This is a genomic window from Streptomyces sp. bgisy159 (genome assembly GCF_965341775.1).
Lineage (GTDB): Bacteria > Actinomycetota > Actinomycetes > Streptomycetales > Streptomycetaceae > Streptomyces.
In genome coordinates, this window is sequence record NZ_CBDQZH010000011.1 from 54,800 (window position 1) to 111,715 (window position 56,916).

General features: G+C 73.6%; 51 protein-coding genes and 1 pseudogene (2 of these 52 only partly in view). 30 read left to right on the forward strand and 22 right to left on the reverse strand.

Annotated features, from left to right (window positions below):
• A protein-coding gene (locus tag ACSLTV_RS13565) for a hypothetical protein (RefSeq protein ID WP_432138819.1) crosses the window boundary here: on the forward strand, window positions 1-160 show its final stretch. 239 nt of this gene lie to the left of the window's left edge; only the last 160 of its 399 coding nucleotides appear in the window; the start codon falls outside the window, past its left edge; it ends in the stop codon at window positions 158-160.
• A 7-nt stretch (window positions 161-167) separates the two neighbouring features.
• Window positions 168-440 carry a DUF4031 domain-containing protein gene (locus ACSLTV_RS13570; RefSeq protein ID WP_432138818.1) on the forward strand — a complete coding sequence of 91 codons (273 nt, stop codon included), beginning with the start codon at window positions 168-170 and terminating at the stop codon, window positions 438-440.
• A gap of 58 nt (window positions 441-498) precedes the next feature.
• Here the strand turns inward: ACSLTV_RS13570 and ACSLTV_RS13575 are convergent, their stop codons facing one another.
• The gene (locus ACSLTV_RS13575) at window positions 499-1,602 is read right to left on the reverse strand and encodes a GNAT family N-acetyltransferase (protein WP_432138817.1); all 1,104 of its coding nucleotides are present in this window, start codon (window positions 1,600-1,602) and stop codon (window positions 499-501) included.
• Window positions 1,603-1,629: 27 nt separating this feature from the next.
• Window positions 1,630-2,301, reverse strand: coding sequence for an HD domain-containing protein (locus ACSLTV_RS13580; protein ID WP_435612198.1), 672 nt, complete (start codon window positions 2,299-2,301; stop codon window positions 1,630-1,632).
• 137 nt (window positions 2,302-2,438) lie between these two features.
• Between ACSLTV_RS13580 and ACSLTV_RS13585 the strand changes: the two genes are divergently transcribed.
• Window positions 2,439-3,134, forward strand: coding sequence for a copper homeostasis protein CutC (locus tag ACSLTV_RS13585; protein ID WP_432138815.1), 696 nt, complete (start codon window positions 2,439-2,441; stop codon window positions 3,132-3,134).
• A 7-nt stretch (window positions 3,135-3,141) separates the two neighbouring features.
• Here the strand turns inward: ACSLTV_RS13585 and cutA are convergent, their stop codons facing one another.
• Window positions 3,142-3,465, reverse strand: coding sequence for a divalent-cation tolerance protein CutA (gene cutA, locus ACSLTV_RS13590; protein ID WP_432138814.1), 324 nt, complete (start codon window positions 3,463-3,465; stop codon window positions 3,142-3,144).
• Between the two features lie 59 nt (window positions 3,466-3,524).
• Entirely contained in the window at window positions 3,525-5,489 is a 1,965-nt protein-coding gene (locus tag ACSLTV_RS13595; protein WP_435612242.1) for a HelD family protein, read from the reverse strand.
• Window positions 5,490-5,922: 433 nt separating this feature from the next.
• Here ACSLTV_RS13595 and ACSLTV_RS13600 point away from each other — a divergent pair, with 433 nt between their 5' ends.
• Window positions 5,923-6,108, forward strand: coding sequence for a hypothetical protein (locus tag ACSLTV_RS13600; protein ID WP_432137308.1), 186 nt, complete (start codon window positions 5,923-5,925; stop codon window positions 6,106-6,108).
• Between the two features lie 12 nt (window positions 6,109-6,120).
• Here ACSLTV_RS13600 and ACSLTV_RS13605 read toward each other — a convergent pair whose 3' ends face one another.
• Together ACSLTV_RS13605 and ACSLTV_RS13610 are read right to left on the reverse strand one after the other, a co-directional pair.
• Complete coding sequence (locus tag ACSLTV_RS13605) at window positions 6,121-7,764, reverse strand: DNA repair helicase XPB (RefSeq protein ID WP_432137309.1); 1,644 nt, start codon at window positions 7,762-7,764, stop codon at window positions 6,121-6,123.
• A gap of 72 nt (window positions 7,765-7,836) precedes the next feature.
• Window positions 7,837-10,386, reverse strand: coding sequence for a helicase-associated domain-containing protein (locus ACSLTV_RS13610; protein ID WP_435612199.1), 2,550 nt, complete (start codon window positions 10,384-10,386; stop codon window positions 7,837-7,839).
• 461 nt (window positions 10,387-10,847) lie between these two features.
• Here ACSLTV_RS13610 and ACSLTV_RS13615 point away from each other — a divergent pair, with 461 nt between their 5' ends.
• On the forward strand, window positions 10,848-11,855 hold the full coding sequence (locus tag ACSLTV_RS13615) for a hypothetical protein (protein WP_435612200.1): 1,008 nt from the start codon (window positions 10,848-10,850) through the stop codon (window positions 11,853-11,855).
• Between the two features lie 188 nt (window positions 11,856-12,043).
• Window positions 12,044-12,685 (forward strand): HAD family hydrolase, encoded by a 642-nt coding sequence (locus ACSLTV_RS13620; protein WP_432137312.1) that lies wholly within the window; start codon window positions 12,044-12,046, stop codon window positions 12,683-12,685.
• On the opposite strand, the gene ACSLTV_RS13625 is transcribed toward ACSLTV_RS13620, so the two are convergent.
• Entirely contained in the window at window positions 12,658-12,912 is a 255-nt protein-coding gene (locus ACSLTV_RS13625) for a hypothetical protein (RefSeq protein WP_432137313.1), read from the reverse strand. The two genes, ACSLTV_RS13620 and ACSLTV_RS13625, sit on opposite strands and share 28 nt — an antisense overlap.
• A gap of 164 nt (window positions 12,913-13,076) precedes the next feature.
• Between ACSLTV_RS13625 and ACSLTV_RS13630 the strand changes: the two genes are divergently transcribed.
• The gene (locus ACSLTV_RS13630) at window positions 13,077-13,460 is read left to right on the forward strand and encodes a cold-shock protein (protein WP_432137314.1); all 384 of its coding nucleotides are present in this window, start codon (window positions 13,077-13,079) and stop codon (window positions 13,458-13,460) included.
• 97 nt (window positions 13,461-13,557) lie between these two features.
• On the opposite strand, the gene ACSLTV_RS13635 is transcribed toward ACSLTV_RS13630, so the two are convergent.
• The 4 genes from ACSLTV_RS13635 to ACSLTV_RS13650 form a co-directional block, all read right to left on the reverse strand.
• On the reverse strand, window positions 13,558-14,397 hold the full coding sequence (locus tag ACSLTV_RS13635; RefSeq protein WP_432137315.1) for a 1,4-dihydroxy-6-naphthoate synthase: 840 nt from the start codon (window positions 14,395-14,397) through the stop codon (window positions 13,558-13,560).
• Entirely contained in the window at window positions 14,394-15,083 is a 690-nt protein-coding gene (locus ACSLTV_RS13640; protein WP_435612201.1) for a futalosine hydrolase, read from the reverse strand. Before ACSLTV_RS13640 ends, ACSLTV_RS13635 begins: the two co-directional genes overlap by 4 nt.
• A 14-nt stretch (window positions 15,084-15,097) precedes the next feature.
• Complete coding sequence (locus ACSLTV_RS13645; protein ID WP_432137412.1) at window positions 15,098-15,565, reverse strand: DUF2771 domain-containing protein; 468 nt, start codon at window positions 15,563-15,565, stop codon at window positions 15,098-15,100.
• Between the two features lie 250 nt (window positions 15,566-15,815).
• A complete protein-coding gene (locus tag ACSLTV_RS13650; RefSeq protein ID WP_432157545.1) occupies window positions 15,816-17,249 on the reverse strand; it encodes an MFS transporter in 1,434 nt (477 codons plus the stop codon).
• Window positions 17,250-17,555: 306 nt separating this feature from the next.
• On the opposite strand from ACSLTV_RS13650, the gene ACSLTV_RS13655 reads away from it, so the two are divergent.
• Window positions 17,556-18,482 (forward strand): DUF3027 domain-containing protein, encoded by a 927-nt coding sequence (locus ACSLTV_RS13655; RefSeq protein ID WP_432137318.1) that lies wholly within the window; start codon window positions 17,556-17,558, stop codon window positions 18,480-18,482.
• A 16-nt stretch (window positions 18,483-18,498) separates the two neighbouring features.
• On the opposite strand, the gene ACSLTV_RS13660 is transcribed toward ACSLTV_RS13655, so the two are convergent.
• A complete protein-coding gene (locus ACSLTV_RS13660) occupies window positions 18,499-19,371 on the reverse strand; it encodes a hypothetical protein (RefSeq protein WP_432137413.1) in 873 nt (290 codons plus the stop codon).
• Between ACSLTV_RS13660 and ACSLTV_RS13665 the strand changes: the two are divergent.
• Window positions 19,327-19,488, forward strand: a pseudogene (locus tag ACSLTV_RS13665) (helix-turn-helix domain-containing protein); the annotation flags it as partial. The gene ACSLTV_RS13660 and the pseudogene ACSLTV_RS13665 overlap by 45 nt on opposite strands.
• Window positions 19,489-19,634: 146 nt before the next feature.
• Here the strand turns inward: ACSLTV_RS13665 and ACSLTV_RS13670 are convergent.
• Window positions 19,635-20,513: an alpha/beta fold hydrolase gene (locus ACSLTV_RS13670; RefSeq protein ID WP_432137319.1), complete on the reverse strand. Its 879-nt coding sequence runs from the start codon at window positions 20,511-20,513 to the stop codon at window positions 19,635-19,637.
• Window positions 20,514-20,706: 193 nt separating this feature from the next.
• Between ACSLTV_RS13670 and ACSLTV_RS13675 the strand changes: the two genes are divergently transcribed.
• Entirely contained in the window at window positions 20,707-23,931 is a 3,225-nt protein-coding gene (locus ACSLTV_RS13675) for a sacsin N-terminal ATP-binding-like domain-containing protein (RefSeq protein WP_435612202.1), read from the forward strand.
• Between the two features lie 16 nt (window positions 23,932-23,947).
• Here the strand turns inward: ACSLTV_RS13675 and ACSLTV_RS13680 are convergent, their stop codons facing one another.
• The 3 genes from ACSLTV_RS13680 to ACSLTV_RS13690 form a co-directional block, all read right to left on the reverse strand.
• Window positions 23,948-24,178: a DUF7683 domain-containing protein gene (locus ACSLTV_RS13680; protein WP_432137321.1), complete on the reverse strand. Its 231-nt coding sequence runs from the start codon at window positions 24,176-24,178 to the stop codon at window positions 23,948-23,950.
• 70 nt (window positions 24,179-24,248) lie between these two features.
• The gene (locus ACSLTV_RS13685; RefSeq protein ID WP_432137322.1) at window positions 24,249-26,624 is read right to left on the reverse strand and encodes an HAD-IC family P-type ATPase; all 2,376 of its coding nucleotides are present in this window, start codon (window positions 26,622-26,624) and stop codon (window positions 24,249-24,251) included.
• Window positions 26,625-26,735: 111 nt separating this feature from the next.
• Complete coding sequence (locus tag ACSLTV_RS13690) at window positions 26,736-27,023, reverse strand: DUF2530 domain-containing protein (RefSeq protein ID WP_432137323.1); 288 nt, start codon at window positions 27,021-27,023, stop codon at window positions 26,736-26,738.
• Window positions 27,024-27,139: 116 nt separating this feature from the next.
• Here ACSLTV_RS13690 and ACSLTV_RS13695 point away from each other — a divergent pair, with 116 nt between their 5' ends.
• Entirely contained in the window at window positions 27,140-28,591 is a 1,452-nt protein-coding gene (locus tag ACSLTV_RS13695; protein ID WP_435612203.1) for an NCS2 family permease, read from the forward strand.
• A gap of 48 nt (window positions 28,592-28,639) precedes the next feature.
• On the opposite strand, the gene ACSLTV_RS13700 is transcribed toward ACSLTV_RS13695, so the two are convergent.
• The gene (locus tag ACSLTV_RS13700) at window positions 28,640-28,822 is read right to left on the reverse strand and encodes a ribbon-helix-helix protein, CopG family (RefSeq protein ID WP_432137325.1); all 183 of its coding nucleotides are present in this window, start codon (window positions 28,820-28,822) and stop codon (window positions 28,640-28,642) included.
• Between the two features lie 176 nt (window positions 28,823-28,998).
• On the opposite strand from ACSLTV_RS13700, the gene ACSLTV_RS13705 reads away from it, so the two are divergent.
• The 4 genes from ACSLTV_RS13705 to ACSLTV_RS13720 all read left to right on the forward strand — a co-directional run bounded on the left by ACSLTV_RS13705 (window position 28,999) and on the right by ACSLTV_RS13720 (window position 32,794).
• Window positions 28,999-29,436: a MarR family winged helix-turn-helix transcriptional regulator gene (locus ACSLTV_RS13705; RefSeq protein ID WP_432137326.1), complete on the forward strand. Its 438-nt coding sequence runs from the start codon at window positions 28,999-29,001 to the stop codon at window positions 29,434-29,436.
• A gap of 28 nt (window positions 29,437-29,464) precedes the next feature.
• The gene (locus ACSLTV_RS13710) at window positions 29,465-30,811 is read left to right on the forward strand and encodes an MFS transporter (RefSeq protein WP_435612204.1); all 1,347 of its coding nucleotides are present in this window, start codon (window positions 29,465-29,467) and stop codon (window positions 30,809-30,811) included.
• A 216-nt stretch (window positions 30,812-31,027) separates the two neighbouring features.
• Window positions 31,028-31,600, forward strand: coding sequence for an RNA 2',3'-cyclic phosphodiesterase (gene thpR, locus ACSLTV_RS13715; RefSeq protein ID WP_435612205.1), 573 nt, complete (start codon window positions 31,028-31,030; stop codon window positions 31,598-31,600).
• A gap of 204 nt (window positions 31,601-31,804) precedes the next feature.
• Window positions 31,805-32,794: an aldo/keto reductase gene (locus ACSLTV_RS13720; protein ID WP_432137329.1), complete on the forward strand. Its 990-nt coding sequence runs from the start codon at window positions 31,805-31,807 to the stop codon at window positions 32,792-32,794.
• 199 nt (window positions 32,795-32,993) lie between these two features.
• Here the strand turns inward: ACSLTV_RS13720 and ACSLTV_RS13725 are convergent, their stop codons facing one another.
• Window positions 32,994-33,581 carry a Uma2 family endonuclease gene (locus tag ACSLTV_RS13725; RefSeq protein ID WP_432137330.1) on the reverse strand — a complete coding sequence of 196 codons (588 nt, stop codon included), beginning with the start codon at window positions 33,579-33,581 and terminating at the stop codon, window positions 32,994-32,996.
• 101 nt (window positions 33,582-33,682) lie between these two features.
• On the reverse strand, window positions 33,683-34,369 hold the full coding sequence (locus ACSLTV_RS13730) for a GDSL-type esterase/lipase family protein (RefSeq protein WP_432137331.1): 687 nt from the start codon (window positions 34,367-34,369) through the stop codon (window positions 33,683-33,685).
• Between the two features lie 99 nt (window positions 34,370-34,468).
• On the opposite strand from ACSLTV_RS13730, the gene ACSLTV_RS13735 reads away from it, so the two are divergent.
• Window positions 34,469-35,587: a WD40 repeat domain-containing protein gene (locus ACSLTV_RS13735; protein WP_432137332.1), complete on the forward strand. Its 1,119-nt coding sequence runs from the start codon at window positions 34,469-34,471 to the stop codon at window positions 35,585-35,587.
• 121 nt (window positions 35,588-35,708) lie between these two features.
• The gene (locus tag ACSLTV_RS13740; protein WP_435612206.1) at window positions 35,709-37,307 is read left to right on the forward strand and encodes a cellulase family glycosylhydrolase; all 1,599 of its coding nucleotides are present in this window, start codon (window positions 35,709-35,711) and stop codon (window positions 37,305-37,307) included.
• A gap of 612 nt (window positions 37,308-37,919) precedes the next feature.
• Here ACSLTV_RS13740 and ACSLTV_RS13745 read toward each other — a convergent pair.
• The gene (locus ACSLTV_RS13745; RefSeq protein ID WP_435612207.1) at window positions 37,920-38,345 is read right to left on the reverse strand and encodes an ATP-binding protein; all 426 of its coding nucleotides are present in this window, start codon (window positions 38,343-38,345) and stop codon (window positions 37,920-37,922) included.
• A gap of 140 nt (window positions 38,346-38,485) precedes the next feature.
• Between ACSLTV_RS13745 and ACSLTV_RS13750 the strand changes: the two genes are divergently transcribed.
• Both ACSLTV_RS13750 and ACSLTV_RS13755 read left to right on the forward strand, forming a co-directional pair.
• On the forward strand, window positions 38,486-39,355 hold the full coding sequence (locus ACSLTV_RS13750; protein ID WP_435612208.1) for a helix-turn-helix domain-containing protein: 870 nt from the start codon (window positions 38,486-38,488) through the stop codon (window positions 39,353-39,355).
• The gene (locus ACSLTV_RS13755) at window positions 39,352-39,531 is read left to right on the forward strand and encodes a DUF397 domain-containing protein (RefSeq protein ID WP_432137336.1); all 180 of its coding nucleotides are present in this window, start codon (window positions 39,352-39,354) and stop codon (window positions 39,529-39,531) included. The genes ACSLTV_RS13750 and ACSLTV_RS13755 overlap by 4 nt, the downstream gene beginning before the upstream one ends.
• A gap of 71 nt (window positions 39,532-39,602) precedes the next feature.
• On the opposite strand, the gene serC is transcribed toward ACSLTV_RS13755, so the two are convergent.
• A complete protein-coding gene (gene serC / locus ACSLTV_RS13760; RefSeq protein WP_432157527.1) occupies window positions 39,603-40,721 on the reverse strand; it encodes a phosphoserine transaminase in 1,119 nt (372 codons plus the stop codon).
• Window positions 40,722-40,822: 101 nt separating this feature from the next.
• Between serC and ACSLTV_RS13765 the strand changes: the two genes are divergently transcribed.
• The 10 genes from ACSLTV_RS13765 (at window position 40,823) to ACSLTV_RS13810 (ending at window position 55,002) form a co-directional block, all read left to right on the forward strand.
• Window positions 40,823-43,753, forward strand: a complete 2,931-nt coding sequence (locus tag ACSLTV_RS13765) for an FAD-binding and (Fe-S)-binding domain-containing protein (RefSeq protein ID WP_435612209.1) — start codon at window positions 40,823-40,825, stop codon at window positions 43,751-43,753.
• Window positions 43,754-43,909: 156 nt separating this feature from the next.
• A complete protein-coding gene (locus ACSLTV_RS13770) occupies window positions 43,910-44,863 on the forward strand; it encodes an EamA family transporter (RefSeq protein ID WP_432137339.1) in 954 nt (317 codons plus the stop codon).
• A gap of 51 nt (window positions 44,864-44,914) precedes the next feature.
• Entirely contained in the window at window positions 44,915-45,709 is a 795-nt protein-coding gene (locus ACSLTV_RS13775) for a TIGR03084 family metal-binding protein (RefSeq protein WP_432137340.1), read from the forward strand.
• Window positions 45,706-47,382, forward strand: coding sequence for an acyclic terpene utilization AtuA family protein (locus ACSLTV_RS13780; RefSeq protein ID WP_435612210.1), 1,677 nt, complete (start codon window positions 45,706-45,708; stop codon window positions 47,380-47,382). Before ACSLTV_RS13775 ends, ACSLTV_RS13780 begins: the two co-directional genes overlap by 4 nt.
• Window positions 47,379-48,977 (forward strand): acyl-CoA carboxylase subunit beta, encoded by a 1,599-nt coding sequence (locus ACSLTV_RS13785; RefSeq protein WP_432137342.1) that lies wholly within the window; start codon window positions 47,379-47,381, stop codon window positions 48,975-48,977. Before ACSLTV_RS13780 ends, ACSLTV_RS13785 begins: the two co-directional genes overlap by 4 nt.
• An 8-nt stretch (window positions 48,978-48,985) precedes the next feature.
• Window positions 48,986-50,893 (forward strand): biotin carboxylase N-terminal domain-containing protein, encoded by a 1,908-nt coding sequence (locus tag ACSLTV_RS13790; RefSeq protein ID WP_435612211.1) that lies wholly within the window; start codon window positions 48,986-48,988, stop codon window positions 50,891-50,893.
• A complete protein-coding gene (locus ACSLTV_RS13795; RefSeq protein ID WP_432137344.1) occupies window positions 50,890-52,026 on the forward strand; it encodes an acyl-CoA dehydrogenase family protein in 1,137 nt (378 codons plus the stop codon). Before ACSLTV_RS13790 ends, ACSLTV_RS13795 begins: the two co-directional genes overlap by 4 nt.
• 86 nt (window positions 52,027-52,112) lie before the next feature.
• Window positions 52,113-53,681: a 4-coumarate--CoA ligase family protein gene (locus ACSLTV_RS13800; protein ID WP_435612212.1), complete on the forward strand. Its 1,569-nt coding sequence runs from the start codon at window positions 52,113-52,115 to the stop codon at window positions 53,679-53,681.
• Window positions 53,678-54,412: an enoyl-CoA hydratase family protein gene (locus ACSLTV_RS13805; RefSeq protein ID WP_432137346.1), complete on the forward strand. Its 735-nt coding sequence runs from the start codon at window positions 53,678-53,680 to the stop codon at window positions 54,410-54,412. Before ACSLTV_RS13800 ends, ACSLTV_RS13805 begins: the two co-directional genes overlap by 4 nt.
• Window positions 54,400-55,002: a TetR/AcrR family transcriptional regulator gene (locus ACSLTV_RS13810; protein ID WP_435612213.1), complete on the forward strand. Its 603-nt coding sequence runs from the start codon at window positions 54,400-54,402 to the stop codon at window positions 55,000-55,002. The genes ACSLTV_RS13805 and ACSLTV_RS13810 overlap by 13 nt, the downstream gene beginning before the upstream one ends.
• Window positions 55,003-55,016: 14 nt before the next feature.
• Here ACSLTV_RS13810 and pdxH read toward each other — a convergent pair whose 3' ends face one another.
• On the reverse strand, window positions 55,017-55,727 hold the full coding sequence (gene pdxH, locus ACSLTV_RS13815) for a pyridoxamine 5'-phosphate oxidase (protein ID WP_432137348.1): 711 nt from the start codon (window positions 55,725-55,727) through the stop codon (window positions 55,017-55,019).
• A gap of 274 nt (window positions 55,728-56,001) precedes the next feature.
• Here pdxH and ACSLTV_RS13820 point away from each other — a divergent pair, with 274 nt between their 5' ends.
• Window positions 56,002-56,916, forward strand: partial view of a citrate synthase 2 gene (locus ACSLTV_RS13820; RefSeq protein ID WP_432137349.1) — the 5' portion only. Its footprint extends 186 nt past the window's final position; the window shows 915 of its 1,101 coding nt (coding positions 1-915); it begins with the start codon at window positions 56,002-56,004; the stop codon falls past the right edge of the window.

The following is a 56,916-nucleotide window of genomic DNA, read 5'->3' on the forward strand; positions in this document are numbered from 1 at the left end:
GCCGCTGTGCCCGGTGTGCGGCTCGGGCGACCCGCACGCGCTCGACGTCGAGCCGGAACTGGGCACCGACCCGCACTGGGTGTGTTCCGAGGCGGGCGTGAAGGTGGCGCCGGTGGGCTCGCTCGCCCTGGCGACGGGCGACGGGGCGGCGTCCTCGTGAGGCGCCGGTGACCCTCTACATCGATCCCCCGACCTGGCCGGGCCACGGCCGGCTCTGGTCCCACCTCGTCAGCGACGCGTCGTACGAGGAACTGCACGCCTTCGCCGAACGGCTGGGCGTGCCGCGCCGGGCGTTCGAGCGGGACCACTACGACCTGCCCGCGCACCGCTACGCCGACGCGGTGGCGGCCGGCGCGGTCGAGATCGGTTCGAAGGAACTGGTCCGCAGGCTCACCGAGGCGGGCCTGCGGCGTCCCAAGTACGCGGGCCGTCCCGTCTGACGGCACGGTCGGCAGGGGTGGCAGGGACCCTCGCGCTGCCCGGACCTGCCGACCCGGATCAGCCGCGGCGGACGAACAACCGCGGCTCGGCCGGCGCCTCCCCCCGCGGCTCCCGCGCCGCGCGGTCCGTCTCCAGCGGTGCCGGGGTGAAGCCCGCCCGGCCGGCCACCCGCTGCGAGGCCGGGTTGTCGTCGTCGATCACCGCGCCCAGGGCCTGTACGTCGTCGCGGGCCAGCGCCCACTCCGCCAGGGTGCGCAGCGCCTCTGTGGCGTAGCCGTGGCCGCGGGCCGGCTCGACGAGGTCGTAGCCGACCTCCACGCGGCCCTCCTCGTCGGGACGCCCGTGGAAGCCGATGCTGCCGACCGCGCGGTCGTCGTCCCGACGTACGACGACGAAGACCCCGAACTCCGGCTGGTGGACGCCCGACCCGTACGCCTTGAGGAGCAGCCCGGCGGCGTCCCGCGCACCGGGAAGGGGTGCGCCGCCCAGCCAGGTGAAGCCGCCGTCGCCGCCCGCCCGGAGGTCGGCGGCGGCCGCCGGGGTCAGGCCCTCCAGGGTGAGCCGGTCGGTCGGCAGTACCAGGTTGTTGTGCCAGCGCCACTCGGTGACCGGCGCCCGGCCGGGCAGGTCGCCGCGCCCGGTGGCCCACAGCAGGGCCGGCCAGGGTGCGGCGGCCGGGCGTACCCGGGGGAAGATCCGGGTCAGCACGCCCTCGCACAGCCCGGCGGGCGGCTCGTAGGGCACGCCCAGGCCCTCGGCGATGTCGTGGGTGTGCAGCAGCACCTCCGCGACGCCCATCGCGGCGAACCCCTCGCGGTTCGCGCTGCGGAACGGGTACGGGTGGAAGGCGCGGGCGGAGCGGGGCGTGGCGCGGAGGGTCGCCGCGAGCAGGGCCCCGCCCACCGCGATGACGTCCACGACGTCGGCGTTGCCGGTGCCGTCGTCGGGGGCGACGCGGAAGGGAACGCGGGCGGGGGCCCGGGCGGCCAGCCGGCCGGCATAGGTGAAGAGGTCGGCCGCGATGTGCTCGGCGGACTCCCGGCAGCTCCACTCCACCCGGCCGGCCCGGGTGCCCGCCCAGTCCCGGGCGGTCACCGTCCGCAGCAGCCCCGTGCAGCTCGCGACGGCCGCTTCCACCTGGTCCCCGCCCCATGTCTCCATGGGGGGCAGCGTAGGCGCCGGGCGGGCTCAGTTCGACAGCAGTTCCAGCTCCGCGCCGATGTTGTAGCGGGCGGTCGCCTCCCAGTGCTCCACGCCGTAGGGCGTCCTGAACAGCCTTGGCAGCTCCAGCAGTTGACGCAGTACGGCGGAGCGGCCCGCGCGGAAGGCGTCGTTCGGCACGAAGTGGTACTCCTCGCGCACGGCCGCGGTGTAGGCGGCGTACGCGGAGGGCGGGGCGGCGAGGATCGCGAGGTCGGCGTCGCACAGGACCTGGCCGTCGCGGTCCTCGTCGGCCGGGTCGTGGCCGACGGTCAGCCGTACCAGCCGGGCCACCTCGGCGGTCTTCGCCGCGGACACCCCGGCCTCGGGCAGGGCGCGTTCGGCGAGCCGGGCCGAGCGCTCCTCGTTCTCGGAGCGGTCGGGCAGGTAGACGGCGTCGTGGAACCAGGCGGCGAGACGCACCACGTCGGGGTCGGCGGCGTACGGCTCCAGGGTGTCGACGTGGTCGAGCACGGCGGTCAGGTGGGCGAGCGTGTGGTAGCGGCGCTGGGGCTCCCGCCAGCGGGCCAGGAGGTTGTCCGCGTAGGGGGCTGGGTCCGGCGCGTCGGGGCCGGCCGGGGCACGGGTGGCTTCCAGGGCCCGGGCGAAGCGGCCGCGCAGGGCGTCGTCCGGCGGGGCGAGGGCGGGGTCGTCTGCCATACGGCCATTGTGGCGGCGCCGGCCGGTCCTGGCGGTCCTCGCCCTGGCCGGGCGGCGGGCAGCGTACTCTTTGAATTGGACTAGACCTGTAGTCGCTCCAGACCGATGGAACGCTCCAGACCGATGGAAGGGGTCCTATGAGCTCGCGTGCAGTCCTGGAGGTGATCGCCCTCGACATCGAGGACGCGGTCGCCGCCCAGGCCGGAGGTGCGGACCGGCTGGAGCTGGTCACCGACATGGCCGCCGACGGGCTCACGCCGCCCCTGGCGGCCTTCGCCGGGATCCGGGCCGCCGTCGACATCGACCTGCGTGTGATGCTGCGGCTCGCGGACGGCTTCGCGGCCGGCGAGGTGGACCGGCTGGCCGAGGTCGCGCGCGAGCTGCGCCGGGAGGGCGCCGACCAGTTCGTCCTCGGCTTCCTCGACGCGGACGGCGACGTCGACCTCACGGCGGTGGAGCGGGTCGTCGCCGAACTGGACGGCTGCCGCTGGACGTTCCACCGGGCCATCGACCACGCGGCCGACCGGGACGCGGTCCGCAAGCGGCTGGACGGCGTCACCGGACTGGACACCTACCTCACGGCCGGCGCCTCCGGCGGCGTCGACGAGGGCCTGCCCACCCTCCTCGCGGAGGCGGCACGGTCCACGGAGCCCGGCTACGACCGGCAGCTCCTCGTCGGTGGCGGCCTCCGCCTCGACCACGTCCCGCACCTGCGCGCCGCCGGCCTCACCGCCTTCCACATCGGCGGCGCGGCCCGCCCGGACGGCTGGGCCGGCCCGGTGTCGGCGCGGGCGGTGGCCCAGTGGCGCGAGGCCCTGGACAGCACGGCGTAGCCGCGGATCAGTCCCGCGCGGTCTCCTCGCTCACCCACGCCAGGTAGGCGTCGCTGCCGTGGGTCACCGGTGTCGCGATGATCTCCGGGGTGTCGTAGTCGTGCACGCTCCTGAGGTGCGCCTCCAGGTCCGGGTACCGCTCGGCGGTCGTCTTGTACAGCACCCGCCACTCCTGCTCGGCCTGGACCGCACCCTGCCACCGGTAGACGCTGGTGACCGGCCCGTCGATCTGCGCGCAGGCCGCCACCCGCGCCTCCACGGCACCGCTCGCCAACGCCCGCGCCTTGTCGGCGGTGTCGGTGGTGGTCAGGACGGTCAGGTACTGGGACACGGCGTTCTCCTCCGCTGTCGGCCTGCCGGAACCGTACCCGGCGCACCGGGCGGGGCCGGTCAGCCCAACTGCTCCGGCAGCTCCGCCGCATGGGTCACGATCAGGCCCGACACGGCTCGGGTCAGGGCGACGTACAGGCGGCGCAGGCCGGTGCGTTCGTCGGGTTCGCCGTCGACGACGGCCCGGGGCTCGTCGAGGACGACGTAGTCGTACTCCAGGCCCTTGGCGAGGGAGGCCGGGACCAGGGTGAGGCGGGCGTCGGCGGTCGTCTCCTCGCCGGGAGCGAGGTACGGAGTGCCGGCGGCCGCCAGTGCCTGCGCCAGTACGGGAATCCGCGCGTCGGCGGCGATGAGGCCCACCGAGCCCTCGCGGTGCAGCAACTCCTCGCAGGCGGCGAGTACTTCGGTGTCCGAGGAGACCGGGCGCAGGGCGAAGAAGCCGGGGTTCTCCCGGACCGACGCCACCGGGGTCAGGCCCGGCGCGATGTGCGGGAGCAGCCGGGAGGCGTAGGCGATCACGTCGGTGGGGACGCGGAAACCGGCCGTCAGCTCCTCCACCACCGCGTCCGGCTTCCCCAGGTGCGCCAGCGCCTCGGTCCAGCTCCGGGTCGCCCACGGCGTGGTGCCCTGCGCCAGGTCGCCGAGGACGGTCGCGGAGCCGGTGGTGCAACGGCGGCCCACCGCCCGGTACTGCATCGGGGACAGGTCCTGCGCCTCGTCGAGCACCACGTGGCCCAGCGAGTGGGTCCGCTCCACCAGGTCCGCGGCCTCGTCGACCAGCACCGCGTCCGCCGCCGACCACTTGGCCGATCTCACCGACCGCACCGGCTTCGCCCACAGGATCGTCTTCTGCTCGTCCACGTCGAGGACCCCCGCCGCGTGCTCGGCGAGGAACTCCCCGTCCGTCAGCAGCCGCAGCACCAGCTTCGCCGGGTCGACCGGCGGCCACACCGCCTTCACGGCCGCCTTCACCGCGCTGTTGCGGGCCACCGCGTCCTGCACCCGGTCGTCCGGCGCCTCCCCGGCCCGCTCCATCTGCACCAGCACCGCGTGCGCGATCCGCTGCGGCAGCGCCTCGCGGGCGGCGCCGTAGCGGATGCCGCGGTCCAGCAACTCGCGGACGATCTCCTCCACTTCGTACGCCGGTACCCGCCAGCGCCGCGAACCGCGCACCACCACGACCGGCTCGGCCGGCATCGTCACATGGGAGTACAGGGCGCTGCGCAGCACCCGCGCCATCCGGGCGTCGCCCTTGACCAGCGCCGCCGCCGCGTCGTCGGTGCCCCGCACCTCGACGCGGGCCACCAGGTCGTCGACGGTCGCCTGCCGGACCGCCAGCTCGCCGAGCGCGGGCAGCACCTGCTCGATGTAGTGCAGGAAGGACCGGTTCGGCCCGATGACCAGGGTGCCGGTGCGGGCCAGCCGCTCCCGGTGGGCGTACAGCAGATACGCCACCCGGTGCAGACCGACGGCGGTCTTCCCGGTGCCGGGGCCGCCCTGCACGCACACCGTCCCCGACAGCCCGGACCGCACGATCTCGTCCTGCTCGGGCTGGATGGTGGCCACGATGTCCCGCATCGGGCCGACACGCGGCCGCTCGATCTCCCGCTGGAGCAGCTTGCTGGTGCGGGCGGCCTCGGCCGGGTCGGACAGGTGCTCGTCCTCGTACGCCGTGAGGTCGCCGCCGGTGTAGCCGAACCGGCGGCGCAGCCCCACGTCCATCGGGTCCCTCTTCGACGCGCGGTAGAACGGCTGTGAGACCGGTGCCCGCCAGTCGATCACCATCGGGTCGCCCTCGGCGTCGTGGACGTGCCGCCGCCCGATGTAGAAGCGCTCCCCCTGCGCCCCCTCGGCCCGCTCGGCGCCGGGAGCGTGCAGATAGTCCAGCCGGCCGAAGAACAGCGGGGTGTCGCTGAGATCGGCCAGCGCCTTGATCCGCTCGTCGATCTGGCGGGCCAGCACCTCGGCGTTGACCCAGTTCGCGGTCACGTCACTGATGTCGAGCGCCTCGGCGTCCTCCCGCATGGCCCGCAGCGCGGTGCGCGACGCGGCGAGGTGGGCGCGCTCACGGGAAAGAGGGCCCTCGGCGGCCTCGGCGGCCTCGGCGGATACAGGGGATACGGGGGATGCGGCGGACAACGGGCCGGACAAGGGGGTGCCTCCGGAAGGTTCTGCGGGTGCGGGTGCGGGTGCGGGTGCGGGTGCGCGGGCACGCGGTACGCGGCGGCGACGCGGATACGGTCTCGCGACCTCGGAAGCCGACCGGTTTCCGACCGGACGGCGGCACTCCGTGGGGAGGCGGGGAAGAGCGGAGATTCTAGGACCGGCATCCACCGGAACGCCAATGCTTTGCGCCCGCCCCCGGCCCCAGGTCGTACCCGCCGGCCCGATGCCCCTAGGGGACGCGGCATCCCCCGGACCGATGCCGGTCTTATGCCCGCAATCGCACCATGGAGACATGAGCGCAGCGACCTTCACCCCAGCCCCGGCCCCCGGCCGCCCGTCGGGCGCCACCCCACTGTCCGGCGCGCACCGGCACCGCCTCGGCGACGCGGTGCGCGCTGCCCGCGTCTTCGTGACCACCGCCTTCGAAGTGATCGTCCTCGGCGAGTACGCCGAAGAGGCGGGTGTGCACCGCAGGTAGCCCCGGCCGGCGTCAGCTCTCCGCGAGGAGTTCGTCCGCGTCCACGATCCGGTACGCGTACCCCTGCTCGGCCAGGAACCGCTGCCGGTGGGCGGCGAAGTCCTGGTCGATGGTGTCCCGCGCGACCACGGAGTAGAAGTGCGCCTGGTGGCCGTCGGCCTTGGGCCGCAGTACCCGGCCCAGCCGCTGGGCCTCCTCCTGCCGCGACCCGAAGGTCCCGGAGACCTGGACGGCGACCGTCGCCTCCGGCAGGTCGATGGAGAAGTTCGCCACCTTCGACACCACCAGCACGCTGATCTCCCCCTCGCGGAACGCGTCGAACAGCTTCTCCCGCTGCGCGTTCGACGTCTCCCCCTTGATCACCGGCGCGCCGAGGTGCTCGCCCAACTCGTCGAGCTGGTCGATGTACTGGCCGATGACGAGGATCTGCTGCCCGGCGAACCGCCGCACGATCGCCTCGGTCACCTTCCGCTTCGTCGCCGTCGTCGCGCAGAAGCGGTACTTCTCCTCCGCCTCGGCGGTGGCGTAGGCGAGCCGCTCGGAGTCCGTCAGGTTCACCCGCACCTCGACGCAGTCGGCGGGCGCGATGTACCCCTGCGCCTCGATCTCCTTCCACGGCGCGTCGAACCGCTTCGGCCCGATCAGCGAGAACACGTCCGACTCCCGGCCGTCCTCGCGCACCAGCGTCGCCGTCAGCCCGAGCCGCCGCCGCGCCTGGAGGTCCGCCGTGAACTTGAAGACCGGCGCGGGCAGCAGGTGCACCTCGTCGTAGACGATCAGGCCCCAGTCCCGCGAGTCGAACAGCTCCAGGTGCGGGTAGATCCCCTTCCGCCGGGTCGTCAGCACCTGGTAGGTGGCGATGGTGACCGGCCGGATCTCCTTCTTCGTGCCGCTGTACTCGCCGATCTCGTCCTCGGTCAACGAGGTCCGCCGCACCAGCTCGTGCTTCCACTGCCGGGCCGAGACGGTGTTCGTGACGAGGATCAGCGTCGTCGACTTGGCCTGCGCCATCGCGCCCGCACCGACCAGCGTCTTGCCCGCCCCGCAGGGCAGGACGACGACCCCGCTCCCGCCGTGCCAGAAGTTCTCCACGGCCTGCTTCTGGTACGGCCTGAGCGCCCAGCCGTCCTCGGCCAGCTCGATCGGGTGCGCCTCGCCGTCGACGTACCCGGCGAGGTCCTCGGCCGGCCAGCCCAGCTTCAGCAGCGTCTGCTTGATCTGCCCCCGCTCCGAGGGGTGCACCACCACGGTGTCCGGGTCGATGCGCGCCCCGACCAGCGGCGCGATCCGCTTCGAGCGCAGCACCTCCTCCAGCACCGGCCGGTCGGTGCTGGTCAGCACCAGCCCGTGCGCCGGGTGCCTGCTCAGGGTCAGCCGCCCGTACCGGTCCATCGTCTCGGCGATGTCGACCAGCAGCGCGTGCGGCACCGGGTACCTGCTGTACGACACCAGGGCGTCCACGACCTGCTCGGCGTCGTGCCCGGCCGCCCGCGCGTTCCACAGGCCCAGCGGCGTCACCCGGTAGGTGTGGATGTGCTCGGGCGCCCGCTCCAGCTCCGCGAACGGCGCGATGACCCGGCGGCACTCGTCGGCCTGCTCGTGGTCGACCTCCAGCAGCAGAGTCTTGTCGGACTGGACGATGAGAGGACCGTTCACGTACGCACATCCCTTCCGTACGGCCAAACCTCCAGTGTGCCGCACCAGCGGGCGATCACGGTCGGTCCGGAGTCAGTCGTCCGCCAGTTCCGCCACGCCCGTGATCCGGTGCAGCGGGTAGGTGCGGACCTCGTCCGCCGTGTGGTCGTACGCCGTCACGAAGCCGCCCTCCACCCGCACCGGGGCGATGACCCGCTGGCTGGCGGCGCCTTCGGCGTTGACGTAGCCGATCCACACCGCCTCGCCGGTGAGGACGGCGGCCTGCATGGTGGCGAGGGTCTCGGCCGAGGAGGTGCGGGGCAGCTCACCGGCCGCGAGCGGGGCGCTGTCGACCGGTTTGCGCGGGGCGGTGGAGGCCACGTCACCGGCGCGGACCGCACGGATCGCGGCGGCGAGGAGGGTGGCGTCGGGGACCGGCGGCCCGTCCGGGACCGGCTCGGGCGCGGTGCGCGGCGGGGTGCGGCGGGCGTCGGACCGGGTGATCAGCACATCGCCCTCGGCGGACTCCGCCGCCGGCGCGAACCCCATCGCCCGCAGCCCCTCCAGCAGCGCGGCCGGGTCCGCCTGGGCGGCCAGCACGGTCGGGGCGAGACGGCGCAGGCGCAGCCCGGCGGCCCGCTTGTCGGCCATGATCTCGTTCAGCAGCGCGTCGTCGTCGCAGCGCACGTACGCGGAGGCCGCGCCGACCCGCAGCCGGCCGTGGCGGCGGGCCACGTCGTCGATCAGGTACGTCAGCGGCTGCGGCACCGGCGTACGGGAGTGCTCGGCCAGGAAGGCGTGCAGGTCGGAGGCGGTGCGCCCGGCGTCCAGGGCGCGCCGCACGGAGGCCGGTGTGAACCGGTACACCGTGGCCCCGCCCTTGGACTCCACGTCGGCGAGCACGTCCAGCGTCTCGGCGAGCGGGCGCCGCAGCGGCCCGGGCGCGACCGCGGTGAGGTCCGCCTGCAGCAGCACGTGGTCCAGCGGCTCGGGCAGCAGCGGCGCCAGCAGCCGGACGGCCGCGGCCGAGGCGGCGGCCCGTGCCACCGGGTCGGCGGGCGCCGGCCGGTGGTGCGCCACCGGCAGTTTGTCCCCGGGGGTGTCCGGGATGTCGTCCTCGGCGCCGGCGGGCGCGTCGGCGTGCGGGTCCGTGGGCTCGGGCGGGTGTCCCAGCAGGGCCCGGCCGTGCCCGGCGAGCGCGCCGCGCCCGGTCACGCCCAGCAGTTCGGCCTCCTGCAGCGTCCACTCGGCGAGCCGGGTCCGCAGGTCGTCGTCGTGCCGCTGCGGGCCGCGCAGCGGGCGCTCCCAGCGCAGCCGGGCGAGGACCGACTCCCGGTCGGGTGCCGTGCCCTCGGGCAGCGCGGCGAGCAGGCCCAGCACCCGGTGGCGTACCTCGGGGGCCGCCGACCGGTCCAGGCCCGGGCCGAGCGCCGACAGCGGGCGCTCCTTGGCGTCCCGGCCGCCGACCAACCCCGGCGTCCGGGTCGCCGCCAGCCAGGTCTCCGCCAGCAGGGCCCACCGCTCGGCGGGCGGACGCTCCAGCCACTCGTCGTAGGCCGGGGTGGCGGCGTACCGCTCGTCGGCCTCGCCGTCGGACGCGAGCAGCCCGGCGCAGTACGCCAGCTCCACCCAGAACGCGGCGAGCGGCTCGGGCAGGTCCAGGGCGACCGCGGTGCGCTTGAGGTCGCGGACGCTGAGACCGCCCGACCGCAGCACCGGGGGCCCGCCCTCGTGCCAGTCCTTCAGCAGTTCCTCGACGGTCGCGGTCGCGGCGTACGCCTGGCCGGCCGCCGTCGCGTCCACGGCCCGGGCGGGGTGGACCGCCGCCGGCGCCACGGCCGGCGGCACCGGCTCCGGCGCGCGGTGCGCCCGCCCGCCGCGCAGGTGCAGCGCCGCCTCCCGGGGCAGTACGACCGTGCCCGGCGTCGTCGGCACCAGCAGCGCCCGGTCCAGCAGCCACCGCAGATGCGCCGCCGGCTCCGCCGTGACCTGCCCGTACGGCGGCCCCCACATCAGCCGGCCGAGCACCTGCCGGGACTCCTCCGGGGCCTCGCCGAGCAGCTCCGCCATCCGCGCGCGGTCGGTGAACAGCCCGGTCAGCGCGGCCACCGCGGACACCGGGTCGTGTGTCGACGGCAGCCCGGCCGCCGCCACCAGCTCCTGGATCCGCCCCGGCGACATGCCCGCCGTGGCCTCCCGCAGGGTGGGGCCGAGCCCGGTCGGCGACGGGTGCTGGGGGCCGGGCGCCAGCAGTTCGCGGGCGGTGCGCACCAGCCGCAGCCGGTCGTCGTCGCCCCACACCAGCGCCTGCTCGCGCAGCCCGGCCAGGGCCCGCGGCAGCGCGGCGGCGACCGCCGGGTCCGGCTCGTCGCCGGCCATCAGGCCGAGCAGTTCGTCGTACGTCGCCGGGTCTCCGGCCACCGCCAGCGCCTCGGCCGTCTGCAGCGCGAACCGGTCCAGCCGCTCCAGGGCCCGTACGACGGACGCCCGCGTGCCCGCGCGGGTGGCGAGCTGGGTGAGGTCGGTGGGCACCGGCGTGATGAGGTCCGGCCGGGCGCGCAGCAGGGCGGCCAGGGAGGCGTCGTCCCTGGCGCGGAGCGCTTCCGCCAGGGAGCGGGGGGCGGCCGTCTGGTGCTCGCTCATCCGGCCACGGTAGCGCCCGGGCGTCGCGGTGGGACCTCTTGTTCCGGCGGCCGCGGTCTCGGTGTGGCCGTCCGTGCCCGCGCGGCGCAGCCGCCGCACCGGCGCCGGCCCCGCCCCTCCGGCCGGGGAACGGGACGTTTCCCAGGTGTCTCCCCGGTGAATTCCGTCCGTACGTTCGCGTCAGAACCGGAACTGCGCCGCCCCCGCTCGTCACCCTGCGCGAGTTCGCCTGCACCTGCGGCCAGCCGCCCGCCGGCTCCCCCGCCGCCTTCCTCACCTACCTCACCGAGCAGGGCGGCCGGGACGTGCTGCGCTCCCACGGCAGCCGGCTCTGTTTCCGAGGTGAGCAACCCCCTGGTCTGCGAGCCGGCCTGACGCACCGTACGCGCGTGCCGCGCACCCCCTGCGCTACCTTCGAGCCACGGGAAATCACCGCATCGCACAGCCCCGGAGGGGACTTCGTGGGGATCGAGAGCGACCAGGTCGTCTACGAGTATCTGAGCCGCGTCGGTGACGTGGCGCAGCAGCGGCAGCTGTCGTCGGCCACGCGCATGCGGCTCGTCAACGAGCTGCGCGACGAGATCGACCGGCGCCGCGCCAAGGCGCCCGCCGACTCGCCCGCCGCCGTCCGCCGCATCATCGCCCGGCTCGGCACCCCCGACGACGTGGTCACCGCCGCCTCCGGCACCGGCACCGGCCCCGCGACCCCGTCGCCGTCGGTCCAGGTGCCGCCGGCCCGTCCGACGCCGGCCGTGCCGGTCCAGCGGGACGGTGCCGAGCGGCCCAAGGGGTTGTGGCGCAAGGTGCCGGGCCCCCGGGCCGCCGATCCGGAGCCGGCCGGCGGGCAGGGCGTTCCCGCGGCGGACGCCCCCGGCCTCGCGGGCCTCGACTGGTGGCGGGACGGGCCGCGCGGACCCGTCACCGCGCTCGACGACGACATTCCCGGGTTCGTCGGGGGCATCGAGATCCCCGAGCTGCTCAGGCCGGTGGTGCCGAGGAAGGAGCCCGAGAAGGCAGAGGACGCGGAGGGGGGCGAGAAGGCCGCGGGTGAGCGGGCCGTCGAAGTCGGGGCCGCGCCGGTCGTGACCGAGGACCCCGGGCCGCGCAGGCGCCGCCTCTCCCTTCCCGCCCGCCGCTGGAGCAACCCCCTGCTCCTCCTCGGCGCCGCCTCCCTCGTCGCCGGCGCCGTGCTCGGCAACGGCTTCGCCCTCCTGCTCGGCTGGGTCATCGCGTACGCCTCCCGGCGGCTCACCGACACGGAGACGAAGATCGCCGTGATGTGGCTGCCGGGGGCCGCGCTGGCCGCCGGTGCGGTGTGGCTGTGGGGACGGCGGGACGGGCGGTGGGGGCAGCCGATCATCGACGGGGGCATGGGCGCGGCGGTGGGGGAGACCTGGCCGTGGGTCCTGCGCGGGGCGGCGATCGCCTCCGCCCTGTTCCTGGTCTGGCGCTCGCAGCGCGGTAAGTAGCTCCCCCGGGGCCCCGCGCCCTCGCGCCACTGGCACCCGCACGCCCGGCGGCTCTCGCGCCAGTGGCACCCGCACGCCCGGCGGCCCGTACGCCGGTGGCCCCCGCGCCGGGTGGCCCGCACGCCCGGGCGGCCCACACCCTGGGGCCTCGCGCCCCCCTTGTCCCCGGCCCCGGCAAAATGGACCCCATGGCCACCGTGACCAGCATCCCCGCGCCCACCGTCGGATTCGATCTCGACATGACCCTGATCGACTCCCGGCCCGGCATCCACGCCGTGTACACGGAGCTGGCGGCGCGGACGGGGACGTTCATCGACGCCGACCTGGTGGTCACCCGGCTCGGTCCGCCGCTGGCCCACGAGCTGGCGTACTGGTTCCCGCCCGAGCGGGTCGACACCATGGTGGCCTTCTACCGGGAGCTGTACCCGGACTACGCCATTCACCGCACCGAGGCGATGCCCGGCGCCGCCGAGGCGATAGCGGCCGTACGGCGGGCGGGCGGCCGCGCGATCGTCGTCACCGCCAAGAACGAGCCGCACGCCGAGCTGCACCTGGCGCACCTCGGCATCGAACCGGACGCCGTCGTCGGCAACCTGTGGGCCGAGCAGAAGGCGCGGGCGCTGCGCGAGCACGGCGCGAGCGTGTACGTCGGCGACCACGTCGGGGACGTACGCGGCGCCCGCGCGGCCGGAGCACTGTCGGTCACCGTGCCGACCGGGCCCTGCCCCGAGGCGGAGCTGCGCGCGGCGGGCGCGGACGTGGTGCTGGACGACCTGACGGAGTTTCCGGCGTGGCTCGCGGACTACCGCGGGGCGGCGGCCCGCGCCTGACGCCGCCCGGCCGCCGCCGAGCGCAGCACACCGGCACCGGCCAGCAGGAACCCGACCCCCATGAGCATGCTCAGGCCGAACATGTAGGTGGGGAACGGCTTCGTGCCGAAGAATAGCGGGGCCACCGTGACGAGGGTGGCCAGGGCTCCGGCGAAGAACACCACGGCACCGGCGCGGATCAGCCGGTCACCGGGCGCGGCGGAATTCGTTTGGGTTTCGTCTCGCACCCGACCAGGGTAGTTCCCAGCGCGAAGGAACAACCGGGAGACGTCTTGTCAGCCGTCCCCCGACCATTAGCCTGGGTACCGGCGGGTCACGGTCGACCCGCCTGGGTTGTTGTTGAGCAGCTTTTCCCCGCAGTTTTCCGACGAGTACGAGGACGAGGACAGACGTGCCTACCGGCAAGGTCAAATGGTTCAACGTTGAGAAGGGCTTCGGCTTTCTCTCCCGTGACGACGGCGGTGACGTCTTCGTCCATTCCTCGGTCCTCCCCGCCGGAGTCGAGGCGCTGAAGCCGGGCCAGCGCGTGGAGTTCGGTGTCGTCGCCGGTCAACGCGGCGACCAGGCCCTGTCGGTGACCGTCCTGGACCCCACGCCCTCGGTGGCGGCGGCGCAGCGCAGGAAGCCGGACGAGCTGGCGTCCATCGTCCAGGACCTGACGACCCTCCTGGAGAACATCACGCCGATGCTGGAGAAGGGCCGCTACCCCGACAAGGCGTCCGGCAAGAAGATCGCCGGCCTGCTGCGCGCGGTCGCCGACCAACTGGACGTCTGAGCCGTCCTGTCCGTGTGAGCCGTCCCGTGCGCGCAGTGCCATGCGAGCCGTGCCGTGCGCGCAGTGCCGTCCGTCACGGGAAGGCCGGCGCGTCACGTCACGGGAAGGCCAGCGCGTCCGGGCCGAGGGGCGGGAGCAGGCCCTCGGCCGCCGCGCGGGTGAGCAGCCCGCGCACGGCGGCGTAGCCGTCCTCGCCCAGGTCGTGGGTGAACGCGTTGACGTACAGGCCGATGTGCTGGTCGGCGACGGCCGGGTCCATCTCCTGGGCGTGCTCCATGACGTAGGGCCGGGACACGGCCGGGTCGTCCCAGGCGGCGCGTACGGAGGCGCGGATCGAGTCGGCGAGCAGCCGCAGCGCCGCCGCGCCCAGCGACCGCCGGGCGATGATCGCGCCCAGCGGGATGGGCAGTCCGGTGGTGCGCTCCCAGTGCTCGCCCATGTCGGCGAGCCGGCACAGCCCGTAGCGCTGGTACGTGAACCGCGCCTCGTGGATGACCAGCCCCGCGTCGACCTTGCCGTCCCGCACGGCCGGCATGATCTCGTGGAACGGCATGACGACGATCTCGCCGACCCCGCCGGGAACGACGTCGGCGGCCCACAGCCGGAACAGCAGGTAGGCCGTCGACCGCTCGCTCGGCACGGCGACGGTACGGCCCGTCAGGTCGGCACCGGCCTCCCGGGTGAGCACCAGCGGCCCGCAGCCCCGGCCGAGGGCGCCGCCGCAGGGCAGCAGGGCGTACTCGTCGAGGACGTACGGCAGCACGGCGTACGACACCTTCAGCACGTCGAACTCGCCGCGCTCCGCCATGCCGTTGGTGAGGTCGATGTCCGCGAACGTCACGTCCAGCGCGGGGGCCCCGGGCACCCGGCCGTGGGCGAGGGCGTCGAAGACGAACGTGTCGTTGGGACAGGGGGAGTACGCGGTCCGCAGGCTCATACGGCTGTCCAACTCTCCAGTGCGGGGGCGAGCTTGTCGAAGGCCGCCGTCAGGGCCGTGAGGGCGTCGCCGATCCGCCAGGCGGCCCGGTCCCGGGGGCCCACGGGGTTGGAGACGGCCCGTACCTCCAGCACCGGCGTGCGGTGCAGCGCGGCCGCCTCCGCGACGCCGAAGCCCTCCATGGCCTCGGCCAGCGCGGACGGGTGGCGGCGGCGCAGCTCTGCGGCCCGGGCGGCGGTGCCGGTGGCGGTGGACACGGTCAGCACGGTGCCCACGGCCGCCCCGGTGGCCCCGGCGGCCTCCCGGACGAGCGGGGCGGGCGGCAGGTGGGTGACGGTTCCGAAACCCAGCTCGGTGACCGGCAGGAAGCCGTCGGGCGACTCGGCGCCCAGATCGGCCGCCGTGATCGCGTCGGCGACGACCAGCGACCCCACGGGCGCGTCCGGCTGGAAACCGCCCCCGATCCCGGCGCTGACGACCAGGCCGTACGGCCGCCCCTCGTGGGCGGCGACGGCGAGCGCCGAGCCGACGGAGGCGGCGGCGAGGGCCGGCCCGACACCGGCGACCAGCAGATCTGCGGCGCCCTCGCGCCCGGCCCGCGCCACCGCGTCCCGCTCGGCGGGGACGGCGGTGGCGATGAGGACCCGGCGCGGACGCGCGGACCCGGTGGCCCGTCCTTCGCTCACGTGTACCGCCGTGACTAGTTGTCCTTCTCCAGCTTGAACGACCACAGGCCGGTCGCCTTCTGGCTGTCGTCCTTGCCGTCGCCGGTGCGGATGGACACCAGCGTGGAGTCGCCCTGCGCGCCGTACTGCTCGTTGAAGAAGACGCTGCCCGGGATGGCCCGGTAGGTCTTGGTGCTCTCGTCGGTCAGCTGCTGGCCGTTCATCAGGATCGTCCAGTGCTTGTCGGCCATCTCGGGGTCGACGCCGAACCGCACGGTCTCGTCGGGGTCGACCTTGATCGACTTGATGTCCTTGTCCTTGAGGCACTCGGTGATCTCGGGGTCGGTGAGCACCTCGCCCTCACCGCCACACGTGGCCTCCTCGCTCACCGAGGAGGTGTCCACGGTGATCGTGGCCATCGGGGTCGGCTTGTCACAGGCCGACAGGACGAGCAGTCCGGCGGAAACGGCGCCGGCGGCGGCGACGGCGCGGCGGCGTCGCACAGCAGCGGATTGCAGGGTCATGGCCGAAGGCTATAGGGCGCGCCGGGTGGTCCCTCTACGCGGGGTGGGGCGTCGCTCAGCGTTACGCCACGCGAGTCGCCACGCGAGCCGCCGCCCCACGACCCACGCCGCCGCCCACGTCATCGCCCACGCCGCCGCCCGTGCCACGGCCCCGAAGCCGCCGCGCGGGTCCCGCCGTACGGGCCAGGCCCACGGTCGTGCCGTACGGGTCAGGGGCGTGCCGTACGGGTCACGCCACGCGGGTGCGCCGTGCCCCGCCGTGCCGGGCCGAGCCGAAGAGCCCCCGTACGGTCGTCACCCAGCCGAGCGCGAGCACGCAGGCGGCCACGGACAGGCCCAGCGTCCCGTTCAGCGGCATCGCGATGCCGACCGCGCCGCCGAACACCCACGACATCTGCAGCAGCGTCTCCGAGCGGGCGAACGCCGACGTGCGCACCAGCTCCGGCACGTCCCGCTGGATCAGCGCGTCCAGCGACAGCTTCGCCAGCGCCTGCGAGAGCCCGGCGACCGCCGCCAGGCACGCCACCAGCCACGCGCTGAAGAAGACGGCCGAGACGACCGCCGCGCTCAGCACCACCGCGACCACCGTCACGATGATCAGCTCCGGCGCCCGGGACCGCAGCCCCGCCCCCACCGCCGTGCCCAGCGCGTTGCCCACGCCCGCCGACACGGCCACCATGCCCAGCGACACGGCCGCGCTCTGCCCGGTCAGCGGATGCTCGCGCAGCAGGAACGCCAGGAAGAAGGTGAGGAAACCGGACAGCCAGCGCAGGGCGGCGTTCGCGCCGAGCGCGTGGGTGACGGCTATGCCCACCGTGCGTAGGCCCGGCCGCTTCACCGGCTTGAGGTGCGGCCCGTGCAGGTGCTCCTCGTCGGCGGCGAGCAGCGCGGTGTCCTCGCCCTTGGCCGAGTCCACCTTGTGGGGCAGGGAGAACGACAGGAACATCCCCGCGACGAAGATCACGAAGGCGCCGTAGAGCGGCCACCGCGGCCCGAGGTACTGGAGCCCGGCTGCGACCGGCGCGGCCATCCCGGTGGCCAGCAGCCCGCCCAGCGTCACCCGCGAGTTGGCCCGCACCAGCGAGAACCCGGGCGGCAGCAGCCGCGGCACCACCGCGCTGCGCACCACGCCGTACGCCTTGGAGGCGACCAGCACGCCCAGCGCGGCCGGATACAGCTCGATGCTGCCGGACACCACCGCCCCCGACAGCACCAGCGCCAGCAGCGCGCGGGCGGCCATCGCCCCGGCCATCGCGGCGCGGCGGCCGTGCGGCAGCTTGTCCAGGAGCGGGCCGATCACCGGGGCCAGCACCGTGAACGGCGCCATCGTGATCGCCAGGTACAGCGCGACACGCCCGCGCGCCTCGTCCGTCGGCACGGAGAAGAACACCGTCGAGGCGAGCGCGACGGTGATCATCACGTCGCCCGCCCCGTTCACCCCGTGCAACTCGATCAGCTTGCCCAGGCCCGACTCGCCCGCGCCGTGCGCGTGCGTCGCCCTGCGGATGCCCCGGGCGGTGCCGGTCACCGGGAAGCGCAGGGCGCGGCCCATCGCACGGACGGTCCCGGCGAACCGGCCGGACTCCGTCCCCCGGTCCCTCCCTCTGGAACCCCGTGCCCCACCGATACCGGTGGCGCCGGGGGGTGTCTTCGCGGCTGCCACCCCGCCATAGTGCCCCGAGAACGCCGTGTGTAGTGCCCGGACGGCCGGTGTGCCCCGGTACTTCTTTTCCGGCACCGCCCGCGACTTCGGTCTCCGGGCGGGTACGAATCCCACGTCGGTGTAGGCCGAGCGCCCGTGACCGGGTAGCGTGCGTATCTCAACCATCCCGCACAATGGATGGCACAGGTGCGCCCGAGCGCGATTCGAAACGCGGACGTCGACGCGGCCCCCAGGTCCGCTCCGTCCGCCGCCCGACCGCCGGCGGCAACGGCACCCGACAGACGGCGTAGGAGAGAAGCGATACCTGTGAGCGCAGCGACAACGCGAAGCCGCACCCCCGACCGCTTGTGCGCCGAGGCCGTCGACCTCGCCCGCGCCGCCGCCGAGGAGGCGGCCGCGCCCGGTGTGGTGGGCCCGCACGTCGGGATGGTGTCCGAGGGCGACCGCGTTGTCACGCACTTCTTCGAGTGTGCCGAGCCCGGGTACCGCGGCTGGCGCTGGGCCGCGACCGTCGCCCGCGCCTCCCGCGCGAAGCTCGTCACGCTGGACGAGGTGGCGCTGCTCCCCGGCCCCGACGCGGTCCTCGCGCCCGAATGGGTGCCCTGGAGCGAGCGGCTGCGCCCGGGCGACATGGGCCCCGGCGACCTCCTGCCCACCGACGCCGAGGACCTGCGTCTGGAGCCCGGCTACACCGGCGAGGACGAGCCCCCGCCGAACGCCGCCGTCTCCGCGGAGATGTCCGACCTCGCGGAGGCGGAGGACGCCGACGTGACCGCCGGCGTTCCGGCCGCCCTCCCCACCACACCCCGCCGCGGCTCCCTCGCCGACGTCGCCGAAGAGCTCGGCATGCGCCGCGCCCGCGTCCTGTCCCGCTACGGCCTGCACACCGCCGCCGACCGCTGGGACGAGGCCTACGGCGCCAAGACCCCCATGGCGCAGGCGGCCCCCGCGTCCTGCCTCAGCTGTGGCTTCCTCGTCCCCATCGGCGGCTCCCTCGGCCAGGCGTTCGGCGTCTGCGCCAACGAGTTCTCCCCGGCCGACGGCCGCGTGGTCTCCCTCACCTACGGCTGCGGCGGCCACTCGGAGGCGGCCGTCATGCCCAAGCCCCCGCAGCCGGCCGCGCCGGTCATCGACGAGACCCGCGTCGACCCCTTCCCCCTGCGCCCGACCCGCGACGCGGGCTCGGTCCCGGACGTGACGGACGAGGCGACGGCGGAGCTGGGGCACTCCTGAGGGCGGGGCGTGCGTCTTACTCTCCGTCGGCGAAGATCTCTTCGGCGGAGCTGACGGTGACGGCGTGGCCGAGCCAGCGGCGTAGCGTTTCAGGGGCGCCGCAGCCCTTGACGCGTTCACGGACGGATTCCGGAATGTCCAGGCCGCGTACCTCCAGGATGTGCAGGATGTCCTCGGCCCGGCCCTCGGCCCGGCCTTCGTCTCGGATCTCTTCGGAGAGCGATGACTTGTAGAAAGACAGGTCCACGGCCACTAGTTTGCTCCAAATCTGTGCGGATGGGTGCTTGCCCAGGCCCTGGGCGATGACCTCGACAATGGGATTGGCAAGATCGTCCGGTGTGTCCTTCAGCGCTTTGGTCATGGCCCTCAGGACGGCCTCGGCGTCCGGATGCGCGGCGTGGGCGATGGAGGCCAGCGTGGCGAGGGCCAGGTCCTTGCGGACTTCCGCCGGGTCGGTGATCACCGGCATGTTGTGCGGCCCGGCGACCAGGGGGCGGAGCGTGAGCGTCGGCCACTGGGGAGGGCCGAAATGAACCTCCTGCTCGGCCCACCGCGCGGTCGCGCGGTCCTGGCAGACGACCAGGAGCAGGGGCTGCAGTTCGTACTTGTTGAGCAGGAACGACGCGTAGTACGCCCAGCTCGCGGGCTTCTTCGGGTCCTTCTTGCTCTGCGCCTCGACGGCCAGCAGCAGGGGCGCCTCGCCCTCCGTCTCCAGCCGCAGCAGGGTGTCCACGCGGCGTTCGAGGGGGCGGCTCTCGGTGAGATCCGTCGGCTCGACGGTGACCGACGTGATGGGCGCGAAGGGGATGCCCAGCACCTCGGAGACCCGGGAGAACAGTTCCGGGTGGTCCTGGAAGACGAGCCGGGGTGGGAGGTCGACCCGGACGATGACTGGGGCATCGCCGTCGTCACCACCGTGGGACGACAGTTGAAGCTGCACCGGGAAGCGGCGGGAATGCGGGCGGGCCGGTTCGCGGAGGTGGTCGGCTACAGCGAGGACATGATTCCCGGGAGGTGCACGCTGGGACCGAGGGCGGTATCGAGGTGTTGAAGTTCGAGATCCAGGCCCAGGCTCTCCCGCCGGCGTACACCGATGCCGGCCCCCGCCTTGCCGTCACCCCTCCGCCTGGACCGACTTCCTGTCGTACGCCGTCAGGGGCTGACCTTCTCCCAGAACGCGGTGAGCGCCTGGGCCGTCTCCGTCGGGCGTTCCACGTTGGGAGAGTGGTCGGCGCCCGCGATGACCGCTCGGTCGGCGGCAAGACGCAAGGCCATGTCGTCCTGCCAACCGACCGGCCAGGCGTAGTCGGTGCTCCCGGAAATCACCAGCTTGGGGAGGGGAACGGCGGCCAGCTCGGCGGTGCGGTCGGGCTCGGTGACGAGCCAGCCGCCGGTCGTCGTCAGCTGTTCCGGCACGGTGCTGAGCCAGCGCCGGTTGAGGAACTCGGCGACTTCCACCGGGAGTTCGATGACCTCCGCCTCACCCTCGGCCTCCTGCATCTGCTCCCACAGCGCCTCCTTCCCGAGCACCGGCAGCCACTCCACGAGCTGTCGGACGCGCTGCTGCTGGGCGGGCTGGAGGGCGGCCGGGCCGGAACTCATGACGGTGAGGGACGCCCAGGGCGGGGGCGCCGGGGCGGCGAGGACGGCCGCGCGGGTGATCAGCCCGCCCATGGAGTGGCCGAGCAGGTGGAGCGGCCCCGGTGACTCCACCGCGATCGCAGCCGACTGCGCCAGTACGTCGAGCGCCAGCTCCGACTGCGCGTACGCCGACGGGTCCGCCGGCCCCGGCGATTCGTGCTGGCCCCGGCCGTCGACGGCGACCACCCGGAACCCCGCCTCGCCCAGCGGCCGGAGCAACGGCAGGAAGTCCTCCTTGCTCCCGATGAACCCCGGCACCATCAGCACGGTGCCCGCCCGCTCCACGCCGTCCGGCGGGACGGAGTCGAGGACCGCGAAGGGGCCGCGCCCGGTCTCCAGACGGCGTACCCGGGTCCGTGGCGGGAGGGCGAGGCTCGGGGGTCGGCTCATGGGACGGAGGGTACGGGAGGCCCGCCGACCCGGCCTGGCAGTCGTATCCGGCCCGGCCGCCGTCCCGGCCCCGCCGCCGCACCCGCCGTCGCGGTCGCCGACACCCCCCTCCCGGCCCCGCCGCCGCCCGCTGCCGTCCACCTCCGCCCCCGCGAGCGGTACCTTCGTCCTCACGTCGACGAGGAGAGTGAACGTGAGCAAGTACGTGCGGCCCGCGGCCGAGGGGGCCGATCCGTTCGGGACGGCTCGACTGCGCCGCGGGGTACTCGACGCCTGGGCCACCAGCCCCGCCCGCTTCCGCGAGGACGCCAACGCCGAGGAGGACCTGGTCCTCGGCGGCTACCGCGACCGCCTCGTCGTCGAGCTCGCGCAGAACGCCGCCGACGCGGCGGCCCGCGCCGGGGTGCCCGGCCGGCTGCGGCTGACGCTGCGCGACAACGTCCTCGTCGCCGCCAACACCGGCGCCCCCCTCGACGCGGCCGGCGTAGAGTCCCTGGCCACGCTGCGGGCCTCCGCCAAGCGGGAGACGAACACCGCCGCGGTCGGCCGGTTCGGCGTCGGCTTCGCCGCCGTCCTCGCCGTCACCGACGAGCCCGCCGTCGTCGGCCGGCACGGCGGCGTGCGCTGGTCCCTCGGCGAGGCCCGCCACCTCGCCACCGACGTCGCCCGGCACAGCCCCGGCCTGGGCGACGAGATCCGCCGGCGCGACGGGCACGTACCCCTGCTGCGCCTGCCGTTCGCCGCCGAGGGCATCGCCCCCGCCCCCTACGACACCGCCGTCATCCTGCCCCTGCGCGACACGGCGGCCGCCGACCTGGCCGAACGGCTCCTCACCGCCGTCGACGACGCCCTGCTGCTCGCCCTGCCCGGCCTGAGCGAGGTCGTCATCGAGGCCGGCGACGCCCCGGCCCGCACCCTGCGCCGGGACACCGAGGGCACCGTCATCGCCGTGTCGGACTCCCGGGACGGGCGGACCACCCGCTGGCGCACCGCCGCCGCACACGGCGCGCTCACCCCCGACCTGCTCGCCGACCGGCCCGTCGAGGAGCGGCTGCGACCGCACTGGTCGGTCACCTGGGCCGTGCCCACCGACGCCGACGGCGCCCCCGTACGGCCCGGCACCGCGCCCGTCGTGCACGCGCCCACCCCCAGCGACGAACCGCTCGGCGTGCCCGCCCTCCTCATCGCCTCCTTCCCCCTCGACTCGACCCGCCGGCACGCCGCCCCCGGCCCGCTGACCGACTTCCTCGTCCAGCGCGCGGCCGACGCCTACGCCGAACTCCTCGCCGACTGGCGCCCGGTGACCCCCGCGATCATCGACCTCGTCCCCGGCCCGCTCGGCAAGGGCGAGCTGGACGGCGCCCTGCGCCAGGCCGTCCTGGAACGGCTGCCCCACACGGCCTTCCTGCCACCCGCCGTCGCATCCTCCGAAGCCGGTACGGAAGCCGGTACGGAAGCCGGGACCCGAGCCGGGACCGAAGCCGGAACCGAGGCCGAGCCCGAACTGCCCGAGCTGCCCGAGGCGCTGCGTCCCCGCGACGCCGAGGTCGTCGAGGGGGCCGGCGCCGACACCGTGCGGGTGCTCGCCGAGGTGCTGCCCACCCTGCTGCCCGCCGGTCTCGAGCGCCGGGCCGAGCTGCGCACCCTCGGCGTCGGCCGGATCCCGCTCGCCGACGCCGTCGACCGGCTCGCGGGGCTGGAGAAGTCCCCCGACTGGTGGTGGCGCCTGTACGACAGCCTCGCCGGGGTCGACCCCGACCGGCTCTCCGGGCTGCCCGTGCCCCTCGCCGGAGGCACCTCCCAGGCTTTCGGCACCGGGGGACGGCGGACCACCATCGGACCCCGCCAGGTCCTCCTTCCCACCCCCGACACCACCGGCATCGATCCGGAGGTCCTGGCCCGTCTCGGCCTGAAGGTCGCGCACGCCGACGCCGCGCACCCGCTGCTGGAGAAGCTCGGCGCGCTGCCCGCGACCCCGCGGGCCGTGCTGACCACCCCGCAGGTGCGGGCCGCCGTCGCCGCCTCGCTCGACGACGACGGCGGCGCCTGGGACGAGGACACCCTCGACGCCGAGGAACTCGCCGACACGGTGCTCGCCCTCGTGCGCGAGGCCGGTCTGGAGCCGGGCGACGAGCCGTGGCTGGGCGCCCTCGCCCTGCCGGACGACGAGGGAGAGCTGGCGCCGGCCGGTGAACTGGTCCTGCCCGGCAGCGCCTTCGCGGCCGTGGTCCGGGAGGACGAACTCGCCGCCGTCGACGCCGAGCTGGCCGCCAAGTGGGGCGAGCAGCCCCTCGCCGCCTGCGGGGTCCTCGCCGGCTTCGCCCTGGTCCGCGCCACCGACGTGGTCCTCGACCCCGACGAACTGGAGCCCCGCGAGGGCGACTTCGCCGAACCCGACGACGCCGGACTGCTCGACGCCGTGGACGTGTGGGCCGAGGACGTCCTCGACCGCTTCCCCGGATCGCCGGTCCCGCCGGTCGCCACCGAGCTGGTCGCCGTCCGCGACCTGGACCTGGTCGACGACGACAAGTGGCCGCAGGCACTCGCCCTGCTGTCCCGGCCGCCCCTGCGCGACGCGCTGGTCCAGCCCGTCCGCGTCCTCCTGCACGACGGCACCCACGAGGTCGTACGGCCCTACACCGCCTGGTGGCTGCGCGGTCACCCGGTGCTCGACGGCCGCCGCCCCGCCGGTCTGCTGGCCGCCGGCGGCGACCCGCTGCTGCGCGGGCTGTACGACGAGGCGGACGCGACCGGGTTCGACGACGAGCAGGTCCTGCGGGCCCTCGGGGTGCGCACCTCGGTGGCCGCCCTCCTCGACGAGCCGGGCGGCGCGGCCGAACTCCTCGACCGCCTCGCCGACCCCGGCCGCACGGTGACCGGCGCCCAGCTGCACGGCCTGTACAGCGCCCTGGCGGAGCTGGACCCCGACCAGGTGACGCTGCCGGACGAGGTGCGGGCCGTGGTCGACGGGCGGGTCGAGGTCGTCGACGCCGCCGACGCGGTGGTCGTGGACTCGCCCGACCTGCTGCCCTTCACCGGGGGCGTTCCGCTGCTGCCCGTCCGGCCCGCCCGGGCCGCCGATCTCGCCGACCTCTTCCAGGTGCGCCGGCTGAGCGAGTCCGTCACCGGCGAGGTCGACTCCGAGGGCACCGAGCACGACGTACCGGAGCCGGTGGCGGTGCTCCTCGGCCCGCGCGCGCCGCGCACCTACGTCGAGCACGAGGAGCTGGTCGTCGACGGTGTCGAGATCGACTGGCGGCTGACCGAGGACGGCGTCCTGCACGCGGCCACGCTGGAGGGCGTGGCGGCCGGGCTGTCCTGGGCGGCCGGGCAGTGGCCGCGCCGGTTCGAGGTGGCGGCTCTGCTGGAGGACCCGTCGCGGACGGCGGAGCTGGCCCGGGACCGCTGGTTCGACTGACGGCCCGCCCCGGCCGTCACTCGGCGCCGGGCTCCAGGAAGTAGTCGTAGGTCTCCGGGTCGAGGGGGATGCCGGTCAGCTGCTGGAGGCGCGCCGCGTGGGCCCGCGTCAGCGGGTACACGTCGACCAGCCGGTCGGCGGGCACCCCCAGCACCGCGCCGAGCGCCTCCGCGCCGACCGCCGTGACGTCGGTGGTCGCGTCGGGAAGGTCCCCGTCCTTGGTGTAGCGGGTGAGCAGGAGGATCACGGCGTCACCTTTCGGGAGGGGGTCCGCGGGCTCGTCCGGACACCGGTCCGGTTCGAACAAGTGTACGGTCCTAGGTGGGGAAGCGGTGGTCGACCCACTTCCACACACCTTCCAGGGCGGCCGCCGCCACCACCGCGATCCCGACCGCGACCCACGGCATCTCCATCCCGACCAGCTTCAGCGCGAAGAAGTCCTGAAGCCACGGCACCACCAGCACCACCAGGAACGCCGCCCCCATCGCGGCGACCAGCAGCACCCGCCACCAGGTGTAGGGCCGGGCGATGATCGCCAGCACCCACAGGGAGATCAGGAACAGGGTCAGCGTGGCGGCGCTGGTCTCCGCGTCGAGCGCCCCGGCCCCCGTGTAGTGGTGCCGCGCCAGCAGGTACGTCGCGAAGGTGGCGGCACCGGCCACCAGCCCGCCCGGGATCGCGTACCGCATCACCCGCCGTACGAAGTGCGGCCGGGCCCGCTCCTTGTTGGGGGCGAGCGCGAGGAAGAAGGCGGGGACGCCGATCGTGAGGGTGGACAGCAGGGTCAGATGGCGCGGCAGGAACGGGTACTGCACCTGCCAGCACACCACCAGCAGCCCCAGCAGCACCGAGTACACCGTCTTGACGAGGAAGAGCGTCGCCACCCGGGTGATGTTGCCGATGACCCGGCGCCCCTCGGCCACCACCGAGGGCAGCGTGGCGAAGCTGTTGTTCAGAAGCACGATCTGGGCCACCGCCCGGGTCGCCTCCGAGCCGGACCCCATGGCGACGCCGATGTCCGCGTCCTTCAGCGCGAGCACGTCGTTGACGCCGTCGCCGGTCATCGCGACGGTGTGCCCGCCGGACTGCAGGGCGCCGACCATGTCCCGCTTCTGCCGCGGGGTGACCCGCCCGAACACGGTCGCGTCGTCCAGCGCCCGCGCCATCTCGGTCCGCTCCCGCGGCAGCCGCCGCGCGTCCACCGCGGTGCCCGCCAGCCCCAGCTTGGCGGCCACCGCCCCCACCGACACCGCGTTGTCGCCGGAGATGACCTTCGCGTGGACGTTCTGCTCGGCGAAGTAGCGCAGGGTGTCGGCGGCGTCGGGCCGCAGCCGCTGCTCCAGCACCACCAGCGCGGCGGGCTCGGCGCCGGAGGCCGGATCGGGGTGGTCCAGGTCCTGGGCGGCGCGGGCCAGCAGCAGCACCCGCAGCCCCTGTTCGTTGAGCCGCTCGGTCTCGGCCAGCGCCGGGGCGTCCGCCCCGAGGAGCACGTCGGGGGCGCCCAGCAGCCAGGTGCTGGTCTCGCCGTCGCCCTCGCTGAAGCGGGCGCCGCTGTACTTGCGCGCGGAGGAGAAGGGCAGCGACTGGGCGCAGCGCCAGTCCTCGGCGTCCGGGTAGGCGTCGATGATCGCCTGGAGGGAGGCGTTGGGCCGGGGGTCGGCCTCGCCGAGCGCGCCCAGCACCCGCCGTACGTACGGCTCCTCGTAGCCGTCGAGCACACGGAGCCCGGCGACGTCCATGCCGCCCTCGGTGAGGGTGCCCGTCTTGTCGAGGCAGACCGTGTCGACGCGGGCCAGGCCCTCGATGGCCGGCAGCTCCTGGACCAGGCACTGCTTGCGGCCGAGCCGGATCACGCCGATCGCGAAGGCGACGGAGGTGAGCAGGACCAGGCCCTCCGGGACCATCGGCACGATGCCGCCGACGGTGCGGGCGACGGACTCCCTGATGTCGTGTTCCTTGACCACCAGCTGGCTGATGACCAGCCCGATCGCGGTCGGGATCATCATCCAGGTGACGTACTTGAGGATGGTGGAGATGCCGGTGCGCAGCTCGGAGTGGACCAGGGTGAAGCGGGAGGCCTCCTCGGCGAGCTGGGCGGCGTAGGCCTCGCGGCCGACCCGGGTGGCGCGGAAGGCGCCGCCGCCGGCCACCACGAAGCTGCCGGACATCAGCGGGTCGCCGGGGTGCTTCACGACCGGGTCGGCCTCGCCGGTGAGCAGCGACTCGTCGATCTCCAGGCCGTCGGCCTCGACGCACACCCCGTCCACGACGATCTTGTCGCCCGGTCCGGTCTCGATCAGGTCGTCGAGCACGATCTGCGAGGTCGCGACCTGGCCGGCGACCCCGTCGCGGCGGACGGTGGGTCTGGCCTCGCCGATCACGGCCAGCGAGTCGAGGGTCTTCTTCGCCCGCCACTCCTGGACGATGCCGATCCCGGTGTTGGCGAGGATCACGAAGCCGAACAGGCCGTCCTGGATGGGCGCCACGGCGAGGGTGATCAGCCACAGCACGCCGATGATCGCGTTGAACCGGGTGAAGACGTTCGCGCGGACGATCTCCCCGAGCGTGCGGGAGCTGCGGACGGGAACGTCGTTGACGTCGCCGCGGGCCACCCGCTCGGCGACCTCGGCCGCGGTGAGCCCGGTCGCCGGGTGCACCGGGAGGGCTGCGGGAGCGGCGTCGGCATGCGTCATGCATTCGACGGTACGTGCGGATCCGGGCCTTCACCCGCCGAAGGCGCGGAAGATCCGACCAGGGGAGGAGGCGGGCGACGCCGGGGTACGCGGGACGCCGTAGGCCCGGTGCTACTCGGCGGTGACGGTCTCCTGGCCGGCCGCCTCCGCCGCCGCGGCCCTGATCGCCGCCTCACGCCGGCGGACGTACCAGATGCCGAACAGGCCCAGTCCGCCGCCGGTGAGGCAGGTCCACAGCCACCAGGTGTGCCCGTGGTCGTCGAACCAGCCGTAGAACGGCAGCTGGACGAGGAAGAGGGCGAACCAGATGATCGTGCCGCCGGTGATGGTGGCGACCACCGGGCCCTCCAGGGGCTCCGGCGCCTCGTGCTTGGGGGATCCCGTCATAAACCCGGCCATGGGCACAGCTTACGAGGTGGTCACGTCTACGCGCGGAGATGGTTGTTCCGGACGTCATATGTTCATACTGAAATCGTTTGCGCCTGTCCGCTTCTCTTCGTAGGAATCACCAAACGATGCCCACCTCGGCCCCCGCCAAGGTCCCAGCCCCAGAACAGCCGGGAGCCAGGCCCCCCTCCGGTGCTTTCGACCGCTACTTCCGCATGTCGGAGCGCGGCAGCACCCTGCCCCGCGAGATCCGGGGCGGTTTCGCCACGTTCTTCGCGATGGCGTACATCATCGTGCTGAACCCGATCATCCTCGGCAGTGCCAAGGACATGTACGGACATCAGCTGGACAACGGCCAGCTGGTCACCGCGACCGCCCTCACCGCCGCCCTGACCACCCTGCTCATGGGGGTCATCGGCAACGTCCCGATCGCGCTGGCCGCCGGCCTCGGCGTGAACTCGGTCGTCGCCCTGCAGCTCGCCCCCCGGATGTCCTGGCCGGACGCCATGGGCATGGTGGTGCTGGCCGGCCTCGTGGTCATGCTGCTGGTCGCCACCGGCCTGCGCGAGCGCGTCATGAACGCGGTGCCGTTCGGGCTGCGCAAGGCGATCAGCATCGGTATCGGCCTGTTCATCATGCTGATCGGTCTGGTCGACGCCGGTTTCGTCTCCCGGATCCCCGACGCGGCGCACACCACGGTCCCGCTCCAGCTCGGCTTCGACGGGCACCTCACCGGCTGGCCGGTCCTGGTGTTCATCCTGGGCGCGCTGCTCACGCTGGTGCTGATCGTGCGCAAGGTCTCCGGCGCGATCCTGATCTCCATCGTCACGATGACCGCCCTCGCGGTCCTCATCGAGGCCGTGGCCGACGTGCCGTCCTGGGGTCTGACCACACCGAAGTGGCCCGGCAACCCGGTCGCCAGCCCCGACTTCGGCCTGATCGGCGACTTCAGCCTGTTCGGCGGCTTCGAGAAGGTCGGTGTGCTCACCGGCGTGCTGTTCGTCTTCACCGTGCTGCTGTCGTGCTTCTTCGACGCGATGGGCACGATCATGGGTGTCAGCGACGAGGCCAAGCTGACCGACGCCCAGGGGCAGATGCCCGGTGTCAGCAGGGTCCTGTTCGTCGACGGCATCGCCGTCGCCGCGGGCGGCGCCAGCTCCTCCTCGGCGACCACGGCCTTCGTGGAGTCCACGGCGGGCGTCGGCGAGGGCGCGCGCACCGGCATCGCGAACATGGTCACCGGCGGTCTCTTCGCCGTCGCCCTCTTCCTGACCCCCGTGGCCACGATGGTCCCGGCGCAGGCGGCCACACCCGCGCTGCTCGCGGTCGGCTTCCTGATCCTGTCCGGCTCGGTCAAGGAGATCGACTGGGCCGACTACACCATCGCCATCCCGGCCTTCGTGACGATGGTCATGATGCCGTTCACCTACTCCATCACCAACGGCATCGGCATGGGCTTCATCACGTTCGCCGTCCTGCGCCTGGCCGCCGGCCGCGGCCGCGAGGTGCCGGTCCCGATGTACGTGGTCTCGGCCGTGTTCGCCTTCTACTACCTGATGCCGGCCCTGGGCCTCACCTGAGCCCCCTTCCGGCCGGAACCGGCCGCGCCTGTACCGCGAGCGGGCGGCTCAGGCGCGGCCGTAGAAGTTCTCGGTCTCCTCGACGGCGGTCTGGAACCGCTCGTCGAAGTCATCACGAATGAGCGTCCGGATGACGTAGTCCTGGACGCTCATTCCTCTTCGGGCGGCGTGTTCCCGGAGTCGTTCCAGCAGGTCGTGGTCTATTCGCAGGCTGAGCACACTGGTCCCCATGGGTACGAGGGTCGCGGCACGGTTCGGGCCGGTGGGTGCCGTTCCGCGCTCGTATCACCCGGATGAGTGACCTTGTGCTTCGATGGCCGGAATCACGGGCATCGGGCGCGCGCAGAGCGATCGACCGGGCGCACCCGGGTGGTCTTTAGTCAGGGTAATGAGTTAAGCTAATGAACATGCCGGACCTGACCCATGGCGACGACGACGCCGCCGTGAACTCACTTCGCTCCGCCGTGATGCGACTGTCCCGTCGGCTCAAGCACCAGCGGGTCGACGAGTCGCTGAGCCCGACCGAGATGTCGGTGCTGGGCACCCTCTCCCTCTGCGGCCGCGCCACCCCCGGCGAGCTGGCCCGCAAGGAGCATGTGCAGCCCCCGTCGATGACCCGCATCGTGGCGCTGCTGGAGGCCAAGGGGCTGGTCCGGCTGGAGCCGCATCCCGAGGACCGCCGCCAGAAGGTGGTCACCAAGACCGAGCAGGCCGAGGTGATGCTCGCCGAGAGCCGCCGCAAACGCAACGCGTTCCTGGCGGGCCTGGTCGAGGGACTCGACGAGGACGAGTGGGCGAAACTGCGCGCCGCCGCCCCCGTACTGGAGAAGCTCGCACACCTGTAAGCCGGCGTCGACAAGGAGGCGAACGCTTTTGAGTACGGGAAACGGAGCACACTCCGCCCCCGCACCTACTCCTCACCCCCACCGCGGGTCCTCGATGTTCTCCTCCCTGAAGGTCAGGAACTACCGCCTGTTCTTCATGGGCCAGGTCGTCTCGAACATCGGCACCTGGATGCAGCGCATCGCCCAGGACTGGCTGGTCCTCAGCCTCACCGGATCCGCCACGGCCGTCGGTGTCACGACGGCACTGCAGTTCCTGCCGATGCTGCTCTTCGGCCTCTACGGCGGCGTCCTCGTCGACCGCCTGCCCAAGCGCCGCGCGCTGCTGTTCACCCAGTCCGCGATGGCCGTCACCGGTACCGCGCTGGCCCTGCTCACCCTCACCGGTCACGTCCAGGTCTGGCACGTCTACGTCGCCGCGTTCGCCGTCGGTCTCGCCACCGTCGTCGACAACCCGGCCCGCCAGTCCTTCGTCTCCGAGATGGTCGGCCCGGACCAGCTGCAGAACGCGGTCAGCCTGAACTCCGCGAACTTCCAGTCCGCCCGGCTCGTCGGGCCCGCCGTCGCCGGCCTGATGATCACCGGCGTGGGCACCGGCTGGGCGTTCCTCTTCAACGGGCTGTCCTTCGTCGCGCCCATCGCCGGCCTGCTGCTGATGCGGACGCGTGAGCTGTACGCCGGCCGGCGCGCCCCGCGCGGCAAGGGCCAGCTCCGGGAGGGGCTGCGGCATGTCGCCGGGCGGCCCGAGCTGCTCTGGCCGATCGTCCTGGTCGGCTTCATCGGCACGTTCGGCTTCAACTTCCCCGTCTACCTGTCGGCCTTCGCCGACGACGTCTTCCACGCCGGCGCCGGCTCCTACAGCCTCTTCAACACCCTGATGGCGGTCGGCTCCCTGGCCGGGGCCCTCCTCGCCGCCCGGCGCGGCACCGCCAAGCTGCGGGTCATGGTCGTCGCGGCCGGCCTCTTCGGCGCCCTGGAGCTGATCGCGGCCACCGCCCCCTCGCTCTGGCTGTTCGCGCTGCTGATGACGCCGCTCGGCATGTTCGGCATGACCATCAACGTCACCGCCAACACCGCCATCCAGATGGCCACCGACCCCGCCATGCGCGGCCGGGTGATGTCCATCTACATGATGGTCTTCCTCGGCGGCTCCCCGGTCGGCGCCCCGATCGCCGGCTGGATCACCGACGCGTACGGCGTCCGGGCCGGCCTCGCCGCGGGCGGCGCGGTCTCCGCCGCCGCCGCGGTCACCATCGCCCTGGTCCTCGCCCGCGTCGGCGGCCTGCGCCTCTCCGTCGGCTGGCACCGCGGCCACCCGACGATCCGCTTCGTACCCAGGAACCGGGAGCCGGAGCCGGAACTGGCCGCGGTGGCGTGAACGGTTCTGGGCCGCCGGTACGACGCCGGCGGCCCCTGTTCCGTCGGTACGACGCCCGGCCCTTGCCCCGCCGGTATGAAGCCGGCGGCCCTTGCCCCGCCGGTACGAGGCCGGCGGTCCCTGTCCTGCCGGTGCGGCCCCTGCCCCGCCGGGTGATGCGGCGGCACTCTCGGAGGGCAGACGGGTCACCCGTGCCCGCTCGGGAAGGAAACCCTCGTGAGACTCTTCGCCGCCGTGCTGCCCCCGCCCGAGGTGGCCGACGAACTCGCCGCCGAGGTGGCGCTGCTGCGCCGGCTGCCCGGCGCGGACGGCCTGCGCTGGACCGGCCGCCCCGGCTGGCACTTCACCCTCGCCTTCTACGGCGAGGTGGCGGACGACGTCGTACCGGAGCTGTCGGCACGGCTGGAGCGGGCCGCGCACCGGGGCGGGCCGTTCGAGCTGGCGCTCAGCGGCGGCGGCCAGTTCGGGCACGGGCGGGTGCTGTGGACCGGGGCGCGCGGGGGGCTGCCGGCCCTGCGGCTGCTGGCCGACCGCAGCGAGGCGGCCGGCCGCAGGGCGGGCGTCGCCATGGGCGAGCACCGGCGCTACCAGGCCCACCTGACGGTGGCCCGCAGCCGGCGCGCGGTGGACGTCCGGCCGCACGTCGACGCCCTGCGCGACTTCACCGGCCGCACCTGGACGGTCGCCGAGCTGACGCTGATGCGCAGCGACCTGCCGGCCTCCGGCGTGGCGGGTGAGCAGCCCCACTACGAGCCGGTCGGCCGCTGGCCGCTCGGCGGAGCCGGTTAGGCTCGACACGTGGACCCTAAGACCCGGAACCGGATCATGGCCGGTGCGCTCGTGCTGCTGTTCGTCGTCGTCGCCCTGGCAGCGGCCCTCGGCAGGTGACGCCGGGGGCGCGGCGGTGACACCGGGCCCGGTCGCGGGCCGGCCGTCGTCACCACCCTGTTGCTCCTTGCCTGGAGCGGGCTCGAAGCAGTTGGCTGGTGGCCCATGAAGTACACGCAGCTCGGACGCACCGGACTCAAGGTCAGCCGACTCGTTCTCGGCACGATGAACTTCGGTCCGCAGACAGACGAACCCACCAGCCACGCCATCATGGACGCCGCCCTCGACGCGGGTGTGAACTTCGTGGACACCGCCAACGTCTACGGATGGGGCGAGAACAAGGGCCGCACCGAGGAGATCATCGGCAGCTGGTTCGCCCAGGGAGGCGGACGGCGCGACCGGACCGTCCTCGCCACCAAGGTGTACGGGAACATGGCGGCCGACGGCGACGTCTGGCCCAACCACGACAAGCTCTCCGCGGTGAACATCCGCCGGTCCGTCGACGCCTCCCTCAAGCGGCTGCGGACCGACCACATCGACCTCTACCAGTTCCACCACATCGACCGGTCGACGCCGTTCGAGGAGATCTGGCAGGCGATCGACGTCCTGGTCCGGCAGGGCAAGATCCTCTACGCCGGCTCGTCCAACTTCCCCGGCTACAAGATCGCCCAGGCCAACGAGACCGCCGCCCGCCACGGCCACCTGGGCCTGGTCAGCGAGCAGTGCCTGTACAACCTCGCCGAGCGCCGCGCCGAGATGGAGGTCGTCCCGGCCGCGCGGGACTACGGACTCGGCGTCATCCCCTGGTCCCCGCTGCACGGGGGGCTGCTCGGCGGCGTCCTCAAGAAGGAGGCCGCCGAGGGACGCCGGGCGAGCGGCCGGGCCGCCGACGCGCTCAAGGACACCACGACGCGCGAACGGATCCAGGCCTACGAGGACCTCCTCGACAAGCACGGCCTGGAACCCGGTGAGACGGCGCTCGCCTGGCTGCTGACCCGCCCCGGCGTCACCGGCCCGATCGTCGGCCCCCGCACCCCGCAGCAGCTGGACTCGGCGCTGCGCGCGCTGGAACTGGAGCTGAGCGAGGAACTGCTGACCTCCCTGGACGAGATCTTCCCCGGCCCCGGACCGACTCCCGAAGCCTTCGCCTGGTGAGGCAGCGGGGCCGGGTGAGGCGCGGGCCCGGGCGAGTCACCGGGCCTGGGCGAGTCACCGGGCCTGGGCGAGTCACCGGGCCCGGGTGAGGCAGCGGGCCCGGGTGAGGCAGCGGGCCCGAGGAGGAGCCGTCGCCCTCCGCCCGCACGCGAGGCGGGCCGGAGGCGGCGGCTTCGCCGTCTCCGCACCGGGCCGGGTGTCACTCGCGGGGGAACTCGTCGGTCCTGAGGACGAGGTCCACGGGCGTGCCGGTCATGTCGACGCTCGCCCCGAACGTCACGGACAGCTCCGTCAGGTACTCCCCGTCCTTGGGCTGGGTGTAGAGGTGGCACCTGCCCTGGTACGGGTCGGCGATCAGATAGACGGGGACCTCGGCGAGGGCGTAGGCGGTCTTCTTGGGGCCGTAGTCGTTGGCCGCTGTGTCCTTGGAGATCACTTCGGCCACGAATTCGACGTCCTGGTATCGCCAGCGACCCTTGCCGTCCTTGACCGAGCGCTCGGTCATCGCCGCCACGTCACAGGCGAATCCGTTCAGGTGTCCGGGAAAGTCGATCCGCACGTCCGAGGCCAACCGTCGGCGCGGGTACTTGCTGCGCAGCTGCTCGGCGATGTCGAGGATGATTTCCCAGTGCTGCTGACGCTGCGGCGACATGAAGATGTGCCCCCCGACGATCTCGACCTTCGTTCCCTCGGGGACGGGCAACTTCTCAAGCCACTCGAACATCACGTCCAGAGTCAGCTCGCCGCTCTCCTCGACCATCGCGATCCTGTCTTCAAGGACGGTCACCGTGGCGCTCCTCCCCGGCAGCCCCGCACCTGAGGGCGGCCGCGCGGTTCAACGATACGCAGGGCGGGAGGGACAGGGGCGGAATGGAATATGTCGGTCAACTAGTCCATGACGTCCGGGTCATAAGGCTCCCCCCACCCCCACGCCTGGTACATCGCCTCCGCGAACGCCCCCGCGATCTTCCGCTCCCCGCTCGCGTTCGGGTGCGTGCCGTCGTACGTGTCCAGGTGGATGTCGTACGACGGCGGCCACGACGCCAGCAGCAGCGGCGAGCGCGGCTCGTCGAGGTCGGCGAGCGCCTTCGCCAGGAGTTCATTGAAGCGCGCCAGCTCGGTGGCGAAGGACTCCTCGGTCTCGGCGCGCACGTTCGGGATCACCGGCAGCACCACCATCCGCACGCCGGGCCGCGCCGCCCGCGCCCCCGCCACGAACTCCCGCACGTTCCGCGCCGTCTGCTCGGCGTTCGTGTAGAACCCGAGGTCTATCAGGCCGAGCGACACGAGCAGCACGTCCGCCCGGTGCGCCCGTACCGCGTCCCCGATCAGCGGCGCCATGTGCAGCCAGCCCTCGCCCCAGCCGGCCAGATGGGCACGGGGGAAGTCCGGGTCCGCGTACTCGTACGACGTCGGCGCGTCCGTGGCCTTGTCGTACAGCGTCTCGCGCGGGCCGACCAGCGCGAACGGCCCCCCGTACGTGGTGCGCAGGTGCTGCCACAGCCGGTAGCGCCACGTGTGTTCCCCGGCGCTCCCGATGGTCATCGAGTCGCCGACGGGCATGAACCTGAGCATCCGCTCATGATGGATGATCGGGTGCGGAGCGCGGGACCCGGCGGGGTGTGAGGCCCACCACGCCGTCCGCCCGGCGGGACGGGTGGCAGTCTTGGTCGCATGCGCCGACCGTTCGCCCCGCTCGCCGTCCTCGCCGCCGCCCTCCTCACGGGCGCGTCCGCCGCGCCCGCCTGCGCCTCGGCGGTCTCCGCACCCGCCGCAGCGGCGCCCGCGTCCCTCGCCGGCTCCGCCTCCGCCTCGAGTTCTGCCCTCAGCTCTGCGGCTGCCTCTGCCTCTGTCCCTGCCTCCGCTTCCGCCGACGAAGACGAGGGGTTCACCATCAAGGACCCCCGCATCGTCGAGTCCAGCGGGCTGGCGGCCTCCCGGCAGCACCCGGGCATCTACTGGACCCACAACGACCAGGACACCGGCGCGTACCTCTACGCCGTCGACAGCGCCACCGGGAAGACCGTCGCGACCATCACCCTCACCGGCGTCGGCCGGCCCCGCGACGTCGAGGCGATCTCCATCGGACCCGACAACCAGATCTGGGTCGGCGACATCGGGGACAACGACGGCGTCCAGTGGGACTACGTGTGGGTGTACCGGCTGCCCGAGCCGGCCCGGCTGAAGGACCAGACGATCCGGGCCACGCAGTACGTGGTCAAGTACCAGGACGGCTCGCGCGACGCCGAGTCCCTGGTCGTCCACCCGAAGACCGGCCATGTCTACATCATCGACAAGCACGAGGACGGCGGCCACCTGTACGCGGGCCCGGACCGGCTCTCCACCACCGCCCCCAACGTCTTCAAGCCGGTCGCGCCCATCGACCTGTGGGCCACCGACGCCGCCTTCTCCCCGGACGGTCGGCGGCTCGTCGTGCGCGGGTACTTCGGCGCCGTCGCCTACGACTGGAACGACGGCCGGCCGCGCCGCATCGGCCGCCTCGACGTGCCCCTCCAGCGCCAGGGCGAGTCCGTCACCTACACCGCCGACGGCTCCCGTCTGATGTACGGCAGCGAGGGCGCCGAGAGCACCGTCGTGGCGGAGGACCCGCCCGGCGGCGGTGCCGGCGCCGACGGCAACTCGTCGTCCGGCGGAGGGAGTTCGTCGGGTGCCTCGGGCGCCTCCGGGGGCGGCGGGGGCGGGCTGGACGACGGCCTGACGCGGGGCGCCCTGGCGGTGGCGCTGGTGTGCGGGGCGGTGTTCGCGGTGCGGCGGCTGATCAAGCGGCGGTGAGCGGGTAGTCCCTACGGCCCACTTGACGTGCTCATGTGACGCCGGTTTCCTGGGAGGCACGGGCGGTGGGAGCGCTCCCACCCGATTCCGGGCCCGTCCCTCCCGAGGAGGAGACAGCGACATGTTCCACAGCTTGCGCAGAACGCTGGGCACGGCCGCCGCGGCGCTCGCCCTGGCGTTACCGCTGGGCATCGGCGCACAGTCCGCCCAGGCGGCACAGCCGCGGACGGCGCCGGACACGGCGGCCGGGACGGTGACGGCCGCCGACGCGGGAGCCGGCTACTGGCACACCAGCGGACGGCGCATCCTGGACGAGGCCGGGCAGCCGGTCCGGATCGCCGGCATCAACTGGTTCGGCTTCGAGACCGGCAACCACGTCGTCCACGGCCTGTGGTCCCGCGACTACAAGAGCATGCTCGACCAGATGCGCTCGCTGGGCTACAACACCCTCCGCCTGCCCTTCAGCGACGACATCCTCAAGCCCGGCACCACCCCCGAGAGCATCGACTTCTCCGGCGGCAAGAACGCCGACCTCCAGGGCGAGGACTCCCTCGGCGTCCTCGACCGGATCGTCGCGTACGCCGGCCAGACCGGCCTGAAGGTCATCCTGGACCGCCACCGTCCCGACTCCGGCGGCCAGTCGGCCCTCTGGTACACCTCGGCAGTCCCCGAGTCGACGTGGATCGCCAACCTGAGGTCCCTCGCCTCCCGTTACGCGGGTGACCCGACCGTCGTCGGCATCGACCTGCACAACGAGCCCCACGATCCCGCCTGCTGGGGCTGCGGCGACACGGCCCGGGACTGGCGCCTCGCGGCCGAACGGGCCGGCAACGCCGTCCTGTCCGTCAACCCCGACCTCCTGGTCTTCGTCGAGGGCGTGCAGACGTACAACGGCGTCTCGGGCTGGTGGGGCGGCAACCTCATGGGCGTCGCCGACCACCCCGTCCGGCTCGACGTACCGAACCGGCTCGTCTACTCCGCCCACGACTACGCGACCAGCGTGGCCCAGCAGAGCTGGTTCAGCGACCCGTCCTTCCCGGCCAACATGCTCGGCGTCTGGGACCGTTACTGGGGTTACATCTTCAAGCAGGACATCGCCCCGGTGTGGGTCGGAGAGTTCGGCACGACCCTCCGGTCGACCGTCGACCAGCGGTGGCTGGCCGCCCTGGTGGACTACCTGCGCCCGACCGCGACGTACGGTGCCGACTCCTTCCACTGGACGTTCTGGTCCTGGAACCCCAACTCCGGTGACACCGGCGGCATCCTGAAGGACGACTGGCAGACGGTCGACACCGTCAAGGACGGCTACCTCACGAGCGTGAAGGCACCGGGCTTCCCGGGCGGCGGCGGTGGCGACGGCGGCGGAGACGGTGGCGGGGACGGTGGCGGGGACGGTGGTGACGGTGGCGGTGGCTCCACGGCGGCCTGTGCCGCCGCCTACACCGTCAGCAGCGACTGGGGTGGCGGCTTCAACGCCGAGGTGAAGGTCACCAACACCGGCACCACGGCCATCGGCTCCTGGAAGGTGACCTGGACCTGGTCCGGCGCCCAGCAGATCACCAACATGTGGAACGCCTCGTACACCCAGACCGGTTCCACGGTGACGGCGGTGAACGCCGCCCACAACGGCAGCCTCGCACCGGGCGGTTCGGCGAGCTTCGGCTTCGGCGGCGCGCCGGGCGGGGCGGGCACGCCCAGCGTGACCTGCACGGCGAGCTGACCGCGGACCGAACGGACCGAACGGACCGAACGGACCGAGCCGGCCGGCTGACCGATCCGGCCGACGGGCGCCCGGTGGGCCACCGGGCGCCCGTCTCACGCTGTCAGGTGCTGTCAGGACAAGGAAGACGGCCGTGCCGCCGGTTCGGGGAGCAGGTCACCAGGGCCAGCGACAGATATGCGGGGATGGCCCCGGCCGCAGCGAACCTGACCGCCGCCCCGCAGTCTGCTCCCCGCACCCGCGGGGATGGCCCCACGCCGAGAGCCTGGGCGTGCGACATGGCTGCCTGCTCCCCGCACTCGCGGGGATGGCCCCGGGTCTCGGCGTAGCCCGCTGATCCGGGAGCCGCCTGCAATTCAGCGCCTGAGTACGTACGTTCGCACCGGGTCCTCGGTGACTTCCCGGAGGGGCGGGCCGGGACGGGTGGGTACACGCCAGCACTCCTCGTCGCGGGGCAATGGCAAGCGGTAGCCGGCCGCGCGGGAGCGCTTGGCCCAGCGGCGCCAGCGGGCGTCGCGGGGGTTCGGTAGCCGGTGGACGGGCGGTCCCGAGGTGGGGATCTCGCGTACGGGGGTCAGGGCGGCGCGCCGGGTGAGCAGGCGGGCGGCGGTCTCATAAGCCTGCCGGAACACGCGTCGCCTCCTGCCTCTCCGGGAGCGTGAACCGGGCCCACACGCATTTCCGGAACGGCTCCTGCCGGTGGCCCCAGGCGTCGGCCAACCCCTCCACCAACGCGAGTCCGCGCCCCCGCTCCTCGTCCGCACCGGAGTGGTGGAGCTCCGGGAGGTGCTCCCGGTCGGGGTCCGAGACCTCCAGCGTCAGGTCGGGTCCGTGGAGGGTGAGCGTGACCTCGACCAGGGCGTGCGAGACCCGGCAGTGGGCCACGGCGTTGGTGACGAGTTCGTTCGCCAACAGGGTGATGGTGTCGGCCGGTTCACCGGTGACACCCCAGTCCGCGAGCGCCTTGCGGATGCGCTGCCGTGCGGTCGGCACGTGCCTTTTGCGCTTGGCAATGCGGAAGGTTTCGGTTTCTGGCATGACTGGGAAGCTAGGGCCGCATTCGTAACCAACGCAATGCGAACCAATGAATACATGCAGACGTGTCGCTCGATCGTGTGATGCACCCCGACGTGAGGGGGCATGCATGGCATGGTTTTCCGCAGGAGAGGGGAGGCCCCATGCCCGCAGGTGGACGGCCGACGGTGCGCAGCAGGCGCCTGGGTACGGCACTCAGGCAGTACCGGCAGGCTGCCAAGCTCGACCAGCCGCAGGCCGCCGAGGTCATTGCGTCAAGTCAGGCCAGGATCAGTCGCCTTGAGAGCGGGCATGTCACCGCCCGTGTCATCGAGGTGCGGCTGCTGCTGGACGCGTACGGCGTCGAGGACCAGGAAGTACGCACCAAGCTGGAGGAGTTGGCCAAACACTCCAAGAATCGCGGCTGGTGGCTCGAACACGCCGCGCACCTGCGGCCGGACTACGTTGACCACATCGCGCTGGAGGACGACGCGACCTACATCCGCGAGTGGCAGCCGGCCATCGTGCCGGGGCTCCTGCAAACTCCGGCCTATGCGGAGGCCGTTGTCGCCGGTGGCCCTCACCCCATCGATCCGGAACGGGTCGCCGAGTTGGTGAAGGTGCGTGTGGGTCGACAGGCGAAGATCGAGGAAGGCGGAGCGTCGTACACTGCCATCCTCTGGGAAGCGGTCGTTGCGCATCCGCTCGTGCCCGTTGAAGTTCACCGGGAGCAGCTGTCCGCCATTCTGGAGGCCGGAGAGCGGAAGAACGTCACTGTGCAGGTGTTGCCGTTCACCGCGGGTGCACTGGGTGGCTCTGCCTCCGCCTTCTCTTCCTTCAGTTTCGACGAAGACCCGACGGTGGAAGCGGTCACCCTGGACAACCTGCGGGGTACATCGGTCCTCGAAGGCTCCGAAGACCTCACTGCTTACGCCAATATGTTCGACCTACTACGATCGTCGGCACTGGCACCGGATGCGAGCGCCGAACTCATCCGGGGCATACTGCGGAACTTGAAGGAAGAGACATCGTGACCGAGGTCGTAAGCCCCTTCTGGAAGTCGTCGTACTCGGGCCAGGAGAACAACTGCGTCGAGGTCGCCGACACCGCCCCCGGCGGCCGCGCCGTCCGCGACAGCAAGCAGCACGACGGCCCCCTGCTCACCGTCTCCCGCGACAGCTGGCAGGCATTCCTCCAGCAGTTCGCGTAGGCGTCGCACACGTACGAAGGGCGCCCGGCGAGACAACATCGCCGGGCGCCCTCGTCGTCGTGGGAGAGCCGTTACAGCTTCTCGATCACGTAATCCACGCACTTCGTCAGCGCCTCGACGTCCGCCGGGTCGATCGCCGGGAACATCGCGACGCGGAGCTGGTTGCGGCCGAGCTTGCGGTAGGGCTCGGTGTCGACGATGCCGTTGGCGCGCAGGACCTTGGCGACGGCGGCGGCGTCGACCTCGTCGGTGAAGTCGATGGTGCCGATCACCTGGGAGCGCTTGGCGGGGTCGGTGACGAAGGGGCTGGCGAACTTGACGTCCTCGGCCCAGCCGTACAGCGTGCGGGCGGAGGTGGCGGTGCGCCGGACCGCCCAGTCCAGGCCGCCCTGGCCGTTGATCCACTCCAGCTGCTGGTTGAGGAGGAAGAGGGTGGCGAGGGCGGGGGTGTTGTACGTCTGGTTCTTGCGGGAGTTGTCGATCGCCGTGGGCAGGCTGAAGAACTCCGGGATGTGCCGGCCCGACGCGTGGATCCGCTCGGCGCGCTCGATCGCGGCCGGGGAGAACACGCCGATCCACAGGCCGCCGTCGGAGGCGAACGACTTCTGCGGGGCGAAGTAGTAGACGTCCGTCTCGGCGATGTCGACCGGGAGGCCGCCGGCGCCGGAGGTGGCGTCGACCAGGACCAGCGAGCCGGCGTCCGCGCCCTCGACGCGCTTGATCGGCATGGCGACGCCGGTCGAGGTCTCGTTGTGCGTGTAGGCGTACACGTCGACGCCTTCCCGCGCGACCGGCTCGGGGTGCGTGCCCGGGTCGGCGGAGACGATGTCCGGGTCGGCCAGCCACGGCGCGAGCTTGGCGGCCTTGGCGAACTTGGAGCTGAACTCGCCGAAGGAGAGGTGCTGCGACCTGTTGTCGATCAGGCCGTGCGTCGCGATGTCCCAGAAGGCGGTGGAGCCGCCGTTGCCGAGGATCACCTCGTAGCCCTCGGGCAGCCGGAACAGCTCGGAGACGCCCTCGCGGACCTGGCCGACCAGGTTCTTCACGGGGGCCTGGCGGTGCGAGGTGCCGAGCAGGGAGGTGCCGGTCGCGGCGAGGGCGTCCAGCGCCTCCGTGCGCACCTTGGAGGGGCCAGCGCCGAATCGACCGTCGGCGGGCTTGATGTCAGCGGGAATCTGGATCTCAGCCACGAAGGGGAGCGTAGCCCCTGGGGGAAACCTGGTCGAAACGTCGTCCGTCGGGTGAGACGGATGGTGGACACGGCCGCCGCACGGGCTGCTTTGCTGGAGGCATGACTGGTCTGGAGGCAGTACCGGTGGCCGAGCTGGAGGCCGCGCTGCGTGCCGTGGTCCGCGGTGACGTCGCCTTCGGCGTCACCGCCCGTGCCCTGGTCACCATGGACGCGTCCAACTACCGCCGCGTCCCCCGCGGTGTCGTCGCGCCGCGCGACGCCGACGACGTGGCGGCCGTGCTGGCGGTGTGCCGGGAGCGGGGCGTGCCGGTGGTGGCCCGGGGCGGGGGTACGTCCATCGCGGGGCAGGCCACCGGCACCGGCGTGGTGCTCGACTTCACCCGCCACATGAACCGCCTGCTCGCCCTGGACCCCGAGGCCCGTACCGCCGTGGTGCAGCCGGGCCTCGTCCTCGACCGGTTGCAGGAGGCCGCCGCGCCGCACGGGCTGCGCTTCGGCCCCGACCCGTCGACCCACAGCCGCTGCACCCTCGGCGGCATGATCGGCAACAACTCGTGCGGGTCCCACTCCGTGGCCTGGGGCACGACCGCGGACAGCGTGCGCCGGCTGGATGTCGTCACCGCGCGAGGGCAGCGGCTCCGGCTGGGGCGGGGATGGGGGGCGGCCGGGTCGCCGGAGGGGCTGCGGGAACTGGTCGACGGCGGGCTCGCCCGGCTGCGCACCGGCTTCCCCGAGCTGCCCCGCCGTATCTCCGGCTACGCCCTGGACGCGCTGCTGCCCGAGAACGGCGCCGACGTCGCCCGCTCCTTCTGCGGCTCCGAGGGCACCCTCGGGGTGCTCACCGAGGCCGCCGTACGGCTCGTGGAGGCGCCACGCGCGCGTGCGCTCGCCGTGCTGGGGTACGGCGACGAGGGCGCGGCGGCGGAGGCGGCGGCAGGGCTGCTGACCCAGGGGCCTCTGACCGTGGAGGGCATGGCGGCCGACCTGGTGCGGTCGGCGGCGGAGCTGCCGCGCGGCGGGGCCTGGCTGTTCGTGGAGACCGGTGGTGAGTCTGCGGGTGAGGCACGCGCGCGTGCGGAGGCGGTCGTGCGGGCCGCCGACGCCGTGGACGCGCGGGTGGTGACCGACCCGGGCGCCCAGCGGGCGCTGTGGCGGATCCGGGAGGACGCCAGCGGAACGGCCACCCGGATGCCCGACGGCACGGAGGCCTGGCCCGGCTGGGAGGACTGCGCGGTGCCGCCCGCCCGGCTCGGCCCCTACCTGCGGGACTTCCGTGCGCTGCTCGCCGCCCACGGCCTGCGCGGCACGCCCTACGGGCACTTCGGGGACGGCTGCATCCACGTCCGTATCGACTTCGACCTGCTGACCCCGCCCGGCGTCGCCCGCTTCCGCCGCTTCTCGGAGGAACTGGCCGACCTGGTCGTCGCACACGGCGGCTCGCTCTCCGGGGAGCACGGCGACGGGCAGGCGCGCGCCGAACTGCTGCCGAGGATGTACGGCGAGGACATGGTCCGCCTCTTCGAACGGGCCAAGGTCGTGTGGGACCCCGACGACCTGCTCAACCCGGGCATGCTGGTCCGCCCGGCGCCCCTGGACGCGGACCTGCGCTTCGCGGTGCTGCCCCGCGAGCCCGTCCCGGTCGCCTTCGGCTACCCGGCCGACGGCGGTGACTTCGCGGCGGCGGTACGGCGCTGCGTGGGCGTCGCCAAGTGCCGTACGACGACGGCGTCCGGGCCGGACGTCATGTGCCCGTCCTTCCGCGTCACCGGCGAGGAGGAGCACTCCACGCGCGGGCGCGCGCGGCTGCTGCACGAGATGCTCGCCGGTGAGGTCGTCACCGGCGGCTGGCGGTCGGAGGAGGTGCGGGACGCCCTGGACCTGTGCCTGGCCTGCAAGGGCTGCCGCTCCGACTGCCCGGTCGGCGTCGACATGGCCACCTACAAGGCGGAGTTCCTGCACCACCACTACGCGGACCGGCGTCGCCCGGCCGCGCACCACAGCATGGGCCGGCTGCCCGAGTGGCTTCGCGTGGTGGACCGTGCCCGGCTGGCCCGGCCGCTGAACGCCCTCGCCGCGGTACGCCCCCTCGCGCGGCTGGGGAAGCGGCTGGGCGGCGTCGCCGCCGAGCGGGAGATCCCTGCGCTCGCTCCGGTGACGTTCAGCCGGTGGTGGCGGGGCCGGGGCCCGGAGCCGGAGAGCCGGGCCGCGCCCGGTGACCTGGTGGTGCTGTGGCCCGACACCTTCACCGAGTACCTCTCGCCGTCCGTCGGGCGGGCCGCCGTGCGCGTCCTGGAGGCGGCCGGACTGCGGGTCACCCTGCCGCCGACGGTGCGGCCGCGCGTACGGCCGGTCGGCGACGGCACGTCCCGGTCGCCCGCGGCGCTGCTGAGCGCCGCGGTGACGGCCCGGCGCGGCCGGGTCTGCTGCGGGCTGACGTACGTCTCCACCGGCCAGCTGGACCGGGCCCGTACGGTGCTGCGCCGCACCCTCGACCTGCTGGAGCCGGTGCTGGAGACGGCCGCGCCGGTCGTCGTGCTGGAGCCGAGCTGTGCCGCCGCCCTCCGCGGCGACCTGCCGGGGCTGCTGCCGGACGACCCGCGCGCGGCCCGGCTCGCGGACCGGGTCCGCACCTTCGCGGAGGCCCTCGAACAGCACGCCCCCGACTGGGCGCCACCCCGCGTGGACCGGCCGGCCGTCGGCCAGACCCACTGCCACCAGCACGCCGTGCTCGGCGACGCCGCCGACCGCCGTCTGCGGGCCGCCGCCGGCCTCGCCGGGGACCTCGTCGGCGGCTGCTGCGGCCTGGCCGGCGACTTCGGCTTCGAACGGGGGCACTACGAGGTGTCGGCGGCCTGTGCCGAGGAGCGGCTGCTGCCGGCGGTGCGCCAGGCACCCGGGGGCGCGGCCGTCCTGGCCGACGGCTTCTCCTGCCGCGCCCAGCTGGAGCAGCTGGGCGGGGTGCGGGGGCGGCACCTGGCGGAGGTGCTGGCCGAGGCGCTGGAACGGGAGGACGGTGAGACAGTGGCATAAACGCTTCACACACCTGACCGGGTCCATTACCGTGGACTTCGCAGTGCAGCACGATGAACAATGGGCCGACGGGCGTGCCCCGAACGGCGGCGCCCCGCCCCGGCGGCCCGCCCCCTCGGCCCGACAGCCCCGCCCCTCCGAGCCCCTGGACCGCCCGTGACCGCCCCTGAAGCCGCCGCCACCTCCTCGCCGCAGGCCGTCGCCGGCCGTGCGGTGACCCCGTCCCGCCGGGGCGGCTCCCTCGGGCCCGTCGGCCTGGTGCTCGCCGGCGGAGTGTCCGTGCAGTTCGGCGGTGCGCTCGCGGTGCTGCTGATGCCGCGGGCCGGCGCCCTGGGCGTGGTGGCGCTGCGGCTGTTCGCGGCTGCGGTCGTCCTGCTGCTGGTCTGCCGGCCGCGCCTGCGCGGGCACTCCCGCGCCGACTGGGGCACGGTGATCGTCTTCGGCGTCACCATGTCCGCGATGAACGGCCTCTTCTACCAGGCCCTCGACCGCATCCCCCTGGGCCCGGCGGTCACCCTGGAAGTGCTCGGCCCGCTGACCCTGTCGGTGCTGACCTCGCGCCGCGCGGTCAACCTGGTCTGGGCCGGACTCGCCCTCGCCGGCGTCTTCCTGCTGAGCGGCGGCGGCTTCGGCGGCCTCGACCCGCTGGGCGCCGCCTTCGCCCTCGGCGCGGGCGCCATGTGGGCGGCGTACATCGTCTTCAGCGCCCGTACCGGCCGCCGCTTCCCGCAGGCGGACGGGCTGGCGCTGGCGATGGCCGTCGGTGCGGTCCTCTTCCTGCCGCTGGGGGTCGCCGAGGCCGGCGCCAAGCTCGTCGACCCGGTGACCCTGGGGCTCGGAGCGGCGGTCGCCCTGCTGTCCTCGGTCCTCCCGTACACCCTCGAACTGCTCGCCCTGCGCCGCCTCCCCGCCGCCACCTTCGCCGTCCTCATGAGCCTGGAACCGGCCCTCGCCGCCGCGGCCGGCTTCCTCGTCCTCGGCCAGGCCCTGTCCACCCCGCAGGCCGTCGCCATCGCCCTGGTCATCGGGGCCAGCATGGGCGCGGTGCGAACCCAGGTGGGGAGGCGGAAGTCCCGGCGGGCCACGGGCGAGCACATGCAGAGCCAATAAATCATGCAAGCATGCTTGATTGTTTAGGGGCGTGCTGCCATGCTCCTCCGCATGGCCGACCCGACGCCCGTGTTCGACGACCTGCGTACCGAAAGCGACGAACTCGACCGGCTCGTCGCCGACCTGGGGCCGGAGCGCTGGACGCTCCCCACCCCCGCCCCCGGCTGGACCATCGCCCACCAGATCGCCCACCTCGCCTGGACCGACCACTCGGCCCTGCTCGCCGTGACCGACGCCGACGCCTTCCGCGCGCTGGTGGAGAAGGCCCTTCAGGCTCCGGAGTCGTTCGTCGACCAGGGCGCGGAGGAGGGCGCGCTGCTGCCGCCCGGCGAACTGCTCACCCGCTGGCGCCGGGGCCGCGCCGCCCTCGACCGGGCCCTGCGGGCCGCACCGCCCGGCGCGCGCTTCCCCTGGTACGGCCCGCCCATGTCGGCCGCCTCCATGGCCACCGGACGCCTCATGGAGACCTGGGCCCACGGCCAGGACGTGGCCGACGCGCTGGGCGTCGCCCCCACCCCGACCGACCGGCTCGCACACGTCGTCCGGATCGGCGTGCGCGCCCGCGACTTCGCGTTCGGCGCGCGAGGCCTGCCCGTCCCCGGCGAGGAGTTCCGCGTCGAACTCGTCGCCCCCTCCGGCGCCCTCTGGGCCCACGGCCCCGAGGACGCCCGCCAGCGCGTCACCGGACCCGCGCTCGACTTCTGCCTCCTGGTCACCCAGCGCGCCCACCGGGCCGACCTCGCCGTCCGCGCGGAGGGCGAGGACGCCGACCGCTGGCTGGACATCGCGCAGGCGTTCGCGGGGCCGCCGGGTGCGGGCCGGGAGCCCAAGGGGCAGCAGGCGTGAGGCCGCTGCGCGTAGGCAACGCCTCCGGCTTCTACGGGGACCGTTTCGACGCCGTGCGCGAGATGCTCACCGGCGGGGAGCTGGACGTCCTCACCGGCGACTACCTGGCCGAGCTGACCCTGCTGATCCTCGGCCGGGACCGGGTGAAGGACCCCGCGGCCGGCTACGCCCGCACCTTCCTGCGGCAACTGGAGGACACCCTCGGCCTCGCCCGGGAGCGCGGCGTGCGCATCGTCACCAACGCGGGCGGGCTGAATCCGGCCGGGCTCGCCGGGAAGGTGCGGGAGCTGGCGGACCGGCTCGGCGTCCCGGTGCGGGTCGCCCACGTCGAGGGCGACGACGTCCGCCCCCGCTTCCCGGAGAGCCTCACCGCCAACGCCTACCTGGGCGGCTTCGGCATCGCCGCCTGCCTGCGCGCGGGCGCGGACGTCGTGGTGACCGGGCGGGTGACGGACGCGGCCCTGGTCACCGGGCCCGCCGCCGCCCACTTCGGCTGGACGCCCGACGACCACGACCGGCTGGCGGGCGCGGTCGTCGCCGGGCACGTGCTGGAGTGCGGGGCGCAGGCCACCGGCGGCAACTACGCGTTCTTCCGGGGCCGCGACGTCCGCCGCCCCGGCTTCCCGCTCGCCGAGATCCACGCCGACGGCAGCAGCGTCGTCACCAAGCACCCCGGCACCGGCGGCTTCGTCGACACCGGCACGGTCACCGCCCAGCTGCTCTACGAGACCTCGGGCGCCCGCTATGCCGGCCCCGACGTCACCGCCCGCCTGGACACCGTCCGGATCGCCCAGGACGGCCCCGACAGGGTGCGGATCACCGGGGTGCGGGGCGAGGCGCCGCCCCCGGACCTCAAGGTCGGCCTGAGCCGGCTCGGCGGCTTCCGCAACGAGGTCGTGTTCGTGCTCACCGGCCTGGACATCGAGGACAAGGCGGCCCTGGTGCGCGAACAGATGGACGAGGCGCTCGCCGAGTCGCGCCCGGCCGACGTCCGATGGGACCTGGTGCGCACCGACCGGCCCGACGCCGACACCGAGGAGACCGCGAGCGCCCTGCTGCGGCTCACGGTGCGCGACCCCCGGCAGGAGGCCGTGGGGCGGGCGCTGAGCGGGGCCGCGGTGGAGCTGGCGCTGTCCGGCTATCCCGGCTTCCACGTGTCGGCCCCGCCCGGCAAGGGGGCGCCGTACGGCGTGTTCGAGGCGGCGCGCCTGCCGCAGGGCGATGTCGAGCAGGTGGCCGTGCTGCCGGACGGGCGCCGTCTCGCCGTACGGCCGCCCGAGGCGACCCGCCCGCTCGACGACGTCCCGGAGCCGCCGCTGCCCGAGCCGCCGCCGCCCGGGCCCACCCGCCGGGCGCCGCTCGGGCTGGTCGCCGGGGCGCGCAGCGGCGACAAGGGCGGCGACGCCAACGTCGGGGTGTGGGTGCGCACCGACGAGGCGTGGCGCTGGCTGGTCCACGAGCTGACCGTCGACCGCTTCCGGCAGCTGATCCCGGAGAGCCGCCCCCTGCCGGTCACCCGGCACGTCCTGCCGCACCTGCGCGCCCTGAACTTCGTCGTCGAGTCGATCCTCGGCGAGGGCGTCGCCGCCCAGCACCGTTTCGACCCGCAGGCCAAGGCGCTCGGCGAATGGCTGCGCTCCCGCCACCTGGACATCCCGGAGGCCCTCCTGTGACCGTTCTGACCTCCGCCCTGGACACCGCGGACCCCGGCCACCGGGCCAACCGCGAGGCCATGCTCGCCAAGCTCGCCGATCTGGACGCGGAGCACGCCAAGGCGCTCGCGGGCGGCGGCGAGAAGTACGTCGAGCGGCACCGGCGGCGCGGCAAGCTCCTGGCCCGTGAGCGCATCGAGCTGCTCCTGGACCCGGACACGCCGTTCCTGGAGCTGTCGCCGCTGGCCGCCTGGGGCAGCGAGTACCCGGTGGGGGCCTCCCTGGTGACCGGGATCGGGGTCGTCGAGGGCGTGGAGTGCCTGATCACCGCGAACGACCCGACCGTGCGGGGCGGGGCCAGCAACCCGTGGTCGCTGAAGAAGGCCCTGCGCGCCAACGACATCGCGCTCGCCAACCGGCTGCCGTGCATCAGCCTGGTGGAGTCCGGGGGCGCCGATCTGCCGTCCCAGAAGGAGATCTTCATCCCGGGCGGGGCGATCTTCCGCGACCTGACCCGGCTGTCGGCGGCGGGCATCCCGACCGTCGCGGTGGTCTTCGGCAACTCCACCGCGGGCGGCGCGTACATCCCGGGCATGTCCGACCACGTGATCATGGTCAAGGAGCGCGCGAAGGTGTTCCTCGGCGGGCCGCCGCTGGTGAAGATGGCCACCGGGGAGGAGAGCGACGACGAGTCCCTGGGTGGCGCGGAGATGCACGCGCGCGTGTCCGGTCTCGCGGACTACTTCGCCGTCGACGAGCCGGACGCGCTGCGGCAGGCCCGCCGGGTCGTGGCGCGGCTCAACCACCGCAAGGCGCACGGCGATCCCGGGCCCGCCGCGCCGCCCGAGTACGACCCGGAGGAGCTCCTGGGGATCGTCCCCGGCGATCTGCGCACCCCCTTCGACCCGCGCGAGGTGATCGCCCGGATCGTCGACGCCTCCGACTTCGACGAGTTCAAGCCGCTCTACGGGACGAGCCTGGTCACCGGCTGGGCGAGCCTGCACGGCTACCCGGTCGGTGTCCTGGCGAACGCCCAGGGCGTCCTGTTCAGCGAGGAGTCCCAGAAGGCCGCCCAGTTCATCCAGCTCGCCAACCAGCGCGACATCCCGCTGGTCTTCCTGCACAACACCACCGGCTACATGGTCGGCAAGGAGTACGAGCAGGGCGGCATCGTCAAGCACGGCGCGATGATGATCAACGCGGTGAGCAATTCGCGGGTGCCGCACCTGTCGGTCCTCATGGGGGCCTCCTACGGCGCCGGGCACTACGGCATGTGCGGGCGCGCCTACGACCCGCGGTTCCTGTTCGCCTGGCCGAGCGCCAAGTCCGCCGTGATGGGCCCGCAGCAGCTCGCCGGCGTGCTGTCGATCGTCGCCCGCCAGTCGGCGGCGGCCAAGGGACAGCCGTACGACGACGAGGCGGACTCCGCGCTGCGCGCCATGGTGGAGCAGCAGATCGAGTCCGAGTCCCTGCCGATGTTCCTGTCGGGGCGGCTGTACGACGACGGCGTCATCGACCCGCGCGACACCCGCACCGTTCTCGGCCTGTGCCTGTCCGCCGTGCACACCGCGCCCTTCGAGGGCGTGCGGGGCGGCTTCGGCGTCTTCCGGATGTGAGGGGTCACGTGTTTTCCACTGTGCTGGTCGCCAACCGCGGCGAGATCGCCTGCCGCGTCTTCCGCACCTGCCGCGAGCTGGGTCTCGGGACGGTCGCCGTGTACTCCGACGCCGACGAGAACGCCCTCCACGCGCGCGTGGCCGACGCGGCGGTACGGCTGCCCGGGGCGGCACCCGCCGAGACGTACCTGCGGGGCGACCTGATCGTGAAGGCCGCGGTGGCCGCCGGCGCGGACGCCGTGCACCCCGGGTACGGCTTCCTCTCCGAGAACGCCGACTTCGCGCGCGCGGTGCTCGACGCGGGCCTGGGATGGATCGGCCCGCCCCCGGCGGCCATCGAGGCGATGGCGTCCAAGACACGCGCCAAGGAACTGCTGGGCCTCGCCCCGCTGGACGAGGTCACCGAGGCCGATCTGCCGGTGCTGGTGAAGGCGGCCGCGGGCGGCGGGGGGCGCGGCATGCGGATCGTGCGCCGCCTCGACGACCTCAGCGCCGCCCTGGAGGGCGCACGCGCCGAGGCCGCGAGCGCCTTCGGCGACGGCGAGGTGTTCGTCGAGCCCTACGTCGAGCACGGCCGGCACGTGGAGGTGCAGGTACTCGCCGACGCGCACGGCACGGTGTGGGCGCTGGGCACGCGCGACTGCTCGCTCCAGCGCCGCCACCAGAAGGTGATCGAGGAGGCGCCGGCGCCCGGACTCACCCCGGCGCTCGCGGAGGAGTTGCGCGCGCTGGCCGTACGCGCCGCGCGCGCCGTGGACTACGTGGGCGCGGGCACCGTCGAGTTCCTCGTCGCGCACGACCGGGCGCACTTCCTGGAGATGAACACCCGCCTCCAGGTCGAACACCCCGTCACCGAGATGATCTACGGCATCGACCTGGTGGCCGAGCAGATCAGGATCGCCGAGGGCGCCGTCCTGGCCGACGCCCCGCCCCAGGCGCGCGGCCACGCCGTCGAGGCCCGCCTCTACGCCGAGGACCCGTCCCGCGACTGGGCGCCGCAGACCGGCCGCCTGCACCGCCTGACCGCCCCCGACGGCATCCGCCTGGACACCGGCTACACCGACGGCGACGACATCGGCGTCCACTACGACCCGATGCTCGCGAAGGCCGTCGCCCACGCCCCCACCCGAGCCGAGGCGATCCGCAGACTGGCCGGCGCTCTGGAACACACCACCCTGCACGGCCCCGTCACCAACCGCGAGCTGCTGATCCGCTCCCTGCGGCACGAGGAGTTCACCTCCGCCCGCATGGACACCGGCTTCTACGACCGTCACCTCGCCGCCCTCACCGCGCCCGCCCCCGACCCGCACGCCCCGCTCGCCGCCGCCCTCGCCGACGCGCACGGCCGCTCCCGCTTCGGCGGCTGGCGCAACATGCCCGCACAACCGCAGGTCAAGCGGTACGAGATGGCGGGGCGGGAACACGAGGTCCGCTACACCCACACCCGCGAGGGCCTGCGGGCCGACGGGGTGCGGGTGGTGCACGCGGACGGCTCGGCGGTCGTCCTGGAGGCCGACGGCGTGCGACGCCGCTACGACGTGGCCCGCTACGGCGACCGCGTGTACGTCAACACCACGGCCCTGACCGCCCTGCCCCGCTTCCCGGACCCGACCACCCAGCAGGCCCCCGGCTCCCTCCTGGCACCGATGCCGGGCACGGTCGTCAGACTCGCGGACGGTCTCGTCACCGGATCGGGCGTCCGCGCCGGTGAGCCGATCGTCTGGCTCGAAGCGATGAAGATGCAGCACGTCATCGCGGCCCCGGCGACGGGCGTGCTGACCGCCCTGCCGGTGACACCAGGACAGCAAGTGGAGGTCGGAGCCCTTCTGGCCGTGGTCGAGGAGACCGACCCGGAAGGGACGCGGGGAACAGCGCGAGCAACCACCCACGAGGACCAGCCCGGAGGACACCGATGACCACCCACATCGAACCGCAGGAACACAAGGCGCTGCGCGAGGCGGTCTCGTCCTTCGCCACCAGCCACCACGACCTGGACAACAGGGACCTCTGGCAGAAGGCCGCCAAGCTCGGCTACATCGGCGTCAACCTGCCGGAGGCCTACGGCGGTGGTGGCGGCGGCATCACCGAACTCTCCCTCGTCCTCGAAGAACTGGGCGCCGCCGGCAACCCCCTGCTCATGATGATCGTCTCCCCGGCGATCTGCGGCACCGTCATAGCCCGCTTCGGCACCGAAGCCCAGAAACGGCAGTGGCTGCCCGCGCTCGCCGACGGCAGCCGCCTCATGGCCTTCGGCATCACCGAACCCGACGCCGGCTCCAACAGCCACCGCATCACCACCACCGCCCGCCGCGACCCCGGCACCGGGGACTGGCTCCTCACCGGCCGCAAGGTGTTCGTCTCCGGCGTGGACATCGCCGACGCCACCCTCGTCGTCGGCCGCACCGAGGACTCCCGCACCGGCCGCCTCAAGCCCTGCCTGTTCATCGTCCCGCGCGACACCCCCGGCTTCTCCCGCCGCAAGATCGACATGGAACTCGACAGCGTGGAGAAGCAGTTCGAACTCGTCCTGGACGACGTCCGGCTCCCCGCCGACGCACTCGTCGGCGACGAGGACGCCGGGCTGCTCCAGCTCTTCGCCGGCCTCAACCCCGAGCGCATCATGACGGCCGCCTTCGCGATCGGCATGGGCCGCCACGCCCTGTCACGCGCCCTCGACTACGCCCGCGAGCGCACCGTCTGGAACACCCCCATCGGCGCCCACCAGGCCATCGCCCACCCCCTCGCCCAGGCGCACATCGAACTCGAACTGGCCCGCCTGATGATGCAGAAGGCCGCCGGGCTGTACGACGCGGGCGACGACGCCGGTGCCGGCGAGGCCGCCAACATGGCCAAGTACGCGGCCGGGGAGGCCTGTGTGCGAGCGGTCGACCAGGCCGTGCACACCCTCGGCGGCAACGGCCTCACCCGCGAGTTCGGCCTGGCCCGGCTGATCACGGCCGCGCGGGTGGCCCGTATCGCCCCGGTGAGCCGCGAGATGATCCTGAACTACGTCTCCCACCAGACCCTGGGCCTGCCCAAGTCGTACTGACGGCTCGTAGCGACCGCTCGTAGCGACCGCTCGTTCCGACCGCACCGACCACCACCGTCCGGCACCGCGCTGTGCGAGGAGGAAGCGTGTTCCGCAGCGAGTACGCAGACGTCCCGGCCGTAGAACTCCCCATCCACGAGGCGGTCCTCGGCCGGGCCGCCGAGTTCGGCGACCTGCCCGCCCTGATCGACGGCACCGACGGCACCACGCTCACCTACGAGCAGGTGGACCGCTTCCACCGGCGCGTCGCCGCCGCCCTCGCCGAGGCCGGCGTCCGCAAGGGCGACGTCCTCGCCCTGCACAGCCCCAACACGGTCGCCTTCCCGCTGGCGTTCCACGCGGCCACCCGCGCCGGCGCCACCGTCACCACCGTGCACCCGCTCGCCACGGCCGAGGAGTTCGCCACACAGCTCCGCGACTGCGCCGCCCGCTGGATCGTGACCGTCTCCCCGTTCCTGGAGACCGCCCGCCGCGCCGCCGAACTCTCCGGCGGCATCGAGGAGATCCTCGTCTGCGACAGCGCCCCCGGACACCGCTCCCTGATCGACATGCTCGCCTCCCGCGCCCCCGAGCCGCACCCCGCCATCGATCCGGTCGAGGACGTCGCGGCCCTGCCGTACTCCTCCGGCACCACCGGCGTCCCCAAGGGCGTGATGCTCACCCACCGGCAGCTCGCCACCAACCTCGCCCAGCTCGAACCGGCGATCCCCGCCGGCCCCGGCGAACGCGTCCTCGCCGTCCTGCCCCTCTTCCACATCTACGGGCTCACCGCCCTGATGAACGCGCCGCTGCGCAGCGGCGCCACCGTCGTCGTCCTGCCCCGCTTCGAACTGGAGACGTTCCTGGCGGCCATCCAGAACCACCGCATCACGGCCCTCTACGTGGCCCCGCCGATCGTCCTGGCCCTCGCCAAACACCCGGCGGTCGCCCGGTACGACCTGTCGTCCCTGAAGTACGTCATCAGCGCCGCGGCCCCGCTCGACGCCGACCTCGCCGCCGCCTGCTCCCGCCGCCTGAACCTGCCCCCCGTCGGCCAGGCCTACGGCATGACCGAACTCTCCCCGGGCACCCACGTCGTCCCCCTGGACGCCATGCGCGACGCCCCCGCCGGCACCGTCGGCAGGCTCATCGCCGGCACCGAGATGCGCATCGTCTCCCTCGACGACCCCGGCAAGGACCTCGGCACCGGCGAGCGGGGCGAGATCCTCATCCGCGGCCCCCAGGTCATGAAGGGCTACCTCGGCAACCCCACCGCCACCGCCGCCATGATCGACCCCGACGGCTGGCTGCACACCGGGGACGTCGGCCGGGTCGATGCCGCCGGCTGGCTCTTCGTCGTCGACCGCGTCAAGGAACTCATCAAGTACAAGGGCTTCCAGGTCGCCCCGGCCGAGCTGGAGGCCCTGCTGCTCACCCACCCCGGCATCGCCGACGCCGCCGTCACCGGCACCCCCACCGACGAGGGCACCGAGGTGCCGCACGCCTACGTCGTCCGCGGTCCCACCGCCGCCGGCCTCACCGCCGGCGAGGTCATGATGTACGTCGCCGAACGCGTCGCCCCCTACAAACGCGTCCGCCGGGTCACCTTCGTCGACGCCGTCCCACGCGCCGCCTCCGGCAAGATCCTCCGCAGACGGCTCAAGGAGCGCCCGTGACCCTCGTCGCCCGCACCCGCGTCCGGGGCATCGAGACCCTCACCCTCGACTCGCCCGGAACCCGCAACGCCCTCTCGGCGGCCCTGGTCGCCGACCTCGCCCAGGCACTCACCGAGTGCGCCGCGGACCCCGGCACCCGCGCCGTCGTCCTCACCCACACCGGCACCACCTTCTGCGCCGGGGCCGACCTGCGCGACCCGCCCGCCCCCGACGCGCTCGTGGCGCTGCTCCGGCAGATCGTCGAGCTGCCCCGACCGGTCGTCGCCCGCGTCACCGGACACGTCCGCGCGGGCGGCCTCGGCCTCCTCGCCGCCTGCGACATCGCCGCCGCCTCCCTCGACGCCACGTTCGCCTTCACCGAGGTCCGCATCGGCGTCGCCCCCGCCGTGATCTCCCTGCCGGTCCTGCCCCGCGCCGACCCCCGCGCCGTCGCCCGCCACTACCTCACCGGCGAGCGCTTCGATCCGGCCGAGGCGGTCCGCGTCGGCCTGCTCACGGCTGCCGGCGACGACGTGGACGCCGTACTGCGTCCCGTCCTCGACGGACTGCGCCGGTCCGCACCCGACGCCCTGGCCGAGACGAAGCGGCTGCTCACGACTAGGGTGCTGGAGGCATTCGACCGGGACGCGGACCACCTCACCGCGCTCTCGGCACGGCTGTTCGCCTCCCCGCAGGCCCGCGAGGGGATGACGGCCTTCCTTGAAAGACGGGATCCCCCATGGGTGCTGTGACCACAGTCGACCGCGTCCCCAAGCAGGACCGCAGCCGCGCCACCCGGCAGCGGCTGCTGGAGGCCGCCGTGGCCTGCCTCGCCGAACACGGCTGGGCCGGTTCCACGGTGACCGTCGTCGCCGAACGCGCCGGTGTCTCACGGGGCGCCGCCCAACACCACTTCCGTACCCGCGAGGACCTCTTCACGGCGGCCGTGGAGTACGTCGCCGAGGAGCGCTCCACGGCCCTGCGCGCCCTGTTCCCCGAGGGCGCGGCGGGCGACCGGCGGGCCGTGGTCGCCGCCCTCGTCGACCTCTACACCGGCCCCCTGTTCCGCTCCGCCCTGCACCTCTGGGTCGCCGCCTCCAACGAGGACCAGCTGCGCTCGCGCGTCACCGAGCTGGAGGCCCGCGTCGGCCGCGAGACCCATCGCATCGCGGTGGAACTCCTCGCCGCCGACGAGACCCGCCCCGGCGTCCGCGAGACCGTCCAGGGCCTGCTGGACATGGCCCGCGGGCTCGGGCTGGCCAACCTCCTCACCGACGACCAGCAGCGACGCGAGCGCGTGGTCGAGCAGTGGGCGGCCCTGCTGGACCAGGCACTGGGCTGAGCCGCCCCGACCGCCTACGGGCTGAGCCGCTCCACCCGCCAGCTCCCGTCCGGCTCCGCCACATAGCGCAGCCGGTCGTGCAGCCGGTTCAGCCGGCCCTGCCAGAACTCCACGCTCTGCGGCGCCACCCGGTAGCCGCCCCAGTGCGGCGGGACCGGCACCTGCTCGCCCTCCGGGTAGCGGGCGGCCAGCTCCGCGTACGAGGCGTCCAGCTCCGCGCGCGACGCGACCACGGCGGACTGGGCGCTCGCCCACGCCCCCAGCTGCGAGCCGTGCGGCCGGGTCCGGAAGTAGGCGGCCGTCTCGTCCCGGCCGGTACGCCGCGCCACCCCCTGGACGATGACCTGCCGGGCCATCGGGTGCCACGGGAAGAGCAGCGAGACGTACGGGTTCTCGGCGAGGTCCCGGCCCTTGCGGGACTCGTAGTTCGTGTAGAAGACGAAACCGTGCTCGTCGAACTGCTTCAGCAGCACCGTGCGCGACGACGGCCGCCCCTCGGCGTCGGCCGTGCACACGACCATCGCGTTCGGCTCGAACAGATGCGCCTGGGTGGCGGCCTCCCGGAACCAGCGCGCGAACTGCTCCACGGGCGTGTCGGCCAGATCGGACTCGGCGAAACCCTCCACCCGGTACTGCTTGCGCATCGACGCGGGGTCGGGCACGGGATCACGGACGGGATCGAAAGGGACGGCGTCTCGGTCGCTCACTGTGTCATCTTCCCGCATCCCCGGCCCCGGCAGACCGGCCCTGCCCCGACACTTACGTGGCACTCAGTGCCGCGAGGACTCCCCAAAGGTGGCACTCGGGGATATCGTGCTGGTACCCCTCCGGCCGGGTGACCGTCGGCCGAACGGGGCATCACCACCGCACGGGGCCCCGCCCGGGCACGCGCGGGGCAACCCTCCGGGACGGCCGCCCGGACCGCGAGCCGCCCCACCACACCCCGGCACACCCACAGCCCGGACGCCCCACCCGTCACACATCACGAGGAGCCGCCTGATGTCCGACTTCGTACCCGGACTCGAAGGGATCATCGCCTTCGAGACGGAGATCGCGGAACCCGACAAGGAAGGCGGCGCGCTCCGCTACCGAGGCGTGGACATCGAGGACCTCGTGGGTCACGTCTCCTTCGGCAACGTCTGGGGCCTCCTCGTCGACGGCGCCTTCAACCCCGGCCTGCCGCCCGCCGAGCCGTTCCCCATCCCCGTGCACTCCGGCGACATCCGCGTCGACGTGCAGTCCGCGCTCGCCATGCTCGCCCCCGTCTGGGGCCTGAAACCCCTCCTCGACATCAGTGCCGAGCAGGCCCGCGAGGACCTCGCCCGCGCCGCCGTCATGGCCCTGTCGTACGTCGCCCAGTCCGCGCGCGGCCAGGGCCGGCCCATGGTGCCGCAGCGCGAGATCGACAAGGCCGAGTCCGTCGTCGAACGCTTCATGATCCGCTGGCGCGGCGAGCCCGACCCCAAGCACGTCGCCGCCGTCGACGCCTACTGGACGTCCGCCGCCGAGCACGGCATGAACGCCTCCACCTTCACCGCCCGCGTCATCGCCTCCACCGGCGCCGACGTGGCCGCCGCGCTCTCCGGAGCCGTCGGAGCCATGTCCGGGCCGCTGCACGGCGGCGCCCCCTCCCGCGTGCTGCACATGATCGAGGAGATCGAACGCACCGGGGACGCCGAGGCGTACGTCAAGCAGTCCCTCGACCGCGGCGAGCGCCTCATGGGCTTCGGCCACCGCGTCTACCGCGCGGAGGACCCCCGCGCACGCGTGCTGCGCCGCACCGCCCGCGAACTCGGCGCCCCACGCTTCGAGGTCGCCGAGGCGCTGGAGAAGGCCGCCCTGGAGGAACTGCACAACCGGCGCCCGGACCGCGTCCTGGCCACCAACGTCGAGTTCTGGGCGGCCATCGTCCTG

Bases quoted from the DNA above. Each gene is read 5' to 3' on its own strand.
- ACSLTV_RS13765 (WP_435612209.1), top strand. From the start codon at position 40,823: ATGACTGGTCTGGAGGCAGTACCGGTGGCCGAGCTGGAGGCCGCGCTG.
- ACSLTV_RS13620 (WP_432137312.1), top strand. From the start codon at position 12,044: ATGGCCACCGTGACCAGCATCCCCGCGCCCACCGTCGGATTCGATCTC.
- ACSLTV_RS13720 (WP_432137329.1), top strand. From the start codon at position 31,805: ATGAAGTACACGCAGCTCGGACGCACCGGACTCAAGGTCAGCCGACTC.
- ACSLTV_RS13700 (WP_432137325.1), bottom strand. From the start codon at position 28,822: ATGGGGACCAGTGTGCTCAGCCTGCGAATAGACCACGACCTGCTGGAA.
- ACSLTV_RS13610 (WP_435612199.1), bottom strand. From the start codon at position 10,386: ATGAGCGAGCACCAGACGGCCGCCCCCCGCTCCCTGGCGGAAGCGCTC.
- ACSLTV_RS13735 (WP_432137332.1), top strand. From the start codon at position 34,469: ATGCGCCGACCGTTCGCCCCGCTCGCCGTCCTCGCCGCCGCCCTCCTC.
- ACSLTV_RS13670 (WP_432137319.1), bottom strand. From the start codon at position 20,513: ATGAGCCGACCCCCGAGCCTCGCCCTCCCGCCACGGACCCGGGTACGC.
- ACSLTV_RS13595 (WP_435612242.1), bottom strand. From the start codon at position 5,489: ATGCGGGAGGACGCCGAGGCGCTCGACATCAGTGACGTGACCGCGAAC.
- pdxH (WP_432137348.1), bottom strand. From the start codon at position 55,727: ATGCGGGAAGATGACACAGTGAGCGACCGAGACGCCGTCCCTTTCGAT.
- ACSLTV_RS13695 (WP_435612203.1), top strand. From the start codon at position 27,140: ATGCCCACCTCGGCCCCCGCCAAGGTCCCAGCCCCAGAACAGCCGGGA.
- ACSLTV_RS13705 (WP_432137326.1), top strand. From the start codon at position 28,999: ATGCCGGACCTGACCCATGGCGACGACGACGCCGCCGTGAACTCACTT.
- ACSLTV_RS13690 (WP_432137323.1), bottom strand. From the start codon at position 27,023: ATGGCCGGGTTTATGACGGGATCCCCCAAGCACGAGGCGCCGGAGCCC.
- ACSLTV_RS13740 (WP_435612206.1), top strand. From the start codon at position 35,709: ATGTTCCACAGCTTGCGCAGAACGCTGGGCACGGCCGCCGCGGCGCTC.
- ACSLTV_RS13685 (WP_432137322.1), bottom strand. From the start codon at position 26,624: ATGACGCATGCCGACGCCGCTCCCGCAGCCCTCCCGGTGCACCCGGCG.
- ACSLTV_RS13795 (WP_432137344.1), top strand. From the start codon at position 50,890: ATGACCACCCACATCGAACCGCAGGAACACAAGGCGCTGCGCGAGGCG.
- ACSLTV_RS13600 (WP_432137308.1), top strand. From the start codon at position 5,923: ATGAGCGCAGCGACCTTCACCCCAGCCCCGGCCCCCGGCCGCCCGTCG.
- ACSLTV_RS13580 (WP_435612198.1), bottom strand. From the start codon at position 2,301: ATGGCAGACGACCCCGCCCTCGCCCCGCCGGACGACGCCCTGCGCGGC.
- ACSLTV_RS13775 (WP_432137340.1), top strand. From the start codon at position 44,915: ATGGCCGACCCGACGCCCGTGTTCGACGACCTGCGTACCGAAAGCGAC.
- ACSLTV_RS13635 (WP_432137315.1), bottom strand. From the start codon at position 14,397: ATGAGCCTGCGGACCGCGTACTCCCCCTGTCCCAACGACACGTTCGTC.
- ACSLTV_RS13585 (WP_432138815.1), top strand. From the start codon at position 2,439: ATGAGCTCGCGTGCAGTCCTGGAGGTGATCGCCCTCGACATCGAGGAC.
- ACSLTV_RS13810 (WP_435612213.1), top strand. From the start codon at position 54,400: ATGGGTGCTGTGACCACAGTCGACCGCGTCCCCAAGCAGGACCGCAGC.
- ACSLTV_RS13730 (WP_432137331.1), bottom strand. From the start codon at position 34,369: ATGCTCAGGTTCATGCCCGTCGGCGACTCGATGACCATCGGGAGCGCC.
- ACSLTV_RS13745 (WP_435612207.1), bottom strand. From the start codon at position 38,345: ATGCCAGAAACCGAAACCTTCCGCATTGCCAAGCGCAAAAGGCACGTG.
- ACSLTV_RS13575 (WP_432138817.1), bottom strand. From the start codon at position 1,602: ATGGAGACATGGGGCGGGGACCAGGTGGAAGCGGCCGTCGCGAGCTGC.
- ACSLTV_RS13750 (WP_435612208.1), top strand. From the start codon at position 38,486: ATGCCCGCAGGTGGACGGCCGACGGTGCGCAGCAGGCGCCTGGGTACG.